The organism is Streptomyces diacarni (genome assembly GCF_003323715.1).
Lineage (GTDB): Bacteria > Actinomycetota > Actinomycetes > Streptomycetales > Streptomycetaceae > Streptomyces > Streptomyces diacarni.
Genome location: NZ_QOIN01000073.1, coordinates 57672 through 113225 on the forward strand (window position 1 = coordinate 57672; position 55554 = coordinate 113225).

A 55554-nucleotide genomic window follows, 5' to 3' on the forward strand; every position below is an offset into this window, starting at 1 on the left:
CCCCCGCGACTTCGGCGCCGAGGGCTTCGAGCCGAAGGACCACCTGGAGCTGGGCCAGCGGCTCGGCGCCATCGACGTCGAGCGCGGCGCGAAGGTGTCGGGCTCGCGCTTCTACTTCCTCACCGGCGTCGGCGCCCTGCTGGAGCTGGCGCTGGTCAACGCGGCCATCGCCCAGGCGACCGAGGCGGGCTTCACGCCGATGCTCACGCCCGCGCTGGTCAAGTCGCAGGCCATGGACGGCACTGGGTTCCTCGGCCAGGCGGCCCAGGACGTCTACCAGCTGGAGAAGGACGAGCTCTACCTCGTCGGCACCTCCGAGGTGGCCCTGGCCGGGTATCACATGGACGAGATCATCGAGGCGAACCGGCTGCCGCTGCGCTACGCCGCCTTCTCTCCGTGCTTCCGGCGGGAGGCCGGCTCGTACGGCAAGGACACCCGGGGCATCTTCCGCGTCCACCAATTCGACAAGGTGGAGATGTTCTCCTACGTCGACCCCGAGGACTCGCAGGCCGAGCACCGCAGGCTGCTGGAGTGGGAGAAGCAGTGGCTCTCCTCCCTGGAGCTGCCGTTCCAGGTGATCGACGTGGCCACCGGCGACCTGGGCGCCTCGGCCGCACGCAAGTACGACTGCGAGGCCTGGATCCCCACCCAGGGCAAGTACCGCGAGCTGACCTCCACCTCGGACTGCACCCAGTTCCAGTCGCGGCGCCTGTCCGTGCGCATGCGGGACGGCAAGCACGTGCAGCCGCTGGCCACGCTGAACGGCACCCTGTGCGCCGTACCCCGCACGATCGTCGCGCTGCTGGAGAACCACCAGCAGGAGGACGGTTCGGTGTGGGTGCCGCCGGTGCTGCGCCCCTACCTGGGCGGGCGTGAGGCGCTGGAGCCGATCGCCAAGTGAGCACCGCAGCAGACGCCAACGCCGCGGGCCCCCATGCCGCAGGGCCGCATGCCGCAGGCTCCAGTGCCGCGGACGCCGACGCCGCGGGCCCCGGTACTGCGGACGCGCCCGTGCCCGCGCCTCCGTTTCCCTACCGGCTGATCGCCACCGATCTCGACGGCACGCTCCTGCGCTCCGACGACACCATCTCCGCGCGCACCCGGGCCGCGCTGGACGCCGCCGCCGAGCGGGGTGCGGCACACATCGTGGTGACCGGGCGTGCGGTGCCGTGGACGAAGCGGATACTGGCCGACCTGGACTACCGGGGCCTGGCGGTGTGCGCACAGGGCTCGCAGGTCTACGACGCGGGAGCGGGCAAGCTGCTGACCTCCGTCACGCTCGACCGCCGGGTCGGCCGGCAGGCGCTCGACCTGCTGGAGAAGGAGGTCGGCACCGTCGCGGTCGCCGCCTCCTGCGACGGTCTCGACGGCCAGGTGCTGGCCGGGCCCGGCTACCGCGTGCACGACGGCCCGCTGCCCTACGTCCCCGTCGAAGACCGGGAGACGATCTGGCAGCAGCCGCTCAACAAGCTCTACATCCAGCACGACCAGTTGGACGACGACGGGCTGGCCAAGGCCGCGCGTGCCGCCGTCGGCGACCTGGTGGGCGTGGTGATGGCCGGCGAGGGCATCGTGGAGCTGCTGCCGCTGGGGCTCAGCAAGGCGAAGGGGCTGGCGCTGGCGGCCCGCCGCCTGAGGATCCGTGCGGCCGAGACCGTCGCGTTCGGTGACATGCCCAACGACGTTCCGATGTTCGCCTGGGCCGGGCACGGCGTCGCCATGGCCAACGCCCACGAGGAGCTGCTGGCCGTCGCCGACGAGGTGACCGCGGCCAACGACGAGGACGGTATCGCCGTGGTCCTGGAGCGGCTGCTGTCCCGCCCGTAGGGGCCGGATGCCCCCACGAGCCGGGGCTCTACCGGAGGGGGCCCTGCCAGAACGGTCCGGGGCCCTTGAGGCTGCGGACCATCGGGTACGTCTCCATGCCGCTCACCCCGGGCAGCTGGGAGAGCGGTCCTGTCAGGTAGGCGTACAGGGCCGCCGAGTTCTTGCACACGACCGTCAGGAACAGGTTGGCCGCGCCCGTGGTGGCGCACGCGAACGCCACCTGCGGGTGCGCGGCCACCGCCTGCCCGACGGCGTGCAGCCGGGCAGGCGGTACGGAAAGCCAGATGGTGGCCCGCAGCCCCTGGTCGAACAGGTAGGGGCCGTAGTCGAGGTCGAAGTAGAGCGCCCCGCTCGCCCGCAGCTCCGTCATGCGGCGCCGCACGGTGGACGGCGACCAACCCGTCGCGGCGGCGAGCTCCGGCACGGGCGCGCGGCCGTCGCGCGCGAGGCAGGCGAGGAGCTTGTGGTCGCCGGCGGTCAGCCTGACGGGCTCGTCGGGCAGCCGGGCCGGGGGCGGGGAGAGCGCTGCCACCTGCGCGGACGAGAGCGTCCCCGACTTGAGGATCAGCCCCTCCGCGCCACCGAAATACTGGTGCAGCTTGCAGTAGGCGCTGACCCCCAGCACGCGCGGCGTGCGCGGCAGCTCACGCAGCAGCAGCGCCTCGCCGCCCTCCCGCGCCCAGTCGCCGCTGGAGCGCGCGACCGCGCTGACCTCCGTGCCGCCCGCCATCAGCCCCACCCACGAGGTGTCCGTCCGGCGCGCGAGCGCCTCCGCGAGCGGCACGGCCGCATCAGGCGTGGTCGAGACCCGCACCAGCCAGACGGTCTCCCCCAGCGCCGCGGGTTCCGTCAGGCCCAGGACGCGCATGGCGCGCCCGCCGCGCAGTTTCGCCCAGCGGCGGGCGATCGTCTGGTCCGAGACGCCCAGGACCTCGGCGATCCGGGAGAACGCCACCCGCCCGTCGAGCTGGAGGGCGTGTCCGAGCTGCCGGTCGAGATCGTCCAGCGGCGGAGGCATGCGGAGGGCAGCGGTGTGGGTTTGCACCACAAAGACGGTAGTCGATGTCGGAATCCACCGTCCGGCGCCCACTGGTTCGGCCTGGCAGCCGATTTCTCCGAGCCTGGCGGCATGAGGAAAAGAACCGGAAGCGGCCCGGGCTGGTGGCCGCTCGTCGCCCTGTCACTGGGCGCCTTCATGCTGCTGATCGACGTGACGATCGTGAACACGGCGCTGCCGAGCATGGCGACCGCACTGGACGCCTCGTTCACCTCCCTGCAGTGGGTGGTGGACGTCTACGCGGTCGCGCTGGCCGCGCTGCTGCTGGCCGCCGGCTCGCTGGCCGACCTGCACGGAAAGCGGCGGGTCTTCTCCGCAGGCCTGGTGATCTTCGCGCTCGCCTCGCTGGCCTGCGGACTCGCCCCCGACGTCGGCTGGCTGATCGCGGCGCGCGCCGTGCAGGGTGTCGGTGCGGCAGCGATCTTCGCGGCGAACGCACCGTTGATCACCGCCACGTACCACGGGCGGGCACGGGGCGTCGCGTTCGGTGTGTGGGGCGCGGTCAACGGCGCCGCCGCCGGGTGCGGATTCGCGCTCGGCGGTGTGCTGACCGAGTACGTCGACTGGCGCGCGATCTTCTTCGTCAACGTACCGCTGACGGCGCTGGCCCTGTGGATCACCTACCGCACGGTGCCCGCTTCCCGCCCCCCGCGGGGCGCGGGGGCGCGCGTGGACTGGGCGGGTGCCGCGCTGTTCACCCTGGGTGTGGGCGCGCTGACGTACGGGCTGGTGCGGGGCGGCGACGCGGGCTGGGGCGACCGGCTGACGGTGGCGTCGCTGGTCGTCGCCGGGCTCGCCGCCGTGGGGTTCGCGCTGGTGGAGCGCGCCCTGGGCGGTGCGAGGGTGCGCCGGGACCGGGCCGCGGCGCCACTGCTGGACCTGTCACTGCTGCGGAACAGGGCGTTCACCGTGCTGATGGGGGCGGCGCTGCTTACCCAGGCCGCCGCTTTCGCACACTTCGTCTACAGCGCGCTGTGGGCCCAGTCGGTGCTGGGCATGAGCCCGCTGAGCGCGGGCCTCGCCCTGCTGCCGATGTCGGTGGTCTCCTTCCTCGTCGCCGCCCTGTTCGGTGGGCGGCTGCAACGGATGCGTCCCCAGTACCCGCTGGGCGTCGGCGTGCTCGTGATCGGCGTCGGCGTGCTCGCACAGACGCTGGTGGCGCCCGGCTCGTCCTGGACGGCGCTGCTGCCCGGATGCCTGCTCATCGGGGTCGGTGTGGGTCTCGCGCTCACCGTGCTGATCGCCGCCGCGCTCGGTGCCGTACCGCCCGAGCGAGCGGGGCTGGCGAGCGGCGCCGTGAACACCTTCCGGCAGTTGGGCTACGCGCTGGGGGTCGCCGTGCTCGGCACCCTGTTCGCCACCCGGATACGCGAGGTGCTGACCGGTTTGGGGGTGCCGCGTGCGGCCGCGGAGGCCGCGGGGAGTGGCCGTGCCCGCGAGGCGGGGGTGCCGATGGGGCTCGTCAGGGAGGCGTTCGCCGCCGGGCTCGACCGCGTCTTCGTGGTGTCCGGCGTCGCGGCACTCGCCGCGGGGGCCGCGGTGCTGCTCTTCGTCCGGGGGCGCGCGACGACGGCGCACGCGCCGGAGCGGGTTCCGGGGCCGGAGTCGGCCCCGGGTCCTGCGGGAGGTTCGGGGACGGCTCCCGAGCGCGCACGGGAGGAGGCTCATTCGCCGACGCCGTAGCCCCCGGCTGGGCCGTCTTCCGCGGGGGCGTCGCCGTCTTCCGTCGGGGTGGCGTGGTTGCTGTCCACGGGGGCGGTTTCGGCGGCGTACAGCCGTGTCACCTCTTGGGCCCGGCGGGCCAGTTCCGCGCGGGCCTCGGGTGGGTCGAGGACCTCCAGCCAGGGGCCGAACTGGAGGAGTTGGGTGACGGCGGCCAAGACGGGAAAGGCGAGACGGACGGTCACCCACGCGTCGTCCCCCTCGGCGTCGGGGTCCGCGGCGTCGGGGTCCGCGGCGTCGGGGTCCGCGGCGTCGGGGTCCGCGGGCGCCCGGGGCGGTTCCGGGACGGCGACCAGCACCGGGCCGACGATGCGGGCGAACATGTCGAAGCGGTCTCTGTGCACCAGGGCCGTCACCCGCACCGGCATGGGCCGCTCCTCCACGCGGCGGCGCAGCGGCTGCCAGACGTCGGCGAGTTCGACACCGGGCCTGCGCCGCACCGGCTCCCGGAGCACCTTCGCGGAGGCCATCCGGTCCACCCGGAAGAGCGCGGGGGAGCGCCGCCGGTCCGCGACCAGGTACCAGACGCCGGCCTTGCTGACGAGGCCGTAGGGATCGACGGTGTAGGTGCGCAGCTCCCGCTCGCCTCCGTGCCGGTAGCGGATGCGCAGCCTGCGGTCGGTGAAGACGGCGTCGTGCAGCGCGTCGAGTTCGATGTCCGCGCGGGGCCCGCTCCGCCACCGGTCGGGATCCACCAGGATGCGGCGGCTGGTCAGTTCGGCCACCGGACGGTGCGGTGCCGGCAGCGCGGCCATCACTTTGCGGAGCGCGGAGACCAGCGCGTTGTCGAGTCCGAGGGCCGCGTGCGCGTCCTGCGCGGCGAGCACGAACAGGGCGCGGGCCTCGTCACCGGTCAGACCGGTGACGTCTGTGCGGTACCCCGGCAGTAGCCGGATGCCGCCGTGCCGCCCCCGTTCGGCGTACACCGGCACTCCGGCGGCCGACAGCGCCTCCACGTCGCGGTAGATGGTGCGCGAAGAGACCTCCAACTCCGCTGCCAGCCGGTCGGCCGGCACGCGGCCACGTGTCTGGAGGAGCAGCAGAACGGACAGCAGACGATCGGATTTCACGCCCCCACAGTGCCGCAGAAAATGTTGACGGTCGATGGCAGGTTTTGACGGCAGACTCCTTCCCGGCCCCGCGCCCCGGAACGTCGCACACCGGCTGCGTCCCTGTTCCCGCGTGGCCGCCTTCCGATCCGACCGAGGAGCACATTTCCGTGAACAGCACCCCGCAGATCCCCGACCCCCGCCCCGTGTACGCCGCAGCCGCCGAGCAGCTGTTCCAGCTGATCTCGACCATCAAGCCCGGCCAGTTGGACCACCCCACCCCCTGCCACGAGTACGACGTGCGCGCACTGCTGGGACACGTCGTCTCCGGTGCGCGGCGGATCGCCACCGTTCCGGAGGGCGGCGACGGCGTCGGAAAAGACGTCCCCGAGTGGATCGACGAGGTGCCCGCCGAACGCTGGGCGGAGCTCTACGACGAGGGCCGCGCCCGGATGAACGCCGCCTGGTCGGATGACGCCGTCATGGACGCCGTCGTGACCGTCCCCTGGGGCAGCATGCCGGGCCGCATCGCGATGGCCGGCTCGGTGATGGAGACCGTCACGCACACCTGGGACCTGGCCCGCGCACTCGGCCGGGACGACACGCTGGAAGAGGGACCGGCCCACTTCGCCCTGGCGGCCGCTCAGCGGGCGCTGCCGGCCGAGGGCCGCGAGGGAGCCCCGTTCGGCGAGGCGCGACAGGTGCCCGAGGACGCCAACGTGTACGTACGCCTCGCGGCATGGCTGGGCCGCGACCCGGAGTGGAAGACGGCACCCGGCCGGCACTGACCCCCGGCTGCCAGGACGGCGGAGCGGACGCAGAGGGCGAGGAAAAGATGGTGCTCAGCGGATTGGCCGCACTGCGCAAGGCGGTGCACGGGAGCGTGTTCGTACGACAGGAGGCGGGCTACGACCTGGAGCGCACGGGTTTCCAGCGAGGGGACCGGCACGCCCCTGACGTGATCGTGGCGGCGCACTCGGCGGACGACGTACGAGAGGCCGTCGCCTTCGCCCGGCGCAACGGTCTTCCGGTGGCCGCACAGGCCACCGGGCACGGGCTGGGCGAGGCCGCGCGCGGCGGCGTCCTGGTGAGCACGCGCCACCTCCGCTCCATCCGGGTCGACCCCGCAGCCCGCACGGCCTGGGTGGAGGCGGGCGTGCGGGCGGGTGACCTGGTCGCGGAGGCGGCACGGTACGGACTCGCGCCGGTCAACGGTTCGGCGCCGGGCGTCGGCGTGGTCGCGTACACCCTGGGCGGCGGCGTGGGGCTGCTCGGCCGCAGGTTCGGATACGCGGCGGACTCCGTGCGGCGCGTCGACCTCGTCACCGGTGACGAGGGAACACCACTGCGGCAGGTGAGTGCGGACAGCGAGCCGGAACTGTTCCGTGGGCTGCGCGGCGGCGGGGGAGGCTTCGGCGTCGTCACCGGCATGGAGATCGAGCTGGTTGCGGTGCAGCGGATCTTCGGTGGGCGCCTGGTCTTCGACGGCGGCGAGGTCGCCGAGGACGTGCTGCGCAGCTGGCAGAAGTGGACCACGTCGGTACCCGACGAGCTGACCTCCGCCGTCACATTGCTGCCCGCGCCCGACCTCCCCGCTGTCCCCGCACCGCTGCGCGGCCGCTACCTCGCCCAGGTGCACGTCGCGTTCACCGGCACCCGCCAGGAAGGCGAACGCCTGATCGCACCCCTGCGGGCGATCGGCTCCCTGCTGGCGGACGAGGTGCGGGAGATGCCGTACACGGAGTGCGCCTCCGTCTTCAGCGAACCGGACACCCCGCACGGCTACCGCAGCGCCAACCTCATGCTGGGCCCCGACGGCCTCGACGACGAGGCGCGGCACTCGGTGCTGGCCGCCTCAGGACCCGAGGCGGAGACCATGTGCGTGCTGAGCATGCGTCACCTCGGCGGCGCCCTGTCCCGGCCACCCGCCGTGCCCGATGCCGTTCCGCACCGCGACGCCGGCTACCTGCTGTACGTGCTCTCCCCTGTGGCCATCCCCGACATCCGCGAAGAGAGCAGGGGAGCCGATCCCGACGCCGTACGGGCACTGCACGAGCGTGTCCTGGCCCCAGCCGCCGACGCGGCCCTCGGCCGCAACGCCAACTTCCTCTACGGGCCGCAGAGCCGCGATGTCGCCCGGTCGGTGTACGCGGGTGAGACGCCGGCCTTCCTGGAGCGGCTGGCGCGGCGGTACGACCCCGAGGGGATGTTCCGGTTCCACCTGTGGAGGGCCGGCCGGGAGGCGTGAGACCGGGACACGTGAGAGAGGCTCCGGCCCGGGAGGGAATTCGAGCGAAAATCCTCCCATCGCGTAACCGTACGAAAGACGCCTCGTTGCACAGGATGCGCGGAGGCGACTGGAGCAGTAGGCGACGAGAGTGCGTGAAGTGGTGGTGGCCGGTTGAGGCGCAGCCCGCAGGGGCCCCTTGCCGGTAGTGCGGTACGTGGGAAGACATGAGCTGATCTCCGCTCCTGGTTCCTGGATACGGACACCTGCCGACCCCCAGGCGATCGGGGTCTTCCGGACATGTCCGCAACCAAGACCCGAGGGGGTCATCCATGTACTCCGATTCCGTCCTCCTGGAGTCGCCCAGCGCGCGCTCCGGGCTCGCACACAAGGTCGAAGTCCTCGACAAAGTGAAGGCCCTGGCGTTTTCCACAGGCAGTGCACAGGCCACCACCCGGGATGTGGCCAACTACTTCGAAGTGCCTCCGAAAACTGTGGAAAAACTCGCCGAGCGGCACCGCGAAGAGCTCACACACAACGGGATGACCGTGCTGCGGGGCTCTGACCTGGAAGAATTTGTGACCGACAAGTTGTCGGTCACAAAATTCGAAGGGCCGAGTTATCCACAGCGCGTGCGGAGCCTGACCGTTTTCGACCGCCGTGCCGTCCTCAACGTGGCGATGCTGCTGCGGGACAGCGTCATCGCGCAGCGGGTCCGCACCTACCTTCTCAACGCCGAGGAGAGTGCCCCTACCCACACCGTCCATCCGGGCGTCGAAGCCGTGCAGCGGGCGACGGAAGAGCTGCGTCAGACGGTCCGCACGCTGGCGGCCGGGTACGGCTCGCTCGACCGCAGGGTCACCCGCCTGGAGACCTCAGGGGCCGAGCTGGGTGCCGTCCTGCAGGAGCTGGGCCCGGTGATCGGACGGATGTCCGCGCGGGTCGACCGGGTGGACCACCGGCTGGCGGAGACCGACCGGCGCACCGAGCGCACCGAGCAGGTGGTGTGCGCGATGAGTCAGCGCCTCGCCGACATGGGCGAGGAGATGCGCGAGATGCGCCAGGACCTGCGCTCGGTGATGCGGGCCGTCGACGCGAGGCCCGTACCGCCACAGCTGCTGCTGCCCCGGCAGACCTCGCCCCGTCCGCGCGACGAGAAGTGACCGGCACGACAGGCACGGCAGCCTGACGGGCACAGCAGCGTGACACGCAGGGCGCGCCCCCGGCCCGCGGCCCGCGACCTCCGGGGGCGCCGTCCCGTTGACACAACGCCCCTCGGACAGACGGCGCCACCGGCCCGCCACACCCGAACCCGTATCCCCCTATCGCCGTATTCCCTCAAACCCGTACCGCTCAAGCCTGTCCCGCTCAAGGAGCCCCCCCATGCGCACACGGAAACGCCGGACGGCTGGAGCCGCTGCCGCCGCCCTGGCGGCGACGACCCTGATGTGTGCTCCGGCCTCGGGAGCGACGCCCGGACACCCGGCGGAGGCGTTCGGGACCCCGCCCCCGCCGGCCCGCGGCGGGGCGCTCACCGCCGTCGCGAAGGTGTCCGCCGACCGTCTCGCGCTGGCGGACCTGGTGGCCGCGGCGAAGTACGGCACGGGCGAGCCGATCAGCGATCCGGCGCGCGAGCGGGTGGTACTCGACGACGTGGCCGAGCGATCCGCGGCTCGCGGGGTGGACCGGCGCCTGGCCACGGCCGTCTTCCGCGATCAGATCGAGGCGAGCAAGGATGTCCAGCGGGGACTGTTCGCCCGGTGGGACCGGTATCCGTCCGCGCGCCCGACACGGCTGCCGGACCTGGCCGGGGAGGTGCGTCCGCGGCTCGACCGGATCACCGTCCGGCTGCTGGACGGGCTCGCCGCCGCCGAGCGGCCGCGGGGCGAGCCCGCGTGTACGCCGCGGCTCAGGGCCGACGCGGTCCGCGAGGCGGGGGAGCGCCGTTTCGACGCGCTGCACGCACAGGCTCTGCTCAGAGCGCTGCCCTCTGTCTGCGGGGCGTGAGAGGAGTCTCCTCGCCCAGGTGTTCGGGACCGTACGAGCCAGTTGTAGGATGACTGGGCAACCGGGCGAATCGCGCGAGGCTCTCGCGGAAGTCCGGTTGCCCGGACATCGGGATCGCGGAACCGACAGGAGTCAGGACATGGCGTTGCGTGCCGCCGGACGGCAGTCGCTCGTCGACACGGTCGTCGGTGAGCTGCGGGCGCAGCTCACCGCGGGTGAGTGGGCGGTGGGTGAGCGCATCCCGACGGAACACGCGCTGGCCGAGCAGCTCCAGGTCGGCCGCAACACCGTGCGGGAGGCCGTGCGCGTCCTGGTGCACTCCGGGATGCTGCGCTCGCGGCAGGGCGAGGGCACGTTCGTCGTGGCCACGGCCGATCCGGGCGAGATCGTCCGGGGGGTGCAGCGCGCCGACGTACGCGACGTGCTGGAGCTGCGCATCGCGCTGGAGGCCGAGGGCGCCCGGCTGGCGGCCCTGCGGCACCAGCCCTCCGATCTGGAGCGGATGCGGGCCGCGCTGGCCGCGCAGGCGGCGTTCCGTGACAGCCGGGGGCAGCCGGCGGACGGCCAGTACGAGCTGTACGCGGAGCACGACATCGAGTTCCACGTCGCCGTCGTCGACGCGGCGCACAACGCCGCGCTGAGCGCGACGTACGCCTGGTTCAGCAGCTCGGTGCGGGACGCGCTGGTCGCCTCGCTGCACGACCGGCACATGCCCCGCATCCACGAGACCGATCACCACGACCTCGTGGACGCCATCGCGACCGGCGACCCCGAGGTCGCGGAGCGGGCCGCGAGGGAGCTGCTCGCCAAACCCAAGCAGGCCGTCGACACGCTCCTCGGCGCGGAGAGCGTGTCCGCTCCGGAGCGCGCGTCCGCTTCGGGGCGCGCGTCCGCTTCGGAGCGCGTGTCCGCTTCGGAGCGCGCGTCCGCTCCGGAGTGAGTGTCCGCTCCCCCTCGGCGTGAGGGCACGCCTGGCGGCGTCCCCCCGCGCGCCACCGTTCGTCAGAAAGGCACCACCGCATGTCCCCGTCCCCCAGGGAAGGACTCACACCGCCCGCGGAAGGGCTCACCACCGAGGAGCTCCTTTCGGCCGAACTGATCGACGCGGAGGAGGACCTGGCGCCGGCGCCACCGGTGGCGGCGGCCCGCAGGCGGCTGCGTGCGCATCCGCTGCTGCTGTTCGTCGGTATCGTCCTGGCGTCGCTCAACATGCGCGCCGCGCTCGCGGGGGTCTCTCCCGTGCTGAGCGAGATCAGCGACGACTTCCACATGACCTCGACGGTCAGCAGCCTGGTCACCACCATTCCGCTGATCTTCATGGGCGTGGTCTCGCCGCTGGCGCCGAAGCTGGCGCGGCGCTGGGGCACGGAGACGGTGCTCCTCGGTGCGCTCGTGCTGCTCGCGGGCGGCATAGTGCTGCGGATCGCGCCCGCGGCGGTCACTCTGTTCGGCGGGTGCGCGGTGGTCGGTTCGGGGATCGCGCTGCTGAACGTGCTGATGCCGGGTCTGATCAAGAGGGACTTCCCGGAGAAGGCCGCCGGCATGACGGCTCTGTACTCGACGGCGATGATCCTGGGCGCGACCGTCTCGGCCGCCGCCGCCGTTCCGCTGGAGCACGCGCTGGGCGGCTGGCGCGGTTCGCTGGTCTCCTGGGCGCTGCTCGCGGCGATCGCGGCGTGCGCGTGGCTGCCGCAGGCCGTCCTCGCGCGGCGCGGTACCCACCACGGGGAGGCCGCGGCCGTGCCGGCGCAGTCGTCGGGTTCCGCGGGGCCGGACGCGGACGGACAGCAGGACGGTCCGAAGCTGACCCGCTCGCCGCTGGCCTGGCAGATCACCCTGTTCATGGGTTCCCAGTCGCTGATCGCCTACGTGACGATCGCCTGGCTGCCGACGATCTTCACCGACCACGGTATGAGCAAGGCGAGCGCAGGGCTGGTTTTCGCATTCAGCACGCTGGTGCAGATGGGCGGCTCTTTCGTGGTGCCGACGCTGGCGGGGCGGATGCGTCGGCAGCGTCTGCTGTGCGCCGTGGTGGCGCTGTTCATGGCCATGGGCATCGCCGGTCTGCTGGTCGCTCCGGTGGGCGGCGCCTGGGTGTGGGCGACGCTGCTGGGCCTCGGCCAGGGCGGCGCGCTCGGTATCGCCCTGACGCTGATGGTGCTGCGCTCCGGCGACGCGCACACGGCCGCACGGCTGTCGGGCATGGCGCAGACGTGGGGCTATCTGCTGGCCGCCGCGGGCCCGCTCGTGCTCGGCGCCGTGCACCAGGTGACGGGCGGTTGGACGATTCCGATCGTGCTGCTGCTGTGCGTCTGCGGGGCGCTCGTGCTGCTCGGTCTGGGCGCGGGCCGCGACCGCAGGATCGGTACCTCGGCGGGCTGAACGAACGGCCTGGCAGGAGAGCAGGCGGGTGGGAGCGGAAATCACGCTCCCACCCGCCTTTTTCACCGTCCTGGAACGCCGGATGCTCCCCTTCGGACATGTACTGCCCCGGCTGCTCCCTCGCTCACTCCTCCCCCGCCAGCGTCAGGGTGCGCAGCTTCTGTCCGGCGAAGAGGGTGCCGCCCACGGTGACCACGACGAGGAGCACCACCGCCGTCGGCAGTCCGACGGCGGAGCTGATGTCGGCTCCGCTGCCCGCGACCTTCTCGGCCAGCGCCAGCGCCCACTGCTGCACGCTGAGGGTCTTGGCGCCTCCCACGAGGGAGCCGATGAGCGCCTCCCAGATGAGCGCGTAGGCCAGTCCGATCACAACGGCGTGCCTGCTGACCGTTCCCAGCAGCAGGAACAGCGCGCTGTAGGCGATCGAGGCGACCACGGCGGCGAGCGCGTAGGCGACGGCGATCTGCTGGCTGTTGCCGTTGAGGACGAACCCCGCGACCAGCACGGGGACGGCGGAGAACACCGCGGTCACGCCGGAGGCGACGAGGAACTTGGTGAGGATGACGGAGGGGCGCGGTACCGGCTTGGACAGCAGGTAGACGACCGAACCGTCGTCGATCTCGGGGCCGATGGCGCCGGTTCCGGCGATCACGCCGACCAGTGGCACCAGGGTGGCGAGGGCGAAGCCGCCCAGCAGTTGGCTGGCGACCGCGTCGTCCGCGCCGTTCATGGCGCGTACGGCGGCGGACACGACGAGCAGCAGGGCCGGCAGTACGCACAGGATGAGGGCGCGGCGGCGGCCCAGGAGCGCGCGGTAGGTGAGCCGCGCGACCGTCGGGTTGTACATCAGGTCAGCTCCTTTCCGCCGCTCAGGCCGCGACGAGGTACGAGAAGACGCTCTCCAGGGACTCGTCGGAGGGCGAGACGGTGTAGAGCCGGATTCCGTGCTCCTGTGCGACGCGGGGGAGCAGGGTGGTGAAGCGCGTGAAGTCGACGGCCTGGATGCGCAACGCGTCCTCTGTCCTGTCCAGTTCGATGCCTGCCGTGGAGGCGTCCGCGATGAGCGCGGCGGCGAGCCGCCTGTCGTCGCTGGAGCGCACCACGTAGCGGTGCGGACGGTCGGTCATCAGGCGGCGGATCTTGCGGAAGTCGCCGCTGGCCGCGTGCCGTCCGGCGACGATGACCTCGATGTGGGAGGCGAGTTGTTCGACCTCCTCCAGGATGTGCGAGGAGAACAGGACGGTGCGTCCCTCGTCGCCCATCCGACGCAGCAGTTCCATCAGCTGCATGCGCTGGCGCGGGTCCATCCCGTTGAACGGTTCGTCCAGCAGCAGCACGGAGGGGTGGTGCACCAGGGCGGACGCCATCTTCACGCGCTGCCGCATGCCCTTGGAGTAGGTGGAGATGCGGCGGTCTTGCGCGTACTCCATCTCGACGGTGGCCAGCGCCTGGGCGGCGGCCGCACGCGGGTCGGGCAGGCCGTGGAGTTCGGCGTTGGCCAGGACGAACTCGCGCCCTGTAAGAAAGTCGTACATTCCCTCCCGTTCGGGCACCAGGCCGATGTGCCGGTAGGAGTCCTCGTTGCGCCAGATCGGTGCGGCCGCGGTGCGGCTGCCGTCCGGGCCTGGGGTGGGCTCCAGGGTGACGCTGCCGTTCGAGGGGGCGAGGAATCCGCCCATCATGTGGATGAGCGTGGACTTTCCCGCGCCGTTGGGGCCGAGCAGCCCCGTGACACCGGGGCTGATGTCCATGGTGATGTCGTTGACCGCGACGACGTTGCCGAACCAGCGGGAGACACGGTCGATGTGGATCTCGGTCACAGTCCGGCCTTTCGGTAGCGGCGCTGCAGGAGGGCGTAGAAGCAGGCCAGGAGCGCGGCGAGGACGACGAGGTAGACGGCGCCCTGTGCGCCGGTGAGGTCCTGCCCGCCGGGGAACTGGGAGGTGCCGCCGAGGAACCTGCTTTGGATGCCGTCCAGCAGCGTGCCGGGCGAGGCGACCCCGAGCCAGCCGACGGCCTCCCTGCTGTCGGAGGTCCAGGCGATCCCCTGGAGCGCGGTGATGAGGAAGAACGGCACCGTGACGGCGACGATGATCGCCGCGATGCCGAAGCCGCGGCGCGGGGTCAGGGCCGCGATCCAGGCGGCGATCGCGGCGTGCAGCAGCGCGAACAGCACGCAGAAGACGAGGCCCTGGGCCGCCGCCCCGCTCTGGTCCGCGAAGCCGAGTTTCGCCAGCAGCGCTCCGGCGTACATGATCAGCACGGGCACGGCGGTGAAGACGAAGAGCGCCGCGGCCAGTGCCGCGAACTTGGCCGCCACGTAGTCGCCGCGTTCCATCGGACGCGAGAAGTACAGCGGTGTCGTCTTGAACCGCAGGTCGAGGGAGAACGCCTGGGGCGCTGCGGCGGCCAGGTAGATGCCGATGAGCGGCTGCATCATCAGCACGTACTCGGAGTAGCCGACCGGCAGGTCGTCGCTCTTGGCCACGACGCTGACGGCGACGACGATCGCGGCCGGCACGCTCACCGCGGCGAACAGCAGCATCGGCAAGACCTTCGACTTCGCCGAGCGGCCCAGCCCGTAGGCGCCGCGCAGCGTCTGGCTGAACAGCGCGCGCCGCGCGTAGGAGCGGCCGAGGCGGGGGCCCTCGTAGCCGCGGTAGCCGATGTTGTGGATGACGTCCTGGCCGCGCCCCGGCCTGCCGCCGCCCGCGGGGGCGGGGCCCGCGCTGCCGGGGGGTGCGGGGGCGGGGGCCTGTGCGGCGTGTGCGGGGGTGCGGTCAGGCGACATCGCCGGCGCTCCTTTCCGTGAAGACCTCGGAGATCTGGTGCCTGCGCTGTTCCATGCGGACCAGCCCGAGGCCGAGGTGGGCCGCGGTGTCCCGCACGGTGTCGTAGACCGACTCGTCGGCGAGGTCGAGGGTGACCAGGTGGCCCGCGCCGGGCGCCACGGCGCCGGCGGGACCCGGGTCGTGCGGTGTGCATCCCGCCTGCCGCAGTGCCTCGCGCAGCGCCGCGGTGCCGTCGGGGTGCGCGTCGGTGTCGGTGACCTCGACGGCGAGGACGGCGGTGCGCTGGGTGAAGTCGGCGGTGGTCGAGGAGCGCAGCAGCTTGCCGCCGTCGATGACGACGATGTGGTCGCTGGTGCGCTCCAACTCGCCCAGCAGGTGGGAGGTGACCAGCACGGAGATGCCGAAGTCGGTGTGGACGCGGCGGATGAGGCCGAGCATCTCGTCACGGCCGACGGGGTCGAGGCCGTTGGTGGGCTCGTCCAGGAGGACGAGGCGCGGGTCGTGGACGAGGGCCTGGGCGAGTTTGACCCGCTGCTTCATGCCCGTCGAGTACCCGCCCATGGGTCGGTAGCGCTCCTCGTACAGGCCGACGTGGCGCAGCGTGTCCGCGGTGCGCTCGCGGGCCGCCGTCGTGGGCAGCCCCGACATCCGCGCCATGTGGACGACGAACTCGGTCGCGGACACGTCCGGTGGCAGGCAGTCGTGCTCGGGCATGTAGCCGACGCGCTCCCGGATCGCGCCGCCCTGGGTGGCCACGTCCATGCCGAGTACGGAGGCCGTGCCCTCCGTGGCGGGGGCCAGCCCAAGCAGAATCTTGATCAGGGTGGACTTTCCGGCCCCGTTGGCGCCGACCAGGCCGGTGACCCCCGGCTCGACGCCGACGGTCAGCCGGTCCAGTGCGGTCACCCTGGGGTACCGCTTGCTGAGGCTTTCGATCGCGATCACAGTCACCCTTCGACGGTACGAACGGCTCGTCGCGTCCGCGTCAGACGCGGTGTCGGTTTCCCGGCCGCCGCCCGTCCTTCTCAGGTGCGTGGGGCCGTACGCCTCAGGTCGGAGAGGCCCGTAGGGGCCACTGCACCAAGGTCATGGTCCGGGCTCCGGCGGGGCGCGCGGGAAGTTATCCACAGGCTGGGAGGCGTCCTTGACCACGCCATGGGCCGATGTCACATTCATTGGTGTCAACGAGGCCTCGCCGGTAGGGCCCGGCACGGACGAAAGGTTGGCGATGCACCCGGCAACGCGCGAATACGCCGCAGCTGACCTGCGGGGATATCGAGAAGTGCAGCAACTGGCCTACGCCTGCGCGGAGTCGGTGGCCGCCCGGCTGAAGCCGGGGGTGACCGAGCGGGAGGCCGCGCGGATGCAGCGTGAATGGCTGCGCGGGCGCGGGGTGCGCGACGGGTTCCACCTGCCTTTCGCCTGGTTCGGGGACCGCACCGCGTTCGCCGGCTTCGCCGTCCCCTTGCGGTTCCTCCCGACGGACCGGCGGCTGGAGCCCGGCATGCCCTTCATCCTCGACCTCGCCCCGGTCCGCGGCGGCCGGGCCGCCGCGGCCGGCTATTCCGGCTGCCTGGGCCCCCACCCCGTGCACGAACGGCTGACGGCGGACCTGCGCGCGCACCGCGAGCTGATTCTCGCCCGGGTGCGCGAGCGCCGCCCGCTGCGGGAGGTCTCCGCCGACGTGGACCGGCTCATGCGCACCCAGGGCTACGCAGGACGGCACCGCGCCCACCCGTTCGGCGTGCGCGCGCACCGGGTGGGCCGCGCCCCGCACCGCCGCTGGTCTCCCGCGCGCCGCGGCCGCGGCACCGGCGCCCTCCAGGGGGCGGCCCGAGGCGTCTTCCGCGGACACCGGGACGGCCGGCTGCCGCGGTGGAGCCCGTCCCGTTCCGCCGACCACCCACCGCGGACGGGGCTGTGGGCGGTCGAATCCCACCTGGGGTTCCGGGGCACGGGCGCGAAGTTCGAGGAGCTCTTGGTGGTGACCGACTCCCGGGATCCGCAGGAGAGCGCGTTCTGGCTGGACGACGATCTGCCGCATGTGCGGCGCTGGCAGGAGGAGGCACAGGCGGTATGAACGGTGGGAATCGCAACCGGTGGGGCGGCGGGCGCGCCCCTCGCCCCACGACGGCCCGGCAGCAGGGCGGCCTCTTGGAGGGGGCGAGGGAGCGCCGCGTGGCCACCGGAGGGATCGAACTGTGCGTCGCCGAGCTGGGGGACGCGCAACAGCCGACGGTGATGCTGGTGCACGGCTACCCGGACAGCAAAGAGGTCTGGTCGAAGGTGGCCGGGCTCCTCGCGGACCGCTTTCACGTGGTGCTCTACGACGTGCGGGGCCACGGCCGCTCGACGGCGCCCGTGCCGCTGCGCGGCGGCTTCACGCTGGAGAAGCTCACCGACGACTTCCTCGCGGTCGCGGACGCCGTCAGCCCGGACGCGCCGGTCCATCTGGTGGGGCACGACTGGGGCTCGGTGCAGGCCTGGGAGTTCGCCACGGTGCGCCGGACCGAGGGCAGGATCGCCTCCTTCACCTCGATCTCCGGCCCTTCGCTGGACCACTTCGGCCACTGGATCAAGCGGCGGATGACCCGGCCCACCCCGCGCCGTGCCGCCCACCTGCTCGGCCAGAGCGCCAAGTCCTGGTACGTGTACGCGCTGCACACCCCTCTCCTCCCCGAGCTGGCCTGGCGGGGCCCGTTGGGCAAGCGCTGGCCGCGCCTTCTGGAGGTGACCGAGAAGGTGCCGGGGGACGGCTACCCCACCGCGTCCCTTCCGCAGGACGCGGCACACGGCGCCTGGCTGTACCGCGACAACGTGCGCCCCCGGATGCGCCGCCCGCGCACCGACGCCTACGCCCACGTCCCGGTGCAGCTCATCACCCCGACCGGTGACGCCTTCCTCAGCGAGCACCTCTACGACGATCTGGACAGGTGGGCGCCGCAGCTCACCCGCCGCACCCTGCCCGCCAAGCACTGGGTCCCACGCACCCGGCCCGATCAACTCGCCGCCTGGATCAGCGGGTTCGTCAACCGGAACGAGTCGCCTGTGCCCACCGCGCAGCCCTCGCCCACGGGACCGTACGCCGACCGGTTCGCGGGGCGGCTCGTCCTGGTCACCGGCGCGGGCAGCGGCATCGGAAGGGCGACGGCCTTCTCGTTCGCCGAGGCGGGCGCCCGCGTGGTCGCCGTGGACCGCGACGCGGACGGCGCGGCCCGCACCGCGGAGCTGGCCCGCCTGGCGGGAGCCCCCGAGGCGTGGGCCGAGGAAGTCGACGTCGCGGACGAGGAGGCGATGGAGAAGCTGGCCGCGAAGGTCGCCACCGCGTACGGCACCGTGGACGTGCTGGTCAACAACGCGGGCATCGGCGTGGCCGGCGCCTTCCTCGACACCACCACGCAGGAGTGGAAGCGGACGCTGGATGTGAACCTGTGGGGCGTCCTGCACGGCTGCCGGCTCTTCGGACGGCAGATGGCCGAGCGGGGCCAGGGCGGCCACATCGTCAACCTCGCCTCCGCCGCCGCCTACCAGCCTTCCCGCGCCCTGCCCGCGTACTGCACCTCCAAGGCGGCCGTGCTCATGCTCAGCGAGTGCCTGCGCGCCGAGCTGGCCGGGCAGGACATCGGCGTGACGGCCGTCTGCCCCGGCTTCGTCAACACCGACATCGCCCGCACCGCACGGTTCGCGGGGATGGACGAGAGGGAGCTGCGGCGCTTCCGAAACCGCACCTCGCGGCTGTACGGCTTGCGGAACTACCCGCCGGAGAAGGTCGCCGAAGCCGTCCTGCGCGCGGTCGTCACCAACCGCGCCGTGGTGCCGGTGACGCCCGAGGCCCGGGGGATACGGCTGCTCTCCCGCCTCGCACCGCGCGCCCTGCGCGGCATAGCCCGCATCCAGCCCCCGTCATGACCCGCCAGGTTCCCGCAGCATTGAAGGAGTGAGCGCCATGGCTCCGTCCCCCCACCCGCCGGCACCGGCCCTGCCGGCCTCCGCGCAGCCGCCGCCTGCCGGCCCGGACACCCCGGTGGAGTACCGGATCGAGGATCTGGCGCACCGCAGTGGTGCCACGGTGCGCACGATCCGGGCCTACCAGGACAAGGGCCTGCTTCCCAAGCCGGAGCGGCGCGGCCGGGCCAACGTGTACGGCGACGCGCACCTGGCGCGGCTGCGGCAGATCGCCGACCTGCTGGAGCGCGGCTACACCCTCGCCTCGATAAAGGAGCTGCTCCAGGCCTGGGACGAGGGCCGGGGCCTCGGCGGGGTGCTGGGACTGGTGGCCGAGGTGGACGGGCCCTGGACGAGCGAGGAGTCGGGGCACATCTCGCGCAGGGAGCTGGCGGAGTTGTTCGGCGGCGGGCAGGAGGGGCCGGCGGTCGCCGCGTCGGCCGTGAACGAGGCGGCCGTCGACGAGGCGGTGGCGCTCGGGGTGCTGGAGCCGCTGCCCGGCGGGGAGGAGGGCTTCCGGGTACCGAGCCCACGGGAGCTGGCGGTGGCGGCGGAGCTGCACAAGGCGGGGGTGCCGCTGCCTGCCATCACCGGGCAGCTGCGGGAGCTGAGAGGCCAGGTCGAGCACATAGCCGCCCGCTTCCTGGACTTCACCGAGGAGCACGTCTTCGTCCGCTACGCCGGTGTGCGCCTCTGCGAGGAGGATGCCTCGGAGGCCGCCGCACTGGTACGCAGGCTGCGACCGCTGGCGCAGCAGACCATGGAGGCGGAGCTGGCACGGGCGATGCAGAAGCTGGCAGCCCGCAACCTGCGGGCACACCTGCGCTCGGCGGCGGCGAGCGCAGGCGTGAGCGCGGTCGCAAGCGCCGCCGAGGGAGAGGGAGGGGCCGGCACGGTCATGGCGGCGGACGAACCCACTCCGCACTCGTCGGCGCCCTCCCCCCAGGGCTCATCCCCCCAGGGCTCCCCGTTGCTCGGTGCCCCGCGGGGAGGTGCGGTGTCACTACGTACGGAGGCGGTCTCACTGCCTGCGCAGGCGGTGGCGCTGCCCGCGGAGACGGTGTCGCTGCCCGCGGAGGCGGTGGCGGCGGTGCGGGAGCTGGTCGGCGAGGCCCGGGTCCCGGAGTTCATCGCGGCGGCGGCGGAACGGGAGGTGAGAGCCCGGCGGATGGACGCCATTGCGGCCGAGGCGCAGTGAAGGCGCGGAGCGGTATGGGCGTGGAGCGGTGAAGGCGCGGGTCTCACGCGTGCATGCGGGCGCCCACGTCCTCCACGCAGTCCCGCAGGGCGGGCAGGTGCGAGCGCAGTTCCTCGGTGCTGGTGAGGACCACGGTCGCCCCCAGGGAGACGGCGAGCGAGGGGGTTTCCGAGGCGCGGGGGACGGTGATGGCGACGGAGCGGACGCCGATCTCGTTCTCCTCGTCCACCTCGGCCCAGCCCTGGTCGCGCACCCGGTGGAGTTCCTCGCGCAGCAGCCCGGGGTCGTTACGGGTTCGGGGGGTGACGGACGCGAGGGGGGCGGCGAGCAGTTCCTCGCGGCGCGCCTCCGGCAGGGCCGCCACCAGCGCCTTGCCGAGGGAGGTGGCGTGCCACGGATTGCGGGTGCCCTCGGCGCTGCGCAGCTGGAGGTGCTGGGTGCCTTGTGCGGTCAGGACGAGCAGGACGTCCGAGCCCTGGAGGACCCCGGCGATGGCGGGCAGGCCGGTGCGTGAGGCGAGCCGTTGGAGGGGGGCCGCGGCGACGGAGTAGCCGGCGGGTGAGCGCTGGAAGCCGCGGGACAGTTCCAGGACGCGAGGCCCGAGGGCGTAGCGGCGGGCGTCCTCGTCGTAGGAGACGAAGCGTTCGGCTGCCAGTCGGCCCAGCAGGCGGTGTGCGCTGCTGACCGGGAGTCCGGCGGCGCGTGCGGCGGCGCTGACGCCGAGCCCGGCGGGGTGGTCGGCGAGGACGGTCAGCAGCCGCAGCCCGCGGCTGAGCATGTCGTCCGACGGCGCGCTCGCGCTCATGACCCAGGCCTCCCGGCGCTCAGGATGTCCCTCACGACGCCGACCGTGCGGCGACGCTCACGATGTCGACCTGCCGACGCTCACGAGGCGGCCCCTCCGGTGGAGACGGTGCCCTCTCCGCGGGGGGCGCCGGCGGGGGAGTCCTCGGTCGGGCCGCTCTCCGGTGCGGTGCGGTCTGCGCTCACCGTACCGGTGGCGTCGCCCGCGTCGGGCCCCGGCCGGGGTTCGCGTACCAGCGCCATGAGCGCGGCGGACAGCAGGGCGCAGACCGCCATCAGGCCGAAGGCTCCGGCGTCGCCGAGCGGGGTGCCGCGGACCCAGCCGACGAGGTAGGTGCCGGCGAAGGAGCCCAGCGCGCCGAGGGAGTTGACGAAGGCGACGGCAGCCCCGGAGATCCCGGGCGGGGCGAGGGCGGAGACCAGCGCGAAGTAGGGGCCGTAGGGCGCGTACATGCACAGTCCGGCCACGACCAGCAGGGCGAAGGAGAGGGGGAAGGAGGAGTGTGCGGCGTACGAGGCGAAGAGGGCGAGTCCGCCGGCGGCCAGCCAGGGCCACACGGCTGCGGTGCGCCGGCCGCTGCGGTCGGAGAGCCGGGAGTTGAGCAGCATGGCCGCGGCGGCGAAGGCGTAGGGCACGGCGGTCAGCAATCCGGTGGCGCCGATGCCCTCGCCGGAGCCCTTCTTGACGATGGCGGGCAGCCAGAAGACGAACCCGTACATGCCGAACGACCAGGTGAAGTACTGGAGCGCCATGATCTGGACGGGGCGGGAGCGCAGTACGCGTCCGTAGTCGGTGCGCAGCGAGCCGCTGGGGGGTGAGGCGGCGAGTGCCGTGGTCCGTTCGGCGGCCAGGTCGTCGCGCAGGGCGCGGCCCTCGTCGGCGCCGAGCCAGCGTGCGTCCTGGGGCCGGTCCTTGATCAGCCGCAGGCAGCACAGTCCCCACAGGATGGAGGGCACGCCCTCGGCGACGAACATGACGCGCCAGTCGGAGACGGCGATCAGCCAGCCGGAGAGGGCGGAAAGCCACATCATGGTGATCGGGTTGCCGAGGATGAGCAGGGTGTTGGCGCGTCCGCGCTCGCGCTGGGTGAACCACCGGCCGAGCAGCATCACCATCGACGGCAGTACGGCTCCCTCGACGACGCCGAGGGCGAACCGGACGGCGATGAGCTGTCCTGGGCTGCTGAGCAGTCCCTGGACGACGGCGAGTGCGCCCCACGCGACGGTGGACCAGGCGACGAGTCGGCGGGCGCTGCGCTGCTCGGCGTAGATGGTGCCGGGGATCTGGAAGAAGAAGTAGCCGAGGAAGAAGGAGGCGGCGATCAGGGAGTCGGCGGCGGCGGAGAGGTGGAGTTCCTCGGCCATGCCGCCGGCGGAGGCGATCGCGTAGTTCGACTTGTCCAGATAGGCGAGCGAGTAGGTGAGGAACGCGACGGGGATGAGGTGCCGGGCCCGCGTCGAGCTCCAGAAGCCGGATGACGTCACTGTCGCCCAACCCCTTCTTTTTCCGTGAAATGGAAAGTGTTTCACTAGGCGGGAAGACGTTACGAGCGCACGTGGCCCCGGTCAATGGGTCGTGACCGGTCCGGCACGCGCCGCTCCAGTCCCCTCGTGAAGGGAGCACCATGAGTCCGACCGACGCACCGGCCGATGCCGCCGCTGACGCCCATGACACCGGTGTCGCCGATGTCCTCGTGCCCTACAGCGGTCTCGCCGAGCGGCACGGTCCGTGGCCGGCGGGCGTGACCGTCCACGTGTGGGACGGGGTGACCCCCGGTTCCCTTCCGCCACGGGAAGTGCTCGACACGGTCGGCTTCTGGGTGCTGCCCTACGCCGTACCGGACGCGGACCGTCTCCTGGCGCGGCTGCCTCACCTGCGCGCCGTGCAGTCGCTCAGCGCGGGCGTGGAGAAGCTCCAGCCGCTGCTGCCACCGGGTGTCGCTCTCCACAACGGCCGCGGCCTGCACGACGCGTCGACGGCCGAGCACGCGCTGGGCCTGATCCTCGCCGCCCAGCGCGAGCTGCCCCGGTGGGCGGCCGACCAGCTGGCCGGGCGCTGGGAACCGCACTTCACCCGGTCGCTGGCGGACAGCCGCGTCGCGCTCGTCGGTTACGGCTCGATCGGCAGGGCGCTGGAGGCCAGGCTGGTGGCCTGCGAGGCGGAGGTGGTCAGGGTGGCCAGCCGGGCCAGGCCCGACGAGCAGGTCCACGCGGTGGACGAGCTGCGGGACCTGCTGCCGCGGGTGGACGTCCTCGTCCTGGTCCTCCCCGAGACACCGGCGACGCGGGGCCTGCTCTCCACCGAGGAGCTGGCGGCTCTTCCGGACGGCGCCCTCGTGGTGAACGTGGGGCGCGGCCGGACGCTGGACACCGACGCGCTCCTCGCCGAGACGCGCGCGGGGCGGCTGCGCGCCGCGCTGGATGTGACGGATCCGGAACCGCTGCCCGCCGAGCATCCGTTGCGGCAGATGCCTGGTGTGCTGGTCACGCCGCACGTCGCGGGCGGTTCCGCGAGTTTCCGGCCGCGTGCGGAGCGGCTGATCGTGGAGCAGATACGGCGCTGGGGAGCGGGCGTCGAGCTGCTCAACCCGATACCGCAGCCGAGGGCGGAGACCGGAAAAGAGGCGGGGCAGGATCCTGGTGCGTGACGGGAGCGGGGCGGGGGCGGACCCACGGGCAGGGCCCGGCCAGGGTTTTGGGGTCTCGCTCCGGGCCCCGGGGCGCCGTACGCTCTGAGGTGTGAGTTTGCGTCTGAGTACCGTGATTCTGCCCGTGCGCCGTTGGCAGGAGGGCGGGCGCGGCCAGTGGGAACGCGCCGAGGAGCTGGGCTTCCACACCGCATACACCTATGACCATCTCTCGTGGCGGGTGCCCTTCAGGGACGGCCCCTGGTTCGGCGCGCTGCCCACCCTGACCGCCGCCGCGGCGGTGACCGGGCGGATGCGGCTCGGTACGCTGGTGACCTCGCCGAACTTCCGCCACCCCGTCACGCTCGCCAAGGAGCTGCTTACCCTCGACGACATCTCCGCGGGGCGCGTCACGCTGGGTATCGGCGCCGGGGGCAACGGTTTCGACGCCACCGTGCTGGGCCGTCAGGCGTGGACGGCGCGTGAGCGGGCGGATCGTTTCGCGGAGTTCGTGCCGCTCCTCGACCGGCTGCTCACCGAGGACGCGGTGACGTACGAGGGCACCTACTACTCCGCCCACGAGGCCCGCGGCATCCCCGGGTGCGTCCAGCGGCCCCGGCTTCCGTTCGCGGTGGCCGCGACCGGGCCGCGCGGGCTGCGGCTCGTGGCGCGGCACGGGCAGGCGTGGGTGACGACGGGTGACCCGCGGCTGTCCGCGACGGGGACGCCGGAGCAGTCGCGTGCGGCGCTTCGCGGGCAGCTCGCCGGGCTCGGCCGCGCGTGCGCCGAGGCAGGCCGGGACATGGCGGAGTTGGACAAGGTACTGCTCACCGGGTTCACGCCGGAGGGGGCCGGTCCGCTGGAGTCCGTCGACGCGTTCGTCGACTTCGCGGGCAGACACGCCGAGCTGGGCTTCACCGAGTTGGCCGTGCACGCCCCGATCGCGGGCTCGGTCTTCGCCGCCGACGAGACCGTGTTCGAGAAGATCGCGACGGAGGCCGCCGCCCAACTGGCCTGACCGGGCCGCCCGGCCGGCAGAGCCGGGCGTGACCGGCACCGGTCACCGGCAGGAGCGGGACCGGCCTCCGCCGGGGCGCGTCAGTGGCGGGGTGGGCGCTGCGCGGTGGCGGGCCGGCAGTCGGCGCACAGGCCCCACCAGGTGATCTCGGCTTCGTCGATGCTGAACCCCGCGTCGTCGCCCGGTTCGAGGCAGGGGGCCCGGCCGACGCTGCAGTCGACGTCCTTGATGCGGCCGCAGCTGCGGCAGACGAGGTGGTGGTGGTTGTCGCCGACACGCAGTTCGTACCGGGCGGGTGAGCCCGCCGGTTCGATGCAGCGGATCAGCGCGGCCCGCGACAGGTCCTCCAGCACGTTGTAGAGCCCCTGGCGGGAGAGGCGGGGGGAGGTGCCGGAGGTGCCGCTCCCGTCGTCCGCCGACTGGATCCGGTGCTCCAGCTCGGCGGCGGTGGAGTGCGCGTGCCCGTGCAGGGCGGTCAGGACGGCGCGGCGCTGTGCGGTGCTGCGCAGCCCTCTGGTCCTGAGCAGCTCACTCACCGGCTGATCCATGGCAGTCACGCCCCTTCTTGACTCCATCCAGTCTAGCCGCGCAGACGTCCTCCCGTCAGCTGCGACGCGGGGACACAGGTCCACCCAGCCTCCGGTCAAAATTGACTGTGTCAAAACTGCCCGGCTACTCTCGAACCCATGAAGTGCTACGACTGCGCCGTGACCGGCGACACCGCCACCGAGGACACGGTCGCCATCGGGGTCTGCCGCCGCTGCGGTCTCGTGGTGTGCGCGGACCACGGACGCGTCACCCAGGTCCTCGTCCACCGGCCCAACGGCGTGGGCAAGGCGACCAGCGACCGGCCCGCCCGGCGCGTGCTGTGCAGCCCCTGCCACAGCGCGGAACGCCCCCACTGACCCCGCCCGTCGCCGCGCCCCGGCCCGCTCCCCCGGCGACGAGCCTCCCCGCACGCACGGAGGCCCGCCCGCACGGAGCGGTCGGCGGGCATGGGGAGCGGTCGGCGGGCATGCTCGGTGGTATGGACCACGCGCCTCCCCCGCCACCCGACGGCCACCGAACGCCGCCACAGCCCCACCTGCCCCCGCTCCCCAGCACGGAGGCGGCGGTGGAGGTCCTGTCCGCGCTCGCGGAGCGCCGGGGCCTGCCGGTGGCGGTCGAGCACGCGATCGGCGCGGACGAGTCGTCGCGGCGTACGGCGGCCGGGGCGTTCGCCGTCACCGACGCGGACGGTTCCCTGCCGCACGAGGCGCTGGTGGAGATCCCGGCGACCGACGGGCCGGGCGGCGCACCCCGTACGCCGAGGATCGCCGTCCAGCTCTTCGAGGAGGGGGACGCGCACATCACCGTCGACGGCGTCACCTTCCACGACCTGCCCCGCGAGTCCGCCCCCGCCTTCCTTGAGGCGGTCTTCGACGGGCGGGCCCATCTGCGCACGACGTGGTATCCGCCGTTCTGCCGGCTCGTGGTGACGCTGGACGGCGAGCTGTCGTACAAGGAAGTCGTTCCCCTGGCGTACGGCGGGCTCTCCCGCTGGCTGAACAGCCTCCGTTCCTGAAAGCCCTCTCTGCGCCCGGCTCGCGGCCCCTGTTCGCGTGGCCTCTCTTCGCGTGGCCCCTGTCCGCGCGGACGCGCTCAGCGACGCAGGCCGAAGAGCCGGGCCGCGTTGTCGTGGCAGACCGCACGGAGCCAGGCGGGCCCCAGCCCGGTCCGCTCTTCCAGCGCTTCGAGTGCGTGGGCGTACGCGTACGGGATGTTGGGGAAATCGGTGCCCAGCAGAACGCGGTCGCCGAGGTCGGCGAGCCGGGGCAGTTCCGCCTGGGGGAAGGGAGCGGTGGCCTCCACGAAGCCGGTGAAGACCATCGTCGTGTCCAGCAGGACGCCCGGGTAGCGCTCCGCCAGGTCGAGGAAGTCGGCGTACTCGGGCATGCCCAGGTGGGCGACGACCAGGCGGAGACGGGGGTGGCGGGCGAGGACGGCGCCGATGGGTCCAGGCCCCGTATGGGTGGCGGGCACCGGGCCGGAGCCGCAGTGGGTGACCACGGGGACGCCGGCGTCGGCGAGTTGGCCCCACACCGGGTCCAGCAGCGGGTCGCGCGGGTCGTAGTCGCCGACCTGTACGTGGCTCTTGAAGACGCGGGCGCCCTGGTCGAGGGCGCGGCGCACGTCGTCGGCCGCGCCGGGTTCGGCGTGGAAGGTGGCGGTGTGCAGGCAGTCGGGTGTGCGGGCGGCGAAGTCGGCCGACCAGTCGTTGAGGGAGCGGGCCATGCCCGGCTTGTGGGGGTAGAGCATGGAGGTGAACGCGCGGACGCCGAATCCGCGCAGGAGGGCGAGGCGCCGTTCCTCGTCCTCCCGGTAGCCGATGGGCCAGGGGCGGCCGATCAGCGGCCCGGCCGTGTCGAAGTACGCCCACACCGCGGCGAGCAGGCGTTCCGGCATGAAGTGGGTGTGGACGTCGATCAGCGAGGTCACGCCGATGCGCGAGCGGAACGCCGCCACCCGCGCCCGCTCGGCCGGTTCCGCCGGTATGTCCGCGCCCGTGCCCGTATCCGCGCCCGCGCCGGCGTCCGTATCCGCGCCCGTGTCCGTCCCCATGCCGGACACCCTAAGGACTGCGCCACGAATGATCTACGACATGCCGACTGCCGCCCTGCCGATCATGACCTGCCGATCATGACCTGCCGGTCGGGACCTGCTCTTCCCAGCGGCGCCGAACCGGGGAGGGACCGGTAACGCGGTCTGGTATCGCGGAAGTTGCGGGCGGGGCGCTGGGCGGGGTGCCATGATCGAGGAGTTCTGGGCGCTGACGCGCAGGCGGATGCCGGGGAGGGCGCAGTGGAGGGCCAGCTTCTGGGAGGCCGGTACCGGTTGGTCCGGCGTATCGGCGAGGGCGGCATGGGCGAGGTCTGGGAGGCGCGGGACGAGACGCTGGACCGGCAGGTGGCCGTCAAGGTGATCTCCCTCCTCGCCGGCGGCGGAAGTCGCGGGGACGAGGCTCGCGCCCGGTTTCTGCGCGAAGCGCGGATCACGGCCAGGTTGCAGCATCCGTACGTCGTGACCGTCCACGATCTCGGGCAGAGCGACACCCAGGAAGGCACCGTGCCCTTCCTGGTCATGGAGTTGGTGCGCGGCGAAGGGCTCGATGCCAAGCTCCGCGACGGCTCCGTCGATCTTGCCGAGGCGGCACGGTGGGGTGCTCAGATCTGTGAGGCGCTGGGTGACGCGCACGCGCACGGCATCATGCACCGGGACATCAAACCGTCCAACATCCTGATCACGCCTGCCGGAAGGGCGAAGGTGCTCGACTTCGGTGTCGCACGCGCCGCCGATCCCTACGCGGCCGGGGACCGGCTCACCCGGACCGGGTTCATCGTGGGCACGCCCCCGTACATGGCGCCGGAGCAGGCGCGGGGCCACCCGGAACCGCGCAGCGATCTGTACGCGCTGGGCTGCCTGCTCTTCGAACTGGTCACCGGCAGACTGCCGTTCCAGGCGCCGGACAGCGTCAGCTACCTCACGGCGCATCTGAGCCGGCAGCCGCCCGCGCCCAGTTCCGTGGCCGCGGGTGTGCCACAGGCGTGGGACGCTCTCCTGCTCAGGCTGTTGCGCAAGGATCCGGCCGAGCGGTACGCGAGCGCCGCCGACGCCGCCCAGGCCCTGCGCGGGCTCGCGGACGCACCCGAGCACGTGCCGGCGGCCACTGCGCGGCTGCCGGAAGCCGCGCCGTCGCCGCCTGCGGCCGGCTCCTCTCCCGGCACGCCGGCGGTGGCGCGGTCCTGGATCGCGGTTGCGGTCTGGTTTTTCATCGCGCTGGTGGCCGCCACGGTGACGGCGGCCAACCTCGACGGAGACTCCGACGGCCGCGACGTAGCCGGCGGCGCCGGAGCGGTCACCGTCGCCACCGGCGGGCTGATCGTATGGTTCGCCGTGCAGGCACGGTCCCGTTGGCAGGCACGTCTGGCCCTGCCGCTCCGGTTCCTCCCCCCGACGTTCCTCTTCTGCCTCTACGCCCTGGTGGTCGCGGCCGCCGTCACCGACGAGGCTTCTTCGTCGGGCGGGATCGAATGGGGCTACTGGCTGCCCGCCGGTGGTGGCTCCGCGCTCATGTTGGGGGGTCTTCTGGCGATGGCCGCGGCCCTCACTCCGCGGACGGAACGCCGGACGCGCGGAATTGGCTACGCCCTCGTCGGTGTCAACGCCGTCGCGGTCGTCGGCACGTTCGCGCTGATGGCTTCGGGTGGGTTCTGGTTCCATTACGTCTGGTTCGTCGCGCCGCACTGGGTCCCCCCTGCCGTGGGCGTGGCGGCCATCGCGCTGTACTGCACGCGCGAGATCACGACGCGCCGGGCGGCTCCGGCATCGGGGACTGAAAGGCCGCCCGTCAGCGCTCCCTGACAGAGAGCACGACCTGCTTGGTGCTCCGTCACCCGGCAACGGCGGGGGGTTGCGCAGGCGGGCGCTGCCGCGCAGGGCCTGGTGGACGCCGTCGCCCTTCAGGCGGTCCGCGGACTCGCCGGCAGGGGCGGCGTCGACGACGAAGAGGAGCCCGGCGCGCCGGTGTCCGAGGGGACCGGTGCGCCGGGCTCGCGGCGTGGGTGCCGGAAAGGGATCAGCGCGGGGCGGGGGCACCCGGCTCCGCGTACGCGGGGGCGGAAGCGGGGACGGGGACGGAGGCGGAGGCGGAGGCTGGGGCAGCAGAGGCGGCCGGCGCGGGCGTCGAGCGGCTGACGGTCAGCAGGAACGCGGCCACGAGACCCATGAGGCCGACGACCAGGGCGAGCGTGACGGGCGTGTGGACGTCGAGCAGGATCATCGTCGTGTTCGCGGCGAAGTGGGTGACCATCGAGGCGACGACGCCGGCCCGCTCGTACGCGTAGGCGGTCAGCATGGCCATGGGGATGACGCTGACGGCGAAGAGCACGCCGCTCGGGGTGGCGAGTCCGAGCTCGTTCTGGACGGTGCCGTCGATGAAGAACAGCGGCAGGTGCCACACCGACCAGATGACGCCGAGCAGGAGGCCCACCTGGAGACGGCCCATCGACGCGCGCATCCTCGGGTAGGCGGTGCCCCGCCAGCCCGGCTCCTCCGAGAGCGGGCCCGAGACGATCATGCTGACGAGGAACGCGGCGGGACCGCCCGCGTCCGCCATCACGTCCCGGGCGCCGTCCAGGCTCAGCGCCGGCCCGCCCGCCGCCTGCGCCAGCAGGGCGGCGCCCAGCACCGTCGCCGAGGTGGCGACGAGGAACAGCGGCAGCCGGGCCAGTGCCCTGCTCCGGAAGCGCACCGCGTGCTCGGGGACGGGCTCGCCGCGCCGGCGGCGGCGTACGCGGACCACCAGGGCGGCGAGCAGCGGTCCGAAGGCACCGAAGAGGTAGGGCAGCGCGGTGGGCGGGGTCATCGCCGATCCGCCGAGCCCCATCGCCGCGCCCCACGACGCCCAGCTGATGCCGAAGGCCAGCCCCATGAAGAGGCCCAGGTCGCTCCGGTGCGTGCCGGTGGGGGCCCCGGCCAGCGGGGTCGACGTCGGTGACTTCGGGGCTGACACAGCCATGACATGTCCTTCTCTGTGAGTGTGAGCGTGACGAGCTGTTCCAGTGCGGTGCCGGGCGCGCCGCCCGCGGAGACTCCTCGGGGAGTCCTCGGGGCGTACCGCCCTCAGGGCCGGTCCGCGGTCTCAGGACCGGTCCGCGCGCGCCCCGGTCGGCGGCTCGGGCACCGTCGCGTCCAGTCGGGGGGCGAGCCAGGAGGTGACGAGGGTGAGGAGGTCGGGGTCGACCGGGTGGTTCAACAGGCGGCCGTAGGAACGGATGGTGTGGCGGCCCGGGTCCCGGCGCAGGAGGTGGGTGAGGTCGGGCACCCGGTGGGTCTCGGCGGCGCCGCCGGGGACGACGCGGCGCATCTCCTCCAGGTCACCGGGGTCGACCTGGATGTCCTTGGCGCCGGTGACGGCCAGCACGGGGACCTGGATGGCGGCGAGGTCCTCCCGGGTGTCGTGGGCGAGGTTCTCGCGCATCCAGCGGGCGTTGACCGGCATTCCGGCGATCCGCGCCACGTCCGTCCGCGTCCGGCGTATCCGGGCCAGGGCACGCTTGCCCAGTGCCCCCAGCGGGCGCCGGAGCAGGCGCACGGGCGCGGGCATGCCCCGCATGAGCGAGCGGGCCTGCCAGCGCACGGCGTCCTCCCCGGTACGGGCGTATCCGGCGAGGAGCACCGCGGCGCGCACCTCCCGGCGCGCGGCGAGGGCCATCGCGTGCAGCGCCCCCTCGCTGTGGCCGATGACGGCGACCGCGTCCGAGCGGACCGCGGGATGGGCCGCCAGGGCGCGCACGGCGGCGATCGCGTCGTCGCAGTTGTCGGTGAAGCCCCAGGCGCGCCAGTCGCCGGGGGTGGCGCCGGTGCCGCGCCGGTCGTAGCGCAGTGTGGCGACGCCCGCCGCCGCGAGCGCTTCGGCCACCGGCCGGCCGAGGTTCGTCTTCAGCTTCTTCGAGTTGCCCTCGCGGTCGAGGGGCCCCGAACCGTGCAGCAGCAGGACGGCGGGGTGCGGGCCGGGTCCCGACGGCAGGGTCAGCGATCCCGCCAGGTCGGTCCCGTCGTGCGCGGTGACCGTCATCGCGGTGTCGGGCATGGCTCCGCCTCTCCTCGTTTCCGTTCTCAACTACGAGAACGTTATCAAACATGAGAGCATGGGGTCATGGCAAATGCGAACGAGCTCATCCACCCCGTGCGGATGCGCATCCTGCAGACCCTGCTCGGCGCCGACGAACTGACCACAGCGCAACTGCGCGACCGGCTGCCCGACGTGGCGTCGGCCACCATGTACCGGCACGTCGCGGCCCTCGCGCAGGCCGGCGTCATCGAGGTGGTCAGCGAACGGCCCGTTCGCGGCACCGTCGAGCGCAGCTACCGGGTCCGCCAGGAGCAAGCCCTCGTCGACTCCGACACCCGCGACGCCATGGGCACGGAAGACCACCGGCGGGCCTTCACCGTCTTCTCCGCGGCCGTCATGGGCGACTTCGAGCGATACCTCTCCCGCGAGGACGCCGAACCCGCACAGGAGAACGTCCTCTACCGGCAGGGCGCCGTGTGGGTGACGGACGAGGAGTTCGCCTCGCTCGTCGACGAGATCGAAGCGGCCGTCGCCCGCCGCACGCACACCACCCCGGGCGACGGCCGCGCCCGCCACCTCCTCAGCCTCGTCTTCGTGCCGGACAAAGCCGCGGCACACCCGGACGAGCCCGGAACCGACTGACCGGCATGCGCGATGTCGCCGTGCGCGACGGCCGACGTGCGCGACGTGCGCGACGTGCGCGACGTGCGCGGTGCGCGGGCTCGCAGGCATCTCCACGGGTCCCGCGCGGGTCCACAGGGCCGGACGGGCCTGACGTGGATCGCGGGGCGGCGGCGCCTCGGTCCCCGGGCGCACCCCCGCCCCGGCTACTCCCGCCGGTGCTCAGGGCACTCGCACGGCGGGTAGGCGCCCGGGCTGAACCCGCCCGGCGGGCCGAGCCACGGCCCCTTCTCCAGCACAGTGACCGACCGAACGGGCGTACGCCGCCCGGTGTCCGCCGCCACCCGGTAGACGCGGAGCGTCATCCGGTGCGTCTCCCGCAGGGGAGCCGTCTCGTCGCTCACGCCCGCTCCCTGATCCAGCGCGCCAGAGCGAAGACCGCGTCGGCCGACGCCCCTCCCAGCTCCACATGCGCCCTCCCCATGACGGGGAACCCACCGCTGAGGGAGGGCAACTTGCACCCTGCCATCGCCAGCGCCTCCGCCAGCTCATCGGCCGCCTTGCGCCCGATGGCCAGCGCACTCTCAGGACTCGACTGTGCATCCATGCCCATACGGTGACCCCTCCCGAGCCACACGGGAAGTAGTCACCCACTCACAGAGAGCAGTTGTGAGGTTTCCCCGACACGAACGGAACGAACCTGCCAATCTGTCACGTAACCAAGCGTTCATCCCTCGCCTCGCCCCCCGGGACCGCACATGTCCGAATCCGACCTCTCTCCGGTCGAACCGTCCCCGCTTGTCGCCGGCTTCGGAAAGCAGCTGCGCAAGCTGCGGGAGTACCGGCAGATCTCCCGGGAAAGCGTCGGCAAGAGAGCCGGCTTCTCCGCCTCCACCATCGGCGCCTTCGAACGCGGCGAACGCATCCCGGACCAACGCAGCGCCTGCGCCCTCGACGCGGCCCTCAACGCCCACCAGATCTTCGCCTGCGTGGGCGAGGACCTGGAGAAGGAGCAGTACCCACGCAAGTTCGACCAGCTCTTCCGCTTGGAAGCCGAAGCCCTCAGCCTCAGCATCTACGACACGAACGTCGTCAACGGGCTTCTCCAAACCGAGGCGTACGCGCGGGCGCTATTCGAGACGCGCGTACCTCACCACGGCGAGGGCAAAGCGACGCAGCTGCTCGCTGAGCGGCTTGACCGCCAGAAGCTGCTCACCCGTGTTCCGACGCCGACTCTCGTCTTCATCCTGGACGAAGCCGTCGTGCGCCGCCGCACAGGCAGCAGAGCGATCATGCAGGCCCAGCTCGGGTGGCTACTGGAGCTGGGTCAGCTCAAGCACATCCATATTCTCGTGCTCCCATTCGACTGCGAGGAACCAGTCGGGGCGATTGGCCCTTTGACGCTGTTGGAGACTCCCGAGCGGCGCACGCTGGGGTATGTCGAGGTCCAGGAACAGGGCACTCTGCTGTCGGACAAGGAAACGGTCAGCGCCTTGCGGCAGCGTTTTGACATGATCCAGGTGAACGCTCTGCGGCCTGCGGACTCCGCATGCTTCATCAAACGCCGTCTGGAGGAACTGTGAGCAGCCCTCTCACCTGGTTCAAGTCGAGCCACAGCAGCGGTTCGGGCGGTCAGTGCCTCGAAGTCGCCCTCACCTGGCACAAGTCCACACACAGCGACGGTGGAGGCGGCCAATGCGTCGAGGTCGCCACCTGCCCCCATACCGTCCACATACGCGACTCCAAGGCAGGGACCACCGGCCCCGCCCTCACCGTCACGCCGGATGCATGGCAAGCCTTCCTCGCCAGCCACCGATAAGGAGGCCCTACGTGCCCCCTCTCACCTGGTTCAAGTCGAGCTACAGCGGCGGCGGGGGCGGTCAGTGCCTCGAAGTCGCCCTCACCTGGCGCAAGTCAACACACAGTGGTGGCGAGGGTGGCCAGTGCGTGGAGGTCGCCACCTGCCCGCACAGCGTCCACGTACGCGACTCCAAAGCAGGGGACACCGGTCCCACCCTCACCGTCACGCCGGAGGCGTGGAGGGTCCTTCTCGACGGGGTGCTGTAGGCGCCCCGCCCGTGGGCCCCTTCACAACCACCCGCTGTGAAGGGGTCACAGGACCTCGGAGGCGACGTCCGCCGGGCGCGCCAGGCGGGTGCCCTTCTCCGTGACGACGAAGGGCCGTTGGATGAGCGCCGGGTGCGCGACCATCGCGGCGATCAGTTCATCGTCGGTCACGTCGGGCCGGTCGAGGCCCAGCTCCTTGTACTCGGGCTCCTTCGTACGGACCGCGTCCCGCGCGGTGACCCCCGCGTCGGTGATCAGCGTGCGCAGCGTCCCCGCGTCGGGCGGGGTCTTGAGGTACTCGACGATCTCGGGTTCGTACCCGGCTTCCTCCAGCAGGGCCAGGACCGTGCGGGAGGTCCCGCAGCGGGTGTTGTGGTAGAGCGTCGCGGTCTTCGCCATGGGGGACATGGGAGTCATCGTAGGACCGCGCGGCCGGGACACAATCGACTGCATGAGGGATGAGTCGGAGGAGTCGAGAGGGACGGGGACGGGGGCCGCCCCCGTCGACGCGCTGCTCATCGTCGACATGCAGACGGCGTTCGTGACGGGCGCCGACGCCGTGCCGGACGCGGCTCGCGTCCTGTCCGCCACGCGGCGGCTGCTGGCCGCCGCCCGCGCGGCGGGCGCGCCCGTCGTGCACCTGCAGAACGATGGTGAGACGGGCGGCCCCGACGAGCCGGGAACGGCCGGCTGGGCGCTGTTCGTGCGGCCCGGGCCCGGTGAGCGCGTGGTCCGCAAGGAGGCGGACGACGGGTTCGAGGGGACCGGCCTGCGCGCCCACTTGCACGAGCAGCGGGCGCGCTCGCTCGCCGTGTGCGGGGTGCTGTCCGAGATGTGTGTGAGCGCCACCGCGCGCACCGCGCTGCGGCTGGGCCACCGTGTCGTGCTGCCGCACGATGCGCACGGCACGTACGACGTGCCGGCGGCGCCGGACATCAGCGAGGTCGTCCCGGCGGCGATGGCGGCGCGGGCGGCCGAGTGGGCGCTGGGGGACGAGATCGAGATCGTCCCGTTCGCCGCGGACGTCCGCTTCGCGGGGCCCGAGGGGGCGGCGGCGGACGGCGGCCCTCCGCATGGCTGAGGGGCCCCACGCGGGGTGGGGCCCCTCGGAAGTTGAGCCGTGTCAGCTGGTGGCGCGCCACTCCAGCGGCTTCTTGCTGTAGCCGCGGTTGATCTCGACGGCCTCCGCCTTCTGGCCCTCGGGGACGAGGAAGGCGGTGCAGATCTTCTCCGACTGGCCCGGGCTGAGCTTCTTGTCGCGGTCGATGGCCGGGCAGTTGGGCCACTTGGCCTCGCCCATGATGACGATGAGGGCGCGGGTGCGCTGGCCCTGGTCGGTCCGCACGACCAGGTCGTCGTCCATGTCGCCGAGCTCCATGGGCTTGCCGCTCTTGTGGTTGAGCGTCGACCACACGTAGACGGGGACCTTGGGCTCGTCCTTCTCGTCCTTCTTCAGGCCGGAGTTGGCCATGTCGGCCTTGGTGCCGGTCTGCACCTTCGTCGGCGTGATCGTGAACGTGGCGCCCTTGGTCTCGTCGTCGTCGCTCTTCTGGGCCGGGCTGGTCTGGCCGAGCCGGTAGGAGGTCTTCTCCTTGGAGGAGCCGGAACCGCCGGAGGAGGACGACGAGGACGACGAGTGGTCCGAGTCGGAGCCGGACTTGTGGCCCTTCTTGCCTCCGCCGTCACACCCGGTCAGTGCCAGGGCGAACACCAGCGCGCCTGCTGTGACCGGCACGGCGCGAGTCCACGTACGCATGACTTCCTCACTTTCCCCGTGAATCCCCGTGAATCCCCGTTGGATCCCGTCGGACCTACCGGATGAGCGGTTGCCACGCGCACGTCAAAGACGGGACACAGCGGCCCGGCGACCGGAGCTCATCAGGGCCAAGATATTGCCAGAGGCATGTCACGAGAGTGCGAGCAGGTGTCGCCAACGGCGTCACAGCCGCCCCACCTGTCACATTCTTCGGCGGACCTGCGGCCGTCACACCGGGCCCTGTCACAGTCCCCGGTACGTCCTGCACAGCGGCCCGGTCACAGCCCCGGCCCGGTCACAGACCCGGCGCGCCCCACACGGGGAACCAGCGGCCCAGGTCCTCCTCGACCGGCAGGTCGTCGCCGAGCAGCCCGCTCACCTGGAGTTCCAGCGCGTTGTCCCGCTTCTCCGCGCCACCGGGGACCGGGACGAACGGGTAGAAGGTGCCGCGCTTGTAGAGGTAGATCAGGGCGAGGGAGCGGGGCGGGGCCGCTGCCTGATCGCCCTCTTCCCGGAAGCCGACGGTCGAACACAGCAGTTGCGGGCCGAATCCGCCCTCGGCCAGCAGCGTGTTCACCGCGTGCAGGTCGTTGACGAGGGCCGCGAGGTCGTCGGCCGGGTGGCGCGCCGTGAGCCAGGTGTAGCCGTAGGAGTCCCGGGTGAACTCGACGGGGATGCCGCCGCGCCCGGTGTCGGCGTCCAGCAGTTGCCGTACGTCGCTCTGCAAGCGCGTGAACGCGGCGCCCTCCACGCTGGCGAAACACACCGCGCCGACGCCCGTCGGCGCGAACCCGGTCGCCGCCTTGAGGGTCAGCGCGGCGGAGGGGAGCGCGAAGAGCTGGTCGAGGTCCGGCCGCTTGGGCTTGCTGCGGCCCAGGAGCGCGTCGAGGAGGCCCACGGCGTCACCGTCCCAGCTGGGCGGAGAGGCCGCGGAGCTGTTCCAGCCGCTTGTCCAGCGACGGGTGCGAGGAGAACAGCGTCGCGAGGCTCTCGCCGGAGAAGGCGGGCACGAAGAAGAAGGCGTTGTACGGCTCGGCCCTGCGCAGGTCGCGGGTGGGGATGCGGGCCATGTCGCCGCTGATCTTGGTGAGGGCCGAGGCCAGCGTCGAGGGGCGCCCGGTGAGCAGGGCGCCGGCGCGGTCGGCCGACAGCTCGCGGTAGCGGGACAGCAGCCGGGTCAGCAGGAAGCTGACGATGTAGACGAGCGCGCTGACCAGCGGAACGACCAGCAGGAGCAGGCCCGCCGGATTGTTGTTGTTGCCGGCGCTGCGGCCGAGGTTGCTCCACAGGGCCACCCGGGTCATGATCCCGGCCAGCACCCCGAGGAACGAGGCGATCGTCATGACGGCGACGTCACGGTGCGCGACGTGCGACAGCTCGTGCGACAGGACCCCTTCCAGCTCTTCCGGCTCCAGCCGGCGCATCAGCCCCGTGGTCGCGCACACCATCGCGTTGCGCTGGTTGCGCCCTGTGGCGAACGCGTTGGGGACGTCACTGTCGGCGATGGCCACCCGCGGTTTGGGCATGTCGGCCAGCGCGCACAGCCGGTCGACGGCACCGTGCAGCGCGGGGGCCTGCTGCGGGGTGACCTCGCGGGCCCCCATGCTGAACGCGGCGATCTTGTCGCTGAACCAGAACTGGGCGATGAAGAGCGCCCCCGCGATCACCAGCACGAGGGGCCAGGCGTTCCCCAGCGCGACCACCAGCACGCCGACGAGGACGACGTAGAGCAGGCCGATGAAGAACATCGTGGTGACCATCCGGGTGGTCAGGCCACGGTCGGCGACATAGCGCGAGTGGCGGGCCATGACGACCGCTCCTTCCCGAAGCGCGGGGCCCCTCGGAGCCGGGCCGGAAGCACAGCGCTGCACTCCCGGCGTGTGAGGGCCCTCTCTTCGATTGTGCTCCGGTGCTCCGCCACGCGCCCCCTCGTGCGCCTGGTGTGCTTCCCCGCACGCTCGGTGTGCTCTCATGTGGGCGTCGCTTCGCACGCATGTTCAGGCATATGCGCGAAGATGGTGCCTGTGACTCATCCGCCTGAACACCCCGCCCCGACAAGCCCGCGCACCCCGTCCGAGGGGGCGCGCCCCGCCCCGCGCCTGATCGCCACCGACCTGGACGGCACCCTGCTGCGGAACGACAAGACCGTCTCGGACCGCACCGTCGCGGCACTCGCCGCCGCCGAGGCCGCCGGGATCGAGGTGTTCTTCGTCACCGGGCGCCCCGCCCGCTGGATGGGCGTCGTCAGCGACCACGTCCACGGCCACGGGCTCGCCATCTGCGCCAACGGCGCCGCCGTCGTCGACCTGCACGCGGGCCGCCGCGTCGTCCGCGTACGGGAACTGACCCGCACCGACGCCGTCGCCGTCGTCGAGGCCCTGCGCACCGCCACCCCCGGTCTCAGCTTCGCCGTCGAACGCACCGAGGGCATCCACTACGAGCCGCACTACCCCCACTTCCCCGGAGACCCCGGCGCCTCCTACGCGCCCGTCGAGGAACTGCTCACCGACAGCGACGAGGGCCACTTCGCCGAGCCCGTCGTCAAGTTGCTCGCCCACCACCCCACGATGGACCCCGACGAGTTCCTCGCGCTCGGCCGCAAGGCCGCCGGCGCCCACGCCGAGTTCACCCGCTCCAGCCCCAGCGCCCTGCTGGAGATCTCCGGGCACGGCGTGAGCAAGGCCAGCACCCTCGCCCTCGCCTGCCAGGAACGCGGCATCGCGCCCGAGCAGGTCGTCGCCTTCGGCGACATGCCCAACGACCTGGCCATGCTCAGCTGGGCCGGTACCTCCTACGCGATGGCCAACGCCCACCCCGACGTCCTGATGTGCACCACCCACACCACCGCCTCCAACGAGGACGACGGCGTCGCCAAGGTGATCGAAGGCCTGCTCTGAGGCACCGGTAGCGGGCCCGCTGCGCCGCGTCGGCACGGTCGTCACGGCCGGCACGGTCTTACTGCTTGCCGGTGCCGACGGGGTCGACCGTGACCTTCTGGTCGGCGCTCTCCTCCACCGGGAGGTTGATGCGGACCGGCAGGCTCGTGGAGTGCGTCTCGTTGGGCGGAGTGACGACCATGGTGTTCACGTCCACGCCGCTGCCGCCCGTGGTGTTCGGCGGGTAGTGCAGGGTGAAGCGGGTCTCGTCGCCGGACTGGAGATTGACGACCGGGGCCTCGACGTCGCTGCGCTTGGCGCTCAGCGGCCTGCCCGCTTCCTCGGACTTGAGGTCCACACCGGGGAAGCCCTTGAGCGTGCAGGCGTCGCCGCCGGTGTTCTTCATCGTGACGACGATGTCGCCCTCGCCCATGCCGTGCGAGGAGCGGAAGTCCAGGTTCGCCGTCTTGCAGGTGCCGGTGGTGATCTTCCCGCCGCCGCTGCCCGGGGCGTCGTCGGCGGACGCGGCGCTTCCGCCGGAGGTGCCGCCGTTGCCGCCACCGCTGTTCCCGCCGTTGCCGCCACCGCTGCCACCGGAGGTGCCGGACGAGGACGAGGAGGAGTCGGCCACGTTCGCGCTCGCGTTGGAGTCCTCGCCCTGCTGGCAGGCGGTCAGCGACAGACCCGCGGCGAGGGCCAGGGCGGCGAGAGTGAGCTTCTTGGCGCGCATCGTTTCTTCCTTCGCAGTCGGTGCCGCCGCGCGGCACGAGTGAGCGTTACTGATCACTTGGATCCGCCCGCGCCGGAAAATGTTCACGGCCGACCGCCCGTCTTACACGCCTGTTACATACGTTGCAGAACGAAACCCGATGCCCCAGAGCGCGGATCCCGGGTTCGGCCGGCCCGCCCTCCCGGTGGCGAACCGGGAGGTGTCAGCCCGTCGCCACGGGGGCGGCGCCCGTCGCCTCCCGCTCGCGCCGCAGCATGGCCGCGAACGGTCCTTCCGCCCGGGCCAGCCCGTCGTAGGAGCCGCGCTCGACGACGCGGCCGTGGTCGAGGACGACGATCTCGTCCACCCGGTCGAGCCCCTGGAGGCGGTGGGTGATCAGCACCGTCGTGCGGCCCTCCGTGGCCGCCAGCAGGTCCGCCGTCAGCGCGTCGGCCGTCGGCAGGTCGAGGTGTTCGGCGGGCTCGTCCAGGACGAGGACGGGGAAGTCGGCCAGCAGCGCGCGCGCCAGAGCCAGGCGTTGCCGCTGGCCGCCGGAGAGCTTCGCGCCCATCTCGCCGACGAGGGTGTCAAGGCCGTCGGGCAGCGTCGCCACCCAGTCGTCGAGCCGGGCGGCGGCCAGGGCCGCGTGCAGGGCCCCGTCCGCCGCCGACACGTCCTCGGCCACCGCTCGGTCCAGGGCCAGCAGCAGGTTCTCGCGCAACGAGCTGTCGAAGACGTGGGCGTCCTGGGCACACAGCCCGACCCGGCGGCGTACGGCGTCCGTCTCCGCGTCGTACGCCGACACCGCCGCTGACCCGAAGGTGTACGAGCCCGCCTCCGGATCCACGAACCGCAGCAGCGCGTTGGCCAGCGTCGTCTTGCCCGAACCCGAGACGCCCACGACCGCGACGCGGCGCCCGCGCGGCAACTCCAGCCCCACGTCGACGAGCGCGGGAGGCGCCCCGCCCGGCGCGTCCGGGTAGCGGACGGTCAGGCCCTGCACGCGCACCGGGAACGGCACTTCGGGCAGCGCGGCGGGCCGCTCGGGTTCCGCCACCGGCGCCGGCGCGTCCAGCACCTCCTGCACCCGCTGCGCCGAACGCCGCACCCGCTGCCGGAACTGCACCGCCTGCGGCAGCGGCGTGACCACCTCGAACGCGGCCAGCGGCGTGAGGACCACCGTCGCCAGGAGCAGACCGTCCAACGCGCCGCCCGTGGTCGCGTGCGCGCCCGCCCACGCCGCCGCCGTCACGGTCCACCCCGCCGCGAGCGTGCTCAGCCCCGCCGCCAGCGCCGTACGGGACGCCGAGCGCGCGGCGATCCGCGTCAGGGCCGCGTCCGCGTCCGCCACCTCGCGGTGCCGGGCCGCCAGGGCGCCCGAGACCGGAAGCTCACCGGAGGCCGTACCGCTCAACAGGTCGACCGTGCGCGTCGCCAGATCAGCCCGCGCCGGAGCGAGACGGCTCTCCGTACGGCGGGAGCGCACCGCGGTCAGCGCCGGCACGGCGACGCCCGCCACCGCCAGGCCGACGGCCAGGGCCACCCCCGCGGCCGGCAGGAGCCACGCGGTGAAGGCCACCGCCGCGAGGCCGACCACCCCGGCGACGGTCGCGGGCAGCAGCCAGCGCAGGAAGTAGTCCTGCACCGCGTCCACGTCCGCGACCAGGCGGGTGAGCAGGTCACCGCGGCGGCGGTGGCGCAGGCCCGCGGGGGCCAGGCGCTCCAGCCGCCGGTAGACGCTCACGCGGAGTGCCGCGAGGACGCGGAGCGCGGCGTCGTGCGAGACCAGGCGCTCCGCGTAGCGGAAGACGGCCCTTCCGATGCCGAACGCGCGCGTCGCCGTGACCGCCACCATCAGGTACAGGATCGGCGGCTGCTGGGCCGCCCGCGAGATCAGCCAGCCGGAGGTCGCCATGAGGCCGACCGCGCTGGCGAGCGCGAGCGCGCCCAAGGCGAGCGCCAGGGTGAACTTGCCGCCCAGCCCGCGGGCGGTTTCGCGTACGCGAGCCAGGGGGTTTCGTGTGGCCGCGCCGCCTGTCGCCTGCGGCGCTTGGGGGGCGCCCACGCAGTCCGCCCGGTGGCCGCCGGTGTGCGGGTGCGGGTCGCCTTGGCCCTCCCCCAACCTCCGCCCGTGGACGCCCCCACTGCCGCCCCCGGTGGCGGCCTGCCCCGGGGCTGCGGTGGCGGCCTGGCCCGGGGCGGGGGAGGGACCCGCGGGGGCGGGGGAGAGGTGGAGGACGCGGTCGGCTGTGGTCAGGAGGGCGGGGCGGTGGGTGACGAGGAGGACCGTGCGGGTCTCGGTGAGGCGGCGTACCGCCGCCAGGACCGCGGCCTCCGTCGCGGAGTCGAGCGCGGCGGTCGGCTCGTCCAGCAGGACGACGGGCCGGTCGGCGAGGAACGCACGGGCGAGGGCGACGCGGCGGCCCTGGCCCGCCGAGAGCCCGGCCCCGGCCTCGCCCAGTACGCGTGCCGGATCGAGATCCGGCGCGCCCGCGTCGGCGAGGGCCGAGGCCACCGCGGCGGCGTCCGCTTCGGGCCTGGCCAAGCGGACGTTGTCCGCCACGGTGCCCGCGAACAGGTAGGGGTGCTGGGGCACCCAGGCGATCTGCCGCCGCCAGGCGTCCAGGTCGAGGGAGGCCAGCGGGACGCCGCCGACGGTCACGCGGCCTTCACCCGGTGGGGTGAAGCCGAGGAGGACGGACAGCAGCGTGGTCTTGCCACCGCCGGAGGGTCCGGTCAGTGCGACGGTCTCGCCGGGGCGCACGGTCAGGTCGGTGGGCGGCAGCGCGTACCCGGCGCGCCCGGGGTGGCGGACGGCGACACCGTCCAGGACGAGGGAGGCGCCGCGCGCGTCGACCCGCCGGGTCCCACTGGCCGGCAGTGGGCTCTCCAGTACGTCGAAGACGGACTCGGCGGCGGCCAGGCCCTCGGCGGCGGCGTGGTAGTGGGTGCCGACCTGGCGCAGCGGCAGGTACGCCTCGGGCGCCAGAATGAGCACCATCAGGCCGGTGTGCAGGTCGAGGCCGCCGTGCACGAGCCGGGTGCCGATGCTGACGGCGACGATGGCGACCGAAAGCGTCGCCAGGAGTTCCAGCGCGAAGGAGGAGAGGAAGGCGAGCCGCAGGGTGCGCAGGGTGGCGCGGCGGTAGTCGCCGGTGATGGCGCGGATGTTGTCGGCCTGCGCCTTGGCGCGCCCGAACACCTTGAGGGTGGGCAGTCCGGCCACGACGTCGAGGAAGTGTCCCGACAGGCGGGCGAGCAGTTTCCACTGGCGGTCCATGCGCGCCTGGGTGGCCCAGCCGATGAGGGCCATGAACAGCGGGATGAGCGGCAGGGTGGCGACGATGATGGCGGCCGATATCCAGTCGGCGGTCACGATGCGGGCCAGGACGGCGACGGGGACGACGACGGCGAGGCCCAGTTGCGGCAGGTAGCGGGCGAAGTAGTCGTCGAGCGCGTCGATGCCGCGGGTGGCCAGCGTGGTCAGCTCGCCGGTGCGCTGCCCTGTCAGGTAGCCGGGGCCCAGCGCGGTGGCCCGCTGGAGCAGTCGGACGCGCAGCTGGGATTTGACCGCGGCGCCGCAGCGGTGCGCGGCCAGCTCCGTCAGCCAGGAGACGAGGCCCCGGGCGAGGGTGACGGCGGCGAGCAGCAGCAGCGCCTCGCGGGCGAACTCCTCGCGCCGGAAGGCGTCGACGACGATGTCGGCGAGGAGCACGGCCTGCGCGACGACGAGTGCGGCCCCGGCCCCTCCGAGCGTGACGGAGGCGAGGAGGAAGAGCCGCGTGGCGCGCGCGTACCGCAGCAGCCGCGGGTCGACGGGCTTCATCGGCTGTTCCTTCCTTCCTCAGTGTCCGCCGGAGGGGGCGAGGTGGTGGGTGCCGATGCGCTTGCGGAAGACCCAGTAGGTCCAGCCCTGGTAGAGGAGGACGATCGGGGTGGCGAAGGCCGCGCACCAGGTCATGATCTTGAGCGTGTAGGGGGTGGAGGACGCGTTGTCGACGGTCAGGCTCCAGTCGGCGTGCAGCGTCGAGGGCATGACGTCGGGGAAGAGGGAGAAGAAGAGCATCGCGACCGCGGCGACCACGGTCAGCCCCGAGAAGGTGAACGACCAGCCCTCGCGCCCGGCGAGGTTGGCGGCGAGGGCGGCCACCAGGGCCACCACGGCGACGACGAGGGCGACCAGGGAGGCGGTGCCGCCGCTGTCCGCCTGCGTCCACAGCAGGAATCCGGCCGCGAGCACGGCGGTGGCGATGCCGAGCCCGGTGGCCAGGCGCCGGGCCCGGGCGCGGATGTCGCCGAGGGTCTTGAGCGCGGTGAAGACGGCGCCGTGGAAGGTGAACAGCGCCAGGGTGACGAGGCCGCCGAGCAGCGCGTACGGGGAGAACAGGTCCGTCAGGTTCCCGACGTACTCCAGGTGGGAGTCGATCTTCACGCCGCGGACGATGTTCGCGAACACCAGGCCCCACAGGAACGCGGTGAGCAGCGAGGTGAGGAAGATCGCGTGTTCCCAGTTGCGCTGCCAGCGCTCCTCCTGGCGCTTGGCGCGGTACTCGAAGGCGACACCGCGCACGATCAGGCAGACGAGGATCAGCAGGAACGGCAGGTAGAAGCCGGAGAAGAGGGTGGCGTACCACTCGGGGAACGCGGCGAAGGTGGCGCCGCCCGCGCTCAGCAGCCAGACCTCGTTCCCGTCCCAGACGGGCCCGATGGTGTTGATCAGTACGCGCCGCTCGGCCCGGTCGCGGGCGAGCAGCCTGGTGAGGATGCCGACCCCGAAGTCGAAGCCCTCCAGGAAGAAGTAGCCGATCCACAGGATCGCGATGACGACGAACCAGACGTCGGTCAGTTGCACGGCTCAGCGCCCCTGTCTTTCGTTGCGAGCTCGGTACGCGTCAGTACGCGTCAGTACGAGAAGGCCATCGGCCGGTCTTCGGCCTCGGCATCGGCGTCGGTGCCGCCGCTGCCGCCGCCGATCCGGGTGGGCGGGTTGAGGTCGGCCTCGGTCAGTTCGGGCGGCCCGGCCTTGACGTACTTGGCCAGCAGCCTGACCTCGACGACGGCGAGGATCGCGTAGAGCGAGGTGAAGACGAGCAGCGAGGTGAGCACCTCGCCCTGGGAGACGCTGGGGGAGACGGCGGAGGCGGTGGGCAGCACGCCGTAGACGACCCAGGGCTGGCGGCCGGTCTCGGTGAAGATCCAGCCCCACGCGTTGGCGATCAGCGGGAAGCCGAGAGTGAGGACGGACAGCCGCCAGTACCAGGTGCCCAGCTTGGGGTGCAGCTCGCGGTGTTTGGTGAGGGCCAGGCGCGGGCGTTCGTCCTCGCCGGTGCGCAGCTTCTCGCTGAGCCAGAACCTGCGGCGGGTGAGGTAGAGGCCGGCGGCGCCGAGCGCGAAGGAGGACATCCCGAAGCCGATCATCCAGCGGAACGACCAGTAGGCGACGGGGATGTTGGGCCGGTAGTCGTCCAGGCCCACCGTGTCCTGGTACTTCTCCTTCAGCTGCGCGTTCGTGTCGTTGATGCCGGGGACGGCCTCGTAGAAGTTGTCGTGGGCGAGGAAGGAGAGGACGCCGGGTATCTCGATGGCGACCTTGTTGTGCCCCTTGTCGACGTCGCCGTAGGAGAAGACGGAGAACGGCGCGGGCGCCTGGGTCTCCCACAGGGCCTCGGCCGAGGCCATCTTCATCGGCTGCTGCTCGTACATGATCTTGCCGAGCCGGTCGCCGCTGACGACGGTGAGCATCCCGGCGGCCACGAGCGTGACCAGGCCGAGCCGCAGCGAGGTGCGCATCACGGGTATGTGCTTCTTGCGCAGCAGGTGGTACGCGGATATGCCGACCATGAAGGCGGCGCCGGTCAGGAACGCGGCGGTCATGGTGTGGAAGAACTGGGCCAGCGCGGTGTTCTGGAAGAGGATGCCGAAGAAATCGGTCATCTCCGCGCGGCCGCTCTCGTGGTTGATCCGGTAGCCGACGGGGTGCTGCATCCAGGAGTTCGCGGCCAGGATGAAGTAGGCCGAGGCGACGGTGCCGAACGCGACCAGCCAGATGGTGGCCAGGTGGAGCTTCTTCGGGAGCTTGTCGCGGCCGAAGATCCACAGGCCGATGAACGTCGACTCCATGAAGAAGGCGATCAGCGCCTCGAAGGCGAGTGGCGCGCCGAAGATGTCACCGACGAAGCGCGAGTAGGCGGACCAGTTCATGCCGAACTGGAACTCCTGCACGATGCCGGTGACCACGCCCATGGCGATGTTGATCAGGAAGAGCTTGCCCCAGAAGCGGGTGGCCTTGAGGTACTTCTCCTTGTTCGTCCGCACCCAGGCCGTCTGCAGGATCGCCGTGAGGGTGGCGAGCGAGATCGTGAGGGGGACGAAGAGGAAGTGGTAGACGGTCGTGATGCCGAACTGCCAGCGCGCCAGTGTCTCAGGCGCCAACGCGAGGTCCACGTCGCTCACTCCTTCAGGCAGCACCCGGTCGGGCGCGGCACCCGTTCGGGTTAGGGCTCGTGAATGCGTTCACATTCACAAGCACCACCGTACGGCACCCCCATTTCGGACATGTCAGGGGGGTACCGAACAGTGCGCGACCGCCACGGGCCACCTGCCGGGCGCGGGGCACCACCGCGGGGCGGCCGGGCACACACGCCGCGGGGCGTGGGGATCCTCCCCACGCCCCGCAGACCTTCCGCCCACCGCCGGCGAGGGCTAAAGCCCCTTCAGAAAATCGGCTGCGACCTGCAAAAAGATGTCATTGGCCGCGGTCTCGCCAATGGTCACGCGCACCCCCTCGCCCACGAAGGGACGCACCGTGACGCCCGCCTCCTCGGCCCGCGCCGCGAACGCGGAGGTCCGCTCGCCCAGCCGCAGCCACACGAAGTTGGCCTGCGACTCGGGCACCGTCCAGCCCTGGGAACGCAGCTCGCCCAGCACGCGTGTGCGCTCTTTCACAAGCGCCTCGACCCGCTCCAGCAGCGCGTCCTCACTGCGCAGCGAGGCGATGGCGGCCTCCTGTGCGAGCTCGCTCACACCGAAGGGCACCGCGGTCTTCCGCAGGGCCGCCGCCACCGGCTCGTGCGCGACGGCGAAACCGACCCGCAGCCCCGCCAACCCGTACGCCTTGGAGAAGGTGCGCAGCACGCACACGTTCGGCCGGTCGCGGTAGAGCTCCAGACCGTCGACCACCGCCTCGTCCCGCACGAACTCGCGGTAGGCCTCGTCCAGCACCACCAGCACGTCGCCGGGCACCCGGTCCAGGAAACGCTCCAGCTCCGCGCGGGTGAGCGCGGCGCCCGTGGGGTTGTTCGGGTTGCACACGAAGAGGAGCCGGGTGCGGTCGGTGACCGCGTCCGCCATCGCGTCCAGGTCGTGCGCCTCCCTCTCGGCGCCCCCGGTCAGCGGCACCCGCACCGAGGCGGCACCGGAGATCTGCGTGATGATCGGATAGGCCTCGAAGGAACGCCAGGCGTAGATCACCTCGTCGCCGGGGCCTGCCGTGGCCTGGAGGAGCTGCTGCGCGACACCGACCGAGCCCGTGCCGGCCGCCAGATGGGCGGCGGGCACACCGAACCGCTCCGACAGCTGTGCGTACAGCGCCGAGCAGCCCATGTCGGGGTAGCGGTTGAGCGATCCTGCCGCCTCGGTCACCGACTCCAGCACCCCCGGCAGCGGCGGATAGGGGTTCTCGTTGGAGGACAGCTTGTAGGACACCGGGCCGCCCGGGGCGGCCGGCCGCCCCGGCTTGTAGCTGGGAATCCCCTCGATCACACCGCGCAACCGCGGGCCTGGCACCTTCTGCTCACTCACCGCTGCTCCTCCTCCGTCGCGTGCCAATACTCTTCACCCTAAGAGGATTCACCCGCGCGGCGTAGACCCCCGAGCGCCGCCTCCGGCGAGCGCCCCGCGCTCCCGGTCCCGATCCGGCACCCGCCGCTCCCCACAACCGCCCCGGCGAGCGCCACCTTCGGCACCCTTCCCGGCACCGTGTCCCCGACGGTCACCGTTCGTCCCTCTACCGCCCCTCTTCGCGCCGCCTTTCCCGCTCTTTCCGCGCGCCCGGCGCGGGTACGCGCTCCCCCGCGCGCGCTGGGCGCGGGTGGCGGGCGCTGTGGCGCGCATCGCCCGTGACGGTGACGTGCGGGCGGCCCGCACCCTGGCCGACACTGCTGCCGCACATGCGCGACACGGCGGAGACCCCGGCCACATCCCCCCGTTGAGCTGCGCTTTCGCTGGCCGCGCTGGAGAAGCGGGCCCGCGGGGGCTGCCTCGCGGACGGGTTTTCCGGCCCCCCGCGCGTCAGCACCGTGCAGGCCTACGATCGGCTCGCCATGACAGCAGCAGAGAAGCATCAGGCAGGCCGCAACCCGGCCGCTGTCCCCCAGCCACCGGTCGGGAGGTGTCCTCAGCCCCGCGGCGGTGGACGGCTGAACGGGCGCGCCGGCATCCGGGATGTCGCCGCCGCAGCCGGTGTCTCCATCACGACTGTCTCCGACGCCCTCAACGGAAAGGGCCGTCTCCCCGACACGACGCGCAGCCACGTCCGGGAAGTCGCCGAGCGACTGGGCTACCGCCCCTCGGCCGCCGCCCGGACGCTGCGCACCGGCAAGTCCGGCCTCATCGGCCTGACGGTCACGACGTACGGCGAAGAACCGTTCACTTTCACCGAGTTCGCCTATTTCGCCGAGATGGCGAGAGCCGCCACCTCCGCCGCCCTCGCCCGCGGCTACGCCCTGGTCATCCTCCCCGCCCCCGCCCTACGCGGTCACACCACGCCGGCAGGCAACGCGGCCACGGGCGCCGGACCCGGTCCTTACGGGCCCGACGTGTGGGCGAACGTGGCCCTCGACGGCACCATCGTCGTCGACCCCTCCGACCAGGACCCGGTCGTCGGGGAACTCGTCCGCTCCGGGCTGCCGGTCGTCTCCGACGGGCGCCCCAGCCCGTCGCTGCCCGTCTCGGCCTGGGTGGACAACGACCACGAGGCCGCCGTCCGGTCCCTCCTCGACCACCTCGCCGACAACGGCGCCCGCCGCATCGGACTGCTGACCGGCACCAGCACCGACACCTACACCCGGGTCTCCACCACCGCCTACCTGCGCTGGTGCGAACGCGTCGGCCAGGAGCCCGTCTACGAGCGGTACCCGGCCCACGACCCCTGCGCGGGCGCCGTCGCCGCCGACCGGCTGCTCGCCCGCCCCGACAGACCCGACGCGGTCTACGGCCTCTTCGACCCGTGCGGCACCGACCTGCTGGCCGCCGCCCGCCGCTACGGGCTGCGGGTGCCCGAGGACCTGATGTTGGTCTGCTGCAGCGAGTCCGCGTCCTACGCCACGACCGCACCGCCGATCACCACGCTGTCGCTGAAGCCGGGGCGGATCGGCAACGCCGTCGCCCAGCTGCTCATCGACGCCATCGAGGGCAGCGGCCCCGCCCGCCCGGTACAGCGGGTGATGCCCACGGAGTTGATCGTACGAACGTCCTCGCAGCGCGCCGGAAGGAGCGCCACGGTCGGCCCGCCACGCGCCCCCGCCGCCGACTGAGCGGCCCGCTGGCGTGCCGTGCGGGTACCGTCCGCGGATTCCGTAAGGTACGTCAGCGGAGAATACGGGAGGAATGGACACCGGTTCGGGGCATCCGGCCACATGGGCGCCCCCAGGTGCGTCACAAGCCGCGACCAGCGTTCCTATGATTGGGGGCACTCCGGCCGCAGGCCGGGGGAGGACGACACCGCCGACCTGCTCCCGACCTGGGGCGGCACCCCGGCCGAGGACCACCGACCGGGCCCCCACGGGACAAGGACAGGGTCCTGCGGTGCACGGCGGCGGCGCGATGGTGGAGGGGTCGATGACTCAGGGGGCCGGTCAGGGACCCGACGTATGGCACGGCGGGGCGACAACACACGGCGCGGGCAGCGCACGCCCGCTGTCGAGTCCTGCCCCGGACTCACCGGTGCCTCCACAGGCGGCGGAACCGGCCGCGCGCGCTCCCGAGGGCGGCCGCCCGGCCCCCGCGGGGCCCACCACCCGCAGCGACCCGCGCACGGCCGCGACCCCGCGTCCGGCCGAGCCCCGGGGAACGGCCGAGCCCCAGGGGCCCGCCGAGGTGCGGCAGCCGGCCGACCCCCGCGCCGGTGCGGCCACCGCGCCGACAGCGCCCCCAGAACCGAGCACGACGGCGCCGAGCACGACGGCGCCGAGCACGGCGGCGGTGGGCACGGCGGCGGTGGGCGGCACCGAGGCCCGCGGTGCCGCCGAGGAGGGCGGGAGGCCCGAGGAGAGCGGGATGCCCCAGGAGTACACGCCGACCGCCCGGGACCTGCCGGTCGTCGGGGCGGCCGAGGCCGTGGACACGGGTCCCGAGCCGACCATGGTGGACGTGCCCGCCCCCGCCTCGTCCGAGAACGAGGGCGAGGGCCCGCTGTACGTCGTCGGCGACGTCCACGGGTACCTGGAGGAACTGCGCGCCGCGCTGCGCCAGTTCGGGATCATCGACACGGACAACCGGTGGATCGCCGGCAACGCGCGCCTGTGGTTCCTCGGCGACTTCACCGACCGCGGCCCCGACGGGATCGGCGTCATCGACCTCGTCATGCAGCTGTCCGCCGAGGCCGCCGCGGCGGGCGGCTACTGCAAGGCGCTGATGGGCAACCACGAACTGCTGCTGCTGGGCGCCAAACGGTTCGGCGACACACCGGTCAACTCCGGTGCGGGCACGGCCTCCTTCCAGGCGGCCTGGCTCCTCAACGGCGGCCAGCGCACCGACATGGAGCGCCTGGCGGACCACCACGTGCAGTGGATCTCCCGGCTGGACGCCATGGCGCTGGCGGACAACCACCTGCTGGTGCACTCGGACGCCTCCGGCTACCTGGACCACGGCGCGACGATCGAGGACGTCAACGACGCGATCACCGAGGCGCTCCAGCGCAACGACGCTGAGGAGACCTGGGACCTGTTCCGCAAGTTCACCAAGCGCTTCGCCTTCCGCGAGGAGACCGCGGGTCCCGCCGCCGTGCGCGAGCTGCTGGACACCTTCGGCGGCACCCGCATCGTGCACGGGCACAGCCCGATCCCCTACCTGCTGGGCGAGGTCGACAGCGAGGACGGGGAGAGCGCGCCGGCCGTAACGGGGCCGCACGTCTACGCGGACGGGCTGGCCATCGCGATGGACGGCGGCGTGACGATGGGGGCCAAGCTCCTCATCGCGCAGCTGCCCCTCGTGCGGTGAGCCGGGCCTCACGCGCCCTGGTCGCGTGCCGGGCGGGCTCGGCGCGGTGCCAAGGGGGCGTGGGGAGAGTGCGCGGTGGTGCGGCTGTGGACGCCAGGGGCGCACGGCACACGGTTCGACACCCCTGGTGATTCGCGCGCCGATTCCCGGGCAGGTGTTTCCCCGAAGTGATCGGCTGGGGGGCGTCACTGTAGCGGGTCAATTCCGGGAACTGCCTGTCACGGAGTGCGGCAACAGCTCTACCATCGGCGTGACACATCGAAAGAAGTTCTCCACTCGCTGACCAGACCTGCCCCGCCCCTCGACCGGCCACCTAGGCCCTACGCCCTACGGAGCATCGGGGGATGCACATGAACAGCGCTCCGCACCTGCTGCGTGAAGACCGGCCCGAGTTCGAGCGGGTCCTCGACGAAGCACTGCGCACCGCTCACCGCCGCCCCGACCTCGCGGCGCTCGGCCGGCGGCTCAACGCCGACCAACTGCGCACGATGGCGCTCAGCGCCGCCACGGCCATAGCCGCGTGCGCCGAAGCCGAATACCAGCAATTCGTACGCCTGCGCGAAGAACTGCGCCATTCCCACACCACGCCCGCCGTCCCCGACTCCCGCACCCCGCCCGCGTCCGGCTCGGGCGACGTCACCGAGGCGGGCGGCGGCACCGGCCCCGAACTCCGGGGGCCGGGAGCGGGCGGCGGCACGAGCGTCGGCGAGCGGCTGGTCGGCGCGATGGGCGGCGAGACCCTCGCGGAGGCGTCCGGCGCCGGCCTCGTGGCCATGGTCTCGGTGCTGGCCCCCGTCCTCGCGGCCACCGCAGCCGTCATCTTCCTGCTGCTGGGCTACTCGCTGCGCCTGCTCTCGCCCGAGCCCGCGGTCGCCGGGCCGATCCGCGGCGTCGGCTGGATCTTCGCCGCGCTCGCCGCGGCCGGGATCGTGCTCGCGCTGGCGGGCCTGCTGCTGATGGCCCTGCGCAACGGGGCGAGTCCGGCCCGTCACTCGTCGGGCGGCGCGGGCGGCGATTCCGGCGGCGAGCTGGCCCAGAAGGTGGCGCAGGCGCGTACCGCCTGGCACGAGGCGCTGCTCGAACACGGCATCCTGCCGTTCCTGCGGGACGCACTGGCCGATCCGGACGGTGCCGAACAGGCCCCCGCCGCGTTCGTGCCGCGCCCCAGCCGGCTCGGCTACTCGCACCCCGGGTTCTCCAGCCGCCCCGCGTCCGAGGCGCCGACCGCCGAGGAGACCGCCGCGCGACCGCGCTTCAGCAGCCCCGACTACTCCAGCCCGGAGTACGGCGGCCCCGACACCCCGCCCGCCTGACCCTCACACCGCCCCGCCGAGACCGTCCGCACCGGTCCCGGACTCGGGGGCCGCCGAGGCGTCCAGCGCGCGGCGGATGTCCCTGACCAGGTCCGCGCTGTCCTCCACACCCACCGACAGCCGCACGAAACCCTCCGGGACCGGGTCGCCGCCCCAGCGCCCGCGGCGCTCGGCCGTCGAGCGGACGCCGCCGAAGCTGGTGGCGTCGCCCACCAGCCGCAGCCGGGCGAGGAAACGGTTGGCGTGTGCCTGGTCCGGCAGGGTGAAGGAGACGACGCAGCCGTAGCGGCTCATCTGGTGGGAGGCCAGCGCGTGCGCCGGGTCGTCGGTCAGCCCCGGATGGCGGACGTCGCCGACCTCGGGGCGCGCCGCCAACGCCTCGGCGACCGCCAGCGCGTTGCCCGCCTGGCGCTGCGTGCGCACCTCCAGCGTCGCCAGCGAACGGTGCGCCAGCCACGCCTCCATCGGCCCCGGGATCGCGCCGACCGTCTTGCGCCAGGCCCGCACCGCCGCGGCGACCTCGGGCGAACGGGTGGCGACGTAGCCGAGCAGCACGTCGCCGTGGCCGGTGAGCGCCTTGGTGCCGCTGGCCACGGAGATGTCGGCGCCCAGCAGCAGCGGCCGCTGACCGAGCGGCGTGGCCAGCGTGTTGTCGACCGCCACCAGCGCGCCCTGCTCGTGCGCCGCGTGCGCGAGCCTGCGGATGTCGCACACGTCGAGACCGGGGTTGGACGGCGTCTCCAGCCACAGCAGGTTCGCGCCCTCCACCTCGGACAGCTGCGCGTCACCGCCCGTGGGGGCCGTCCGCACCCGGACGCCGAAGCCCTCCAGGCGCTCGCGGAGAGCGGCCAGCAGGTTGTAGCCGTCGCAGGGCAGCACCACCGTCTGCCCCGGCCGCGTCAGGGAGAGCAGCACCGCGGAGATCGCGCCCATGCCCGAGGAGAAGACGACCACCTCCGCCTCGGGGTCCTCGGGCGCCTCCAGCTCGGCGATGGCCCGCTCCAGCCGCGTCCAGGTCGGGTTGGCGTCCCGCCCGTAGGCGTACGGCGCGCCCTCGACCTCGCCCGGCAGGTGGTAGTGCGCGGCGAAGACGGGGCCCGGCAGCGGCGGCTCGTAGGGCTCCTCGCTCGGGAGTCCGGCGCGGACCACGCGGGTGCCGTCGCCGTCGCCGGCGGGCCCGTAGTCGAGGCCTGATCCGGTCAGGGGCCGTGTGTCGTCCGGTGGGGTCGGGGTCATCGTGGTGCCTCCTGGTGGCGCTCACCCGTTCGTCCGTGCCCGGCGCAGGACCCGCCTTCGCAGGTGGGCTCAGCCCAGGGCCGCGCGGGCCGCGGCGCCGCTCTGTGCACCGTATCCGCCGCCGAAGAGGACCGCGTGGACGAGGAGGTGCTGCAACTGGTGCAGCGGTACCCGCGCCTGGCGGCCGGGGAGCGGCCGTACCTCCTCGTAGGCGGCGAGGATGCGGGGCAGTTCGGGGCAGCCGAACAGCTGGAGCATCGCCAGGTCGGTCTCGGGGTGGCCGCCCTGGGCCGCGGGGTCGATGAGCCGGGCCTGGCCTTCCGCCGTCCAGTGGACGTTGCCCGACCACAGGTCGCCGTGGATGACGGCGGGCGGCTGCGGCGGCCCCGACACGGCCTCGTCCCCCAGCCGTTCGCACAGCCGCTCGACGTCCCGCGCGTCCGGCGGCGCGAGGTGGCCGCTGTCGACGGCGGCCCGCAGCAGGGGCTCCAGCCGCCTCTCGGCGTGGAAGCGGGGCCAGGCGTCCGGTTCCGCCACCGGCTCGCGCGGCGAGGTCAACGGCAGCGGGCCCAGGTAGCAGGGCTCCCCCGGTGTGCCCCACGAGGGCGCGGGGCTCGCGTGCAGCGCCGCCAGCCCCCGCCCCAGCCGCTCGGCCGCCGCGCGGTCCGGCGGGCCCGGCTCCAGCCACTCAAGGACGAGCACGTCCCGCGCGACGGCCACCACCTCGGGCACCGGGACGGTACCGGTCGCCCGCAGCCGGGCCAGCCCCGCCGCCTCGGCGGCGAAGAAGTCGGCGGGCGCGGCGTCCAGCGCCTTGGCGAAGACGGTGCGGGGGCCGGGCCCGGGCCCTCCTGGTCCGGGCGCACCCCCGCTTTCCTCGCCGAGTTCGACCCGGTAGGCGTCGCAGATCGAGCCGCCGCCCGTCGGGGTGGCGGCCGTCGCGGGCCGCCCGAGCAGTGCCGCCGTACGGGCGACGGGGCGCGGCGGCGGGACGGCGCCGGGGCTCCCGGCGAGGGGGCGCCCGGTGCCGGAGTCCCCGCCGCCGGCCGGGGCCATCAGCCTCCCTCCCGCGCCTCGAGGGCCGCACCGACCTCCGAGAGCAGCCCGGGTACCGCCGCCTCGACCATCTCCAGGCACGCCGTGAAGCCGCGCTCGCCGCCGTAGTAGGGGTCGGGGACGCTCAGGTCCTCCGGCTCGGCCTCGGGGTCGTAGGAGCGCAGCAGCCGTACCCGCGCGGCCTGGTCCGTGGTGCGGGCGAGGGCGCGCAGTTCGGCGGCGTGGCCCGCGTCGAGGGCGACGATCAGGTCGTACCGCTCGAACCACTCGGCCTCGAACTGACGTGCGGCGTGGCTGAGTGGATAGCCCGCCTCCCGCAGCACCGCCGTCGTACGGGAGTCCTCGGCCTCGCCCAGGTGCCAGCTGCCCGTCCCCGCGCTGCCGACCTCCACCAGCCCGTCCAGCCCCGCGTCCCGCACGTGCGCGCGGAAGACGGCCTCGGCCATGGGCGAGCGGCAGATGTTGCCCGTGCACACGAAACAGACGCGGTACATGCGCCTCAGTCCCGGTCCAGAACCATGTTCAGCGCCCAGGAGACGACCGAGATGATCAGGCCGCCGAGGAACGCCGTGCCGAACCCGTCCACGTGGAAGCTCACGTCCAGCTTGTCCGCCACCCAGGAGGTCAGCATCAGCATCAGCGCGTTGATCACCAGCGTGAACAGGCCCAGCGTCAGCACCAGCAGCGGCAGGGACAGCAGCTTGACCACCGGCTTGACCACGACGTTGACGACGCCGAAGATCAGGGCGACGACGATCAGCGTCAGCGCCTTCTCGCCCCCCGATCCGCCGGTCAGCTCGATGTCGCTGAGCAGCCAGGTCGCCACGGCGAGCGCCGCGGCGTTGGCCAGCGTCTTGATGAGGAAGTTCATACCCAGATCGTGGCAGAGATCGACGCCGGAGCGTACGGCCGGTGGCCGGTGGAAGCGGACCGGGCGGCGTACCGGCCCGGAGGAAGGGACGACGGTGAAGGCTTTCCGGCTGGATGACCTGGAAGCGGAGCGGGCCGCGCACGACGGCGCGTACCTGAGGTTCCTGCGGGAGAGGAACATGTCCGCCGGCCTCTACGCGCTCGACGCGGGCACCGCCGACCCGCAGCAGCCGCACGAACAGGACGAGATCTACTTCGTCGTCAGCGGCCGCGGCTCCCTCACCGTCGGCGCGGAGACGACGCAGGTCGCGCGGGGCAGCGTCGTCCACGTACCGGCGCGGACACCGCACAAGTTCCACCACATCACCGAGGACCTGCGCGTACTCGTGGTCTTCTCGCCCCCCGAGAGCTGAGCAGCCGCGTCCGGGGGCTTTCCGCCCTCGCGGGCCGCCGCCGATTCAGGGTTACGTCAGGGTCGGGTTCAGGGGAGGACCGGGGCACGAGCGGCCCCACCGTCTTGCGGACCCCTCTAGCATCGATGTCAGAGGGCACGCCGCCTTCACAC

General features: G+C 72.8%; 54 protein-coding genes (1 of these 54 cut by a window edge). 27 read left to right on the forward strand and 27 right to left on the reverse strand.

All coding sequences use genetic code 11. The features are described 5' to 3' along the window. Both serS and DTL70_RS32685 read left to right on the forward strand, forming a co-directional pair. Nucleotides 1–901, forward strand: the 3' portion of a protein-coding gene (gene serS, locus DTL70_RS32680) for a serine--tRNA ligase (protein WP_114025640.1). Its footprint begins 377 nt before the window's first position; 901 of the gene's 1278 nt are visible here — the last part of the coding sequence; its start codon lies beyond the left edge, outside the window; its stop codon occupies nt 899–901. A 110-nt stretch (nt 902–1011) separates the two neighbouring features. After that, a complete protein-coding gene (locus tag DTL70_RS32685; protein WP_114025706.1) occupies nt 1012–1827 on the forward strand; it encodes an HAD family hydrolase in 816 nt (271 codons plus the stop codon). 28 nt (nt 1828–1855) lie between these two features. Here the strand turns inward: DTL70_RS32685 and DTL70_RS32690 are convergent, their stop codons facing one another. Beyond that, nucleotides 1856–2845, reverse strand: a complete 990-nt coding sequence (locus DTL70_RS32690) for an Lrp/AsnC family transcriptional regulator (protein ID WP_114025641.1) — start codon at nt 2843–2845, stop codon at nt 1856–1858. Nucleotides 2846–2956: 111 nt separating this feature from the next. Here DTL70_RS32690 and DTL70_RS32695 point away from each other — a divergent pair, with 111 nt between their 5' ends. Next, nucleotides 2957–4567, forward strand: coding sequence for an MFS transporter (locus DTL70_RS32695; protein ID WP_114025642.1), 1611 nt, complete (start codon nt 2957–2959; stop codon nt 4565–4567). Here DTL70_RS32695 and DTL70_RS32700 read toward each other — a convergent pair. Further along, a complete protein-coding gene (locus DTL70_RS32700; RefSeq protein ID WP_114025643.1) occupies nt 4549–5676 on the reverse strand; it encodes a helix-turn-helix transcriptional regulator in 1128 nt (375 codons plus the stop codon). The genes DTL70_RS32695 and DTL70_RS32700 overlap by 19 nt on opposite strands. Before the next feature lie 149 nt (nt 5677–5825). Between DTL70_RS32700 and DTL70_RS32705 the strand changes: the two genes are divergently transcribed. The 6 genes from DTL70_RS32705 (at nt 5826) to DTL70_RS32730 (ending at nt 12271) form a co-directional block, all read left to right on the forward strand. Then, on the forward strand, nt 5826–6443 hold the full coding sequence (locus DTL70_RS32705) for a TIGR03086 family metal-binding protein (RefSeq protein ID WP_114025644.1): 618 nt from the start codon (nt 5826–5828) through the stop codon (nt 6441–6443). Beyond that, a complete protein-coding gene (locus tag DTL70_RS32710; protein ID WP_245980304.1) occupies nt 6395–7903 on the forward strand; it encodes an FAD-binding oxidoreductase in 1509 nt (502 codons plus the stop codon). The genes DTL70_RS32705 and DTL70_RS32710 overlap by 49 nt, the downstream gene beginning before the upstream one ends. Before the next feature lie 311 nt (nt 7904–8214). Beyond that, nucleotides 8215–9045, forward strand: coding sequence for a hypothetical protein (locus DTL70_RS32715; protein WP_114025645.1), 831 nt, complete (start codon nt 8215–8217; stop codon nt 9043–9045). Nucleotides 9046–9265: 220 nt separating this feature from the next. Then, a complete protein-coding gene (locus DTL70_RS32720; protein ID WP_114025646.1) occupies nt 9266–9889 on the forward strand; it encodes a chorismate mutase in 624 nt (207 codons plus the stop codon). 139 nt (nt 9890–10028) lie between these two features. Next, nucleotides 10029–10829, forward strand: coding sequence for a FadR/GntR family transcriptional regulator (locus DTL70_RS32725; RefSeq protein ID WP_114025647.1), 801 nt, complete (start codon nt 10029–10031; stop codon nt 10827–10829). A gap of 80 nt (nt 10830–10909) precedes the next feature. Further along, nucleotides 10910–12271 (forward strand): CynX/NimT family MFS transporter, encoded by a 1362-nt coding sequence (locus tag DTL70_RS32730; protein WP_245980306.1) that lies wholly within the window; start codon nt 10910–10912, stop codon nt 12269–12271. Nucleotides 12272–12395: 124 nt separating this feature from the next. On the opposite strand, the gene DTL70_RS32735 is transcribed toward DTL70_RS32730, so the two are convergent. Genes DTL70_RS32735 through DTL70_RS32750 form a run of 4 tightly spaced genes read right to left on the reverse strand, consistent with a single transcriptional unit; the run spans nt 12396 to nt 16008 of the window. Next, nucleotides 12396–13118, reverse strand: a complete 723-nt coding sequence (locus DTL70_RS32735; protein ID WP_114025648.1) for an ABC transporter permease — start codon at nt 13116–13118, stop codon at nt 12396–12398. Between the two features lie 22 nt (nt 13119–13140). Next, nucleotides 13141–14091, reverse strand: coding sequence for an ABC transporter ATP-binding protein (locus tag DTL70_RS32740; protein ID WP_114025649.1), 951 nt, complete (start codon nt 14089–14091; stop codon nt 13141–13143). Continuing rightward, nucleotides 14088–15062, reverse strand: a complete 975-nt coding sequence (locus DTL70_RS32745; RefSeq protein ID WP_114025650.1) for an ABC transporter permease subunit — start codon at nt 15060–15062, stop codon at nt 14088–14090. The genes DTL70_RS32740 and DTL70_RS32745 overlap by 4 nt, the downstream gene beginning before the upstream one ends. After that, the gene (locus tag DTL70_RS32750; protein WP_114025651.1) at nt 15052–16008 is read right to left on the reverse strand and encodes an ABC transporter ATP-binding protein; all 957 of its coding nucleotides are present in this window, start codon (nt 16006–16008) and stop codon (nt 15052–15054) included. Before DTL70_RS32750 ends, DTL70_RS32745 begins: the two co-directional genes overlap by 11 nt. Nucleotides 16009–16291: 283 nt before the next feature. Between DTL70_RS32750 and DTL70_RS32755 the strand changes: the two genes are divergently transcribed. From DTL70_RS32755 to DTL70_RS32765, 3 genes are read left to right on the forward strand one after another with little or no spacing between them, the layout of a single operon-like run. After that, nucleotides 16292–17143, forward strand: coding sequence for a M24 family metallopeptidase (locus DTL70_RS32755; protein WP_114025652.1), 852 nt, complete (start codon nt 16292–16294; stop codon nt 17141–17143). Further along, nucleotides 17140–18972: an SDR family oxidoreductase gene (locus DTL70_RS32760; RefSeq protein ID WP_114025653.1), complete on the forward strand. Its 1833-nt coding sequence runs from the start codon at nt 17140–17142 to the stop codon at nt 18970–18972. The genes DTL70_RS32755 and DTL70_RS32760 overlap by 4 nt, the downstream gene beginning before the upstream one ends. Nucleotides 18973–19009: 37 nt before the next feature. After that, nucleotides 19010–20206, forward strand: coding sequence for a MerR family transcriptional regulator (locus DTL70_RS32765; RefSeq protein WP_114025654.1), 1197 nt, complete (start codon nt 19010–19012; stop codon nt 20204–20206). 43 nt (nt 20207–20249) lie between these two features. On the opposite strand, the gene DTL70_RS32770 is transcribed toward DTL70_RS32765, so the two are convergent. Together DTL70_RS32770 and DTL70_RS32775 are read right to left on the reverse strand one after the other, a co-directional pair. Further along, a complete protein-coding gene (locus DTL70_RS32770; protein WP_245980309.1) occupies nt 20250–21011 on the reverse strand; it encodes an IclR family transcriptional regulator in 762 nt (253 codons plus the stop codon). 80 nt (nt 21012–21091) lie between these two features. Continuing rightward, nucleotides 21092–22495, reverse strand: coding sequence for an MFS transporter (locus tag DTL70_RS32775; RefSeq protein WP_114025655.1), 1404 nt, complete (start codon nt 22493–22495; stop codon nt 21092–21094). Nucleotides 22496–22635: 140 nt separating this feature from the next. Here DTL70_RS32775 and DTL70_RS32780 point away from each other — a divergent pair, with 140 nt between their 5' ends. Together DTL70_RS32780 and DTL70_RS32785 are read left to right on the forward strand one after the other, a co-directional pair. Next, a complete protein-coding gene (locus DTL70_RS32780; RefSeq protein WP_114025656.1) occupies nt 22636–23658 on the forward strand; it encodes a 2-hydroxyacid dehydrogenase in 1023 nt (340 codons plus the stop codon). A gap of 91 nt (nt 23659–23749) precedes the next feature. Beyond that, nucleotides 23750–24655: an LLM class flavin-dependent oxidoreductase gene (locus DTL70_RS32785; RefSeq protein WP_114025657.1), complete on the forward strand. Its 906-nt coding sequence runs from the start codon at nt 23750–23752 to the stop codon at nt 24653–24655. 80 nt (nt 24656–24735) lie between these two features. On the opposite strand, the gene DTL70_RS32790 is transcribed toward DTL70_RS32785, so the two are convergent. After that, the gene (locus tag DTL70_RS32790) at nt 24736–25203 is read right to left on the reverse strand and encodes a Fur family transcriptional regulator (RefSeq protein WP_114025658.1); all 468 of its coding nucleotides are present in this window, start codon (nt 25201–25203) and stop codon (nt 24736–24738) included. Nucleotides 25204–25341: 138 nt separating this feature from the next. On the opposite strand from DTL70_RS32790, the gene DTL70_RS32795 reads away from it, so the two are divergent. Together DTL70_RS32795 and DTL70_RS32800 are read left to right on the forward strand one after the other, a co-directional pair. After that, nucleotides 25342–25560 (forward strand): DUF2180 family protein, encoded by a 219-nt coding sequence (locus DTL70_RS32795; RefSeq protein ID WP_114025659.1) that lies wholly within the window; start codon nt 25342–25344, stop codon nt 25558–25560. 122 nt (nt 25561–25682) lie between these two features. Next, on the forward strand, nt 25683–26219 hold the full coding sequence (locus DTL70_RS32800) for a hypothetical protein (RefSeq protein ID WP_114025710.1): 537 nt from the start codon (nt 25683–25685) through the stop codon (nt 26217–26219). A gap of 77 nt (nt 26220–26296) precedes the next feature. Here DTL70_RS32800 and DTL70_RS32805 read toward each other — a convergent pair whose 3' ends face one another. Continuing rightward, nucleotides 26297–27256 (reverse strand): amidohydrolase family protein, encoded by a 960-nt coding sequence (locus tag DTL70_RS32805; RefSeq protein ID WP_114025660.1) that lies wholly within the window; start codon nt 27254–27256, stop codon nt 26297–26299. 240 nt (nt 27257–27496) lie between these two features. Here DTL70_RS32805 and DTL70_RS32810 point away from each other — a divergent pair, with 240 nt between their 5' ends. Then, entirely contained in the window at nt 27497–29056 is a 1560-nt protein-coding gene (locus DTL70_RS32810) for a serine/threonine-protein kinase (RefSeq protein WP_245980313.1), read from the forward strand. A 214-nt stretch (nt 29057–29270) separates the two neighbouring features. On the opposite strand, the gene DTL70_RS32815 is transcribed toward DTL70_RS32810, so the two are convergent. Together DTL70_RS32815 and DTL70_RS32820 are read right to left on the reverse strand one after the other, a co-directional pair. Continuing rightward, a complete protein-coding gene (locus tag DTL70_RS32815; protein ID WP_245980315.1) occupies nt 29271–30212 on the reverse strand; it encodes a CPBP family intramembrane glutamic endopeptidase in 942 nt (313 codons plus the stop codon). 123 nt (nt 30213–30335) lie between these two features. Beyond that, nucleotides 30336–31286 carry an alpha/beta hydrolase family protein gene (locus DTL70_RS32820; RefSeq protein ID WP_114025661.1) on the reverse strand — a complete coding sequence of 317 codons (951 nt, stop codon included), beginning with the start codon at nt 31284–31286 and terminating at the stop codon, nt 30336–30338. Between the two features lie 66 nt (nt 31287–31352). On the opposite strand from DTL70_RS32820, the gene DTL70_RS32825 reads away from it, so the two are divergent. Then, nucleotides 31353–31910, forward strand: a complete 558-nt coding sequence (locus DTL70_RS32825; protein ID WP_114025662.1) for a helix-turn-helix domain-containing protein — start codon at nt 31353–31355, stop codon at nt 31908–31910. 185 nt (nt 31911–32095) lie between these two features. Here the strand turns inward: DTL70_RS32825 and DTL70_RS32830 are convergent, their stop codons facing one another. Together DTL70_RS32830 and DTL70_RS32835 are read right to left on the reverse strand one after the other, a co-directional pair. After that, nucleotides 32096–32293 carry a hypothetical protein gene (locus DTL70_RS32830; RefSeq protein WP_114025663.1) on the reverse strand — a complete coding sequence of 66 codons (198 nt, stop codon included), beginning with the start codon at nt 32291–32293 and terminating at the stop codon, nt 32096–32098. Beyond that, the gene (locus DTL70_RS32835; RefSeq protein WP_114025713.1) at nt 32290–32496 is read right to left on the reverse strand and encodes a hypothetical protein; all 207 of its coding nucleotides are present in this window, start codon (nt 32494–32496) and stop codon (nt 32290–32292) included. Before DTL70_RS32835 ends, DTL70_RS32830 begins: the two co-directional genes overlap by 4 nt. A gap of 151 nt (nt 32497–32647) precedes the next feature. Here DTL70_RS32835 and DTL70_RS32840 point away from each other — a divergent pair, with 151 nt between their 5' ends. From DTL70_RS32840 to DTL70_RS32850, 3 genes are read left to right on the forward strand one after another with little or no spacing between them, the layout of a single operon-like run. Further along, a complete protein-coding gene (locus tag DTL70_RS32840; protein WP_114025664.1) occupies nt 32648–33472 on the forward strand; it encodes a helix-turn-helix domain-containing protein in 825 nt (274 codons plus the stop codon). Next, the gene (locus DTL70_RS32845; protein ID WP_114025665.1) at nt 33469–33708 is read left to right on the forward strand and encodes a DUF397 domain-containing protein; all 240 of its coding nucleotides are present in this window, start codon (nt 33469–33471) and stop codon (nt 33706–33708) included. The genes DTL70_RS32840 and DTL70_RS32845 overlap by 4 nt, the downstream gene beginning before the upstream one ends. Nucleotides 33709–33719: 11 nt before the next feature. Further along, entirely contained in the window at nt 33720–33956 is a 237-nt protein-coding gene (locus tag DTL70_RS32850) for a DUF397 domain-containing protein (RefSeq protein WP_245980316.1), read from the forward strand. Between the two features lie 45 nt (nt 33957–34001). Here the strand turns inward: DTL70_RS32850 and arsC are convergent, their stop codons facing one another. Further along, nucleotides 34002–34364: an arsenate reductase (glutaredoxin) gene (gene arsC, locus DTL70_RS32855; RefSeq protein ID WP_242752197.1), complete on the reverse strand. Its 363-nt coding sequence runs from the start codon at nt 34362–34364 to the stop codon at nt 34002–34004. Between the two features lie 43 nt (nt 34365–34407). Between arsC and DTL70_RS32860 the strand changes: the two genes are divergently transcribed. Next, the gene (locus DTL70_RS32860; RefSeq protein WP_114025668.1) at nt 34408–35037 is read left to right on the forward strand and encodes an isochorismatase family protein; all 630 of its coding nucleotides are present in this window, start codon (nt 34408–34410) and stop codon (nt 35035–35037) included. Between the two features lie 42 nt (nt 35038–35079). Here DTL70_RS32860 and DTL70_RS32865 read toward each other — a convergent pair whose 3' ends face one another. The 3 genes from DTL70_RS32865 to htpX all read right to left on the reverse strand — a co-directional run bounded on the left by DTL70_RS32865 (nt 35080) and on the right by htpX (nt 37520). Further along, a complete protein-coding gene (locus DTL70_RS32865; protein WP_114025669.1) occupies nt 35080–35712 on the reverse strand; it encodes a hypothetical protein in 633 nt (210 codons plus the stop codon). A gap of 295 nt (nt 35713–36007) precedes the next feature. Further along, nucleotides 36008–36610 carry a PspA-associated protein PspAB gene (gene pspAB, locus DTL70_RS32870; protein WP_114025670.1) on the reverse strand — a complete coding sequence of 201 codons (603 nt, stop codon included), beginning with the start codon at nt 36608–36610 and terminating at the stop codon, nt 36008–36010. A 4-nt stretch (nt 36611–36614) separates the two neighbouring features. Then, the gene (gene htpX / locus DTL70_RS32875; RefSeq protein ID WP_114025671.1) at nt 36615–37520 is read right to left on the reverse strand and encodes a zinc metalloprotease HtpX; all 906 of its coding nucleotides are present in this window, start codon (nt 37518–37520) and stop codon (nt 36615–36617) included. Between the two features lie 207 nt (nt 37521–37727). Here htpX and DTL70_RS32880 point away from each other — a divergent pair, with 207 nt between their 5' ends. After that, nucleotides 37728–38609 (forward strand): Cof-type HAD-IIB family hydrolase, encoded by an 882-nt coding sequence (locus DTL70_RS32880; RefSeq protein ID WP_114025672.1) that lies wholly within the window; start codon nt 37728–37730, stop codon nt 38607–38609. 58 nt (nt 38610–38667) lie between these two features. Here DTL70_RS32880 and DTL70_RS32885 read toward each other — a convergent pair whose 3' ends face one another. The 5 genes from DTL70_RS32885 to hisC all read right to left on the reverse strand — a co-directional run bounded on the left by DTL70_RS32885 (nt 38668) and on the right by hisC (nt 47082). Next, nucleotides 38668–39318 carry a DUF4232 domain-containing protein gene (locus DTL70_RS32885; protein ID WP_114025673.1) on the reverse strand — a complete coding sequence of 217 codons (651 nt, stop codon included), beginning with the start codon at nt 39316–39318 and terminating at the stop codon, nt 38668–38670. Between the two features lie 202 nt (nt 39319–39520). Next, a complete protein-coding gene (gene cydD / locus DTL70_RS32890; RefSeq protein ID WP_114025674.1) occupies nt 39521–43123 on the reverse strand; it encodes a thiol reductant ABC exporter subunit CydD in 3603 nt (1200 codons plus the stop codon). 18 nt (nt 43124–43141) lie between these two features. Beyond that, nucleotides 43142–44149 carry a cytochrome d ubiquinol oxidase subunit II gene (cydB, locus tag DTL70_RS32895; RefSeq protein ID WP_114025675.1) on the reverse strand — a complete coding sequence of 336 codons (1008 nt, stop codon included), beginning with the start codon at nt 44147–44149 and terminating at the stop codon, nt 43142–43144. Between the two features lie 50 nt (nt 44150–44199). Further along, nucleotides 44200–45741, reverse strand: a complete 1542-nt coding sequence (locus DTL70_RS32900) for a cytochrome ubiquinol oxidase subunit I (protein ID WP_114025676.1) — start codon at nt 45739–45741, stop codon at nt 44200–44202. Between the two features lie 258 nt (nt 45742–45999). Then, nucleotides 46000–47082 carry a histidinol-phosphate transaminase gene (gene hisC / locus DTL70_RS32905; RefSeq protein ID WP_181861167.1) on the reverse strand — a complete coding sequence of 361 codons (1083 nt, stop codon included), beginning with the start codon at nt 47080–47082 and terminating at the stop codon, nt 46000–46002. A gap of 536 nt (nt 47083–47618) precedes the next feature. Here hisC and DTL70_RS32910 point away from each other — a divergent pair. The 3 genes from DTL70_RS32910 to DTL70_RS32920 all read left to right on the forward strand — a co-directional run bounded on the left by DTL70_RS32910 (nt 47619) and on the right by DTL70_RS32920 (nt 51827). Then, nucleotides 47619–48830 (forward strand): LacI family DNA-binding transcriptional regulator, encoded by a 1212-nt coding sequence (locus DTL70_RS32910; RefSeq protein ID WP_114025714.1) that lies wholly within the window; start codon nt 47619–47621, stop codon nt 48828–48830. A 289-nt stretch (nt 48831–49119) separates the two neighbouring features. Continuing rightward, a complete protein-coding gene (locus DTL70_RS32915; RefSeq protein WP_114025715.1) occupies nt 49120–50514 on the forward strand; it encodes a metallophosphoesterase in 1395 nt (464 codons plus the stop codon). Between the two features lie 344 nt (nt 50515–50858). After that, the gene (locus DTL70_RS32920) at nt 50859–51827 is read left to right on the forward strand and encodes a hypothetical protein (protein WP_114025678.1); all 969 of its coding nucleotides are present in this window, start codon (nt 50859–50861) and stop codon (nt 51825–51827) included. Between the two features lie 3 nt (nt 51828–51830). Here DTL70_RS32920 and DTL70_RS32925 read toward each other — a convergent pair whose 3' ends face one another. From DTL70_RS32925 to DTL70_RS32940, 4 genes are all read right to left on the reverse strand, one after another. Continuing rightward, nucleotides 51831–53063, reverse strand: a complete 1233-nt coding sequence (locus DTL70_RS32925; protein ID WP_114025679.1) for a cystathionine gamma-lyase — start codon at nt 53061–53063, stop codon at nt 51831–51833. A 69-nt stretch (nt 53064–53132) separates the two neighbouring features. Further along, complete coding sequence (locus tag DTL70_RS32930) at nt 53133–54119, reverse strand: fructosamine kinase family protein (RefSeq protein ID WP_114025680.1); 987 nt, start codon at nt 54117–54119, stop codon at nt 53133–53135. Then, nucleotides 54119–54613, reverse strand: coding sequence for a low molecular weight protein-tyrosine-phosphatase (locus DTL70_RS32935; protein ID WP_114025681.1), 495 nt, complete (start codon nt 54611–54613; stop codon nt 54119–54121). The genes DTL70_RS32930 and DTL70_RS32935 overlap by 1 nt, the downstream gene beginning before the upstream one ends. A 5-nt stretch (nt 54614–54618) precedes the next feature. Further along, the gene (locus DTL70_RS32940; protein ID WP_114025682.1) at nt 54619–54990 is read right to left on the reverse strand and encodes a phage holin family protein; all 372 of its coding nucleotides are present in this window, start codon (nt 54988–54990) and stop codon (nt 54619–54621) included. A gap of 94 nt (nt 54991–55084) precedes the next feature. On the opposite strand from DTL70_RS32940, the gene DTL70_RS32945 reads away from it, so the two are divergent. Then, nucleotides 55085–55402 carry a cupin domain-containing protein gene (locus DTL70_RS32945; protein ID WP_114025683.1) on the forward strand — a complete coding sequence of 106 codons (318 nt, stop codon included), beginning with the start codon at nt 55085–55087 and terminating at the stop codon, nt 55400–55402. The last annotated feature ends 152 nt before the right edge of the window (nt 55403–55554 follow it).

Bases quoted from the DNA above. Each gene is read 5' to 3' on its own strand.
- DTL70_RS32690 (WP_114025641.1), bottom strand. From the start codon at position 2,845: ATGCCTCCGCCGCTGGACGATCTCGACCGGCAGCTCGGACACGCCCTC.
- DTL70_RS32695 (WP_114025642.1), top strand. From the start codon at position 2,957: ATGAGGAAAAGAACCGGAAGCGGCCCGGGCTGGTGGCCGCTCGTCGCC.
- DTL70_RS32710 (WP_245980304.1), top strand. From the start codon at position 6,395: ATGGCTGGGCCGCGACCCGGAGTGGAAGACGGCACCCGGCCGGCACTG.
- DTL70_RS32715 (WP_114025645.1), top strand. From the start codon at position 8,215: ATGTACTCCGATTCCGTCCTCCTGGAGTCGCCCAGCGCGCGCTCCGGG.
- DTL70_RS32720 (WP_114025646.1), top strand. From the start codon at position 9,266: ATGCGCACACGGAAACGCCGGACGGCTGGAGCCGCTGCCGCCGCCCTG.
- DTL70_RS32725 (WP_114025647.1), top strand. From the start codon at position 10,029: ATGGCGTTGCGTGCCGCCGGACGGCAGTCGCTCGTCGACACGGTCGTC.
- DTL70_RS32730 (WP_245980306.1), top strand. From the start codon at position 10,910: ATGTCCCCGTCCCCCAGGGAAGGACTCACACCGCCCGCGGAAGGGCTC.
- DTL70_RS32735 (WP_114025648.1), bottom strand. From the start codon at position 13,118: ATGTACAACCCGACGGTCGCGCGGCTCACCTACCGCGCGCTCCTGGGC.
- DTL70_RS32745 (WP_114025650.1), bottom strand. From the start codon at position 15,062: ATGTCGCCTGACCGCACCCCCGCACACGCCGCACAGGCCCCCGCCCCC.
- DTL70_RS32755 (WP_114025652.1), top strand. From the start codon at position 16,292: ATGCACCCGGCAACGCGCGAATACGCCGCAGCTGACCTGCGGGGATAT.
- DTL70_RS32760 (WP_114025653.1), top strand. From the start codon at position 17,140: ATGAACGGTGGGAATCGCAACCGGTGGGGCGGCGGGCGCGCCCCTCGC.
- DTL70_RS32765 (WP_114025654.1), top strand. From the start codon at position 19,010: ATGGCTCCGTCCCCCCACCCGCCGGCACCGGCCCTGCCGGCCTCCGCG.
- DTL70_RS32770 (WP_245980309.1), bottom strand. From the start codon at position 21,011: ATGAGCGCGAGCGCGCCGTCGGACGACATGCTCAGCCGCGGGCTGCGG.
- DTL70_RS32780 (WP_114025656.1), top strand. From the start codon at position 22,636: ATGAGTCCGACCGACGCACCGGCCGATGCCGCCGCTGACGCCCATGAC.
- DTL70_RS32790 (WP_114025658.1), bottom strand. From the start codon at position 25,203: ATGGATCAGCCGGTGAGTGAGCTGCTCAGGACCAGAGGGCTGCGCAGC.
- DTL70_RS32795 (WP_114025659.1), top strand. From the start codon at position 25,342: ATGAAGTGCTACGACTGCGCCGTGACCGGCGACACCGCCACCGAGGAC.
- DTL70_RS32800 (WP_114025710.1), top strand. From the start codon at position 25,683: ATGGACCACGCGCCTCCCCCGCCACCCGACGGCCACCGAACGCCGCCA.
- DTL70_RS32805 (WP_114025660.1), bottom strand. From the start codon at position 27,256: ATGGGGACGGACACGGGCGCGGATACGGACGCCGGCGCGGGCGCGGAT.
- DTL70_RS32815 (WP_245980315.1), bottom strand. From the start codon at position 30,212: ATGGCTGTGTCAGCCCCGAAGTCACCGACGTCGACCCCGCTGGCCGGG.
- DTL70_RS32820 (WP_114025661.1), bottom strand. From the start codon at position 31,286: ATGCCCGACACCGCGATGACGGTCACCGCGCACGACGGGACCGACCTG.
- DTL70_RS32825 (WP_114025662.1), top strand. From the start codon at position 31,353: ATGGCAAATGCGAACGAGCTCATCCACCCCGTGCGGATGCGCATCCTG.
- DTL70_RS32835 (WP_114025713.1), bottom strand. From the start codon at position 32,496: ATGGATGCACAGTCGAGTCCTGAGAGTGCGCTGGCCATCGGGCGCAAG.
- DTL70_RS32840 (WP_114025664.1), top strand. From the start codon at position 32,648: ATGTCCGAATCCGACCTCTCTCCGGTCGAACCGTCCCCGCTTGTCGCC.
- arsC (WP_242752197.1), bottom strand. From the start codon at position 34,364: ATGTCCCCCATGGCGAAGACCGCGACGCTCTACCACAACACCCGCTGC.
- DTL70_RS32860 (WP_114025668.1), top strand. From the start codon at position 34,408: ATGAGGGATGAGTCGGAGGAGTCGAGAGGGACGGGGACGGGGGCCGCC.
- DTL70_RS32865 (WP_114025669.1), bottom strand. From the start codon at position 35,712: ATGCGTACGTGGACTCGCGCCGTGCCGGTCACAGCAGGCGCGCTGGTG.
- htpX (WP_114025671.1), bottom strand. From the start codon at position 37,520: ATGGCCCGCCACTCGCGCTATGTCGCCGACCGTGGCCTGACCACCCGG.
- DTL70_RS32880 (WP_114025672.1), top strand. From the start codon at position 37,728: ATGGTGCCTGTGACTCATCCGCCTGAACACCCCGCCCCGACAAGCCCG.
- DTL70_RS32885 (WP_114025673.1), bottom strand. From the start codon at position 39,318: ATGCGCGCCAAGAAGCTCACTCTCGCCGCCCTGGCCCTCGCCGCGGGT.
- cydD (WP_114025674.1), bottom strand. From the start codon at position 43,123: ATGAAGCCCGTCGACCCGCGGCTGCTGCGGTACGCGCGCGCCACGCGG.
- DTL70_RS32910 (WP_114025714.1), top strand. From the start codon at position 47,619: ATGACAGCAGCAGAGAAGCATCAGGCAGGCCGCAACCCGGCCGCTGTC.
- DTL70_RS32915 (WP_114025715.1), top strand. From the start codon at position 49,120: ATGGTGGAGGGGTCGATGACTCAGGGGGCCGGTCAGGGACCCGACGTA.
- DTL70_RS32920 (WP_114025678.1), top strand. From the start codon at position 50,859: ATGCACATGAACAGCGCTCCGCACCTGCTGCGTGAAGACCGGCCCGAG.
- DTL70_RS32925 (WP_114025679.1), bottom strand. From the start codon at position 53,063: ATGACCCCGACCCCACCGGACGACACACGGCCCCTGACCGGATCAGGC.
- DTL70_RS32930 (WP_114025680.1), bottom strand. From the start codon at position 54,119: ATGGCCCCGGCCGGCGGCGGGGACTCCGGCACCGGGCGCCCCCTCGCC.
- DTL70_RS32935 (WP_114025681.1), bottom strand. From the start codon at position 54,613: ATGTACCGCGTCTGTTTCGTGTGCACGGGCAACATCTGCCGCTCGCCC.
- DTL70_RS32940 (WP_114025682.1), bottom strand. From the start codon at position 54,990: ATGAACTTCCTCATCAAGACGCTGGCCAACGCCGCGGCGCTCGCCGTG.